51 protein-coding genes and 1 pseudogene (1 of these 52 only partly in view) are annotated in these 57,671 nt (G+C 44.3%); 23 read left to right on the forward strand and 29 right to left on the reverse strand.

The features are described from left to right. Positions 1–36: 36 nt before the first annotated feature. The 5 genes from AC6R16_RS08575 to AC6R16_RS08595 all read right to left on the reverse strand — a co-directional run bounded on the left by AC6R16_RS08575 (position 37) and on the right by AC6R16_RS08595 (position 5,467). On the reverse strand, positions 37–891 hold the full coding sequence (locus tag AC6R16_RS08575; protein WP_004749005.1) for a MurR/RpiR family transcriptional regulator: 855 nt from the start codon (positions 889–891) through the stop codon (positions 37–39). Positions 892–1,184: 293 nt separating this feature from the next. Next, positions 1,185–2,831 carry a pyridoxal-dependent aspartate 1-decarboxylase PanP gene (panP, locus tag AC6R16_RS08580; protein ID WP_500674132.1) on the reverse strand — a complete coding sequence of 549 codons (1,647 nt, stop codon included), beginning with the start codon at positions 2,829–2,831 and terminating at the stop codon, positions 1,185–1,187. A gap of 142 nt (positions 2,832–2,973) precedes the next feature. Continuing rightward, positions 2,974–3,486 (reverse strand): hypothetical protein, encoded by a 513-nt coding sequence (locus tag AC6R16_RS08585; protein ID WP_500641870.1) that lies wholly within the window; start codon positions 3,484–3,486, stop codon positions 2,974–2,976. 116 nt (positions 3,487–3,602) lie between these two features. Next, positions 3,603–4,508, reverse strand: a complete 906-nt coding sequence (locus tag AC6R16_RS08590; protein WP_500641871.1) for a LysO family transporter — start codon at positions 4,506–4,508, stop codon at positions 3,603–3,605. A gap of 38 nt (positions 4,509–4,546) precedes the next feature. Then, positions 4,547–5,467 carry an HDOD domain-containing protein gene (locus AC6R16_RS08595; RefSeq protein WP_500641872.1) on the reverse strand — a complete coding sequence of 307 codons (921 nt, stop codon included), beginning with the start codon at positions 5,465–5,467 and terminating at the stop codon, positions 4,547–4,549. A gap of 355 nt (positions 5,468–5,822) precedes the next feature. On the opposite strand from AC6R16_RS08595, the gene AC6R16_RS08600 reads away from it, so the two are divergent. Next, on the forward strand, positions 5,823–6,410 hold the full coding sequence (locus AC6R16_RS08600; RefSeq protein ID WP_500641873.1) for a TfoX/Sxy family DNA transformation protein: 588 nt from the start codon (positions 5,823–5,825) through the stop codon (positions 6,408–6,410). Positions 6,411–6,519: 109 nt separating this feature from the next. Here AC6R16_RS08600 and AC6R16_RS08605 read toward each other — a convergent pair whose 3' ends face one another. The 3 genes from AC6R16_RS08605 to AC6R16_RS08615 all read right to left on the reverse strand — a co-directional run bounded on the left by AC6R16_RS08605 (position 6,520) and on the right by AC6R16_RS08615 (position 9,700). Continuing rightward, a complete protein-coding gene (locus AC6R16_RS08605; protein WP_500674133.1) occupies positions 6,520–7,086 on the reverse strand; it encodes a hypothetical protein in 567 nt (188 codons plus the stop codon). Positions 7,087–7,252: 166 nt separating this feature from the next. Continuing rightward, positions 7,253–7,750, reverse strand: coding sequence for a response regulator (locus AC6R16_RS08610; RefSeq protein ID WP_500674134.1), 498 nt, complete (start codon positions 7,748–7,750; stop codon positions 7,253–7,255). Beyond that, on the reverse strand, positions 7,751–9,700 hold the full coding sequence (locus AC6R16_RS08615; RefSeq protein ID WP_500674135.1) for an ATP-binding protein: 1,950 nt from the start codon (positions 9,698–9,700) through the stop codon (positions 7,751–7,753). Between the two features lie 173 nt (positions 9,701–9,873). On the opposite strand from AC6R16_RS08615, the gene AC6R16_RS08620 reads away from it, so the two are divergent. Beyond that, a complete protein-coding gene (locus AC6R16_RS08620; RefSeq protein WP_500641877.1) occupies positions 9,874–11,139 on the forward strand; it encodes a DUF945 family protein in 1,266 nt (421 codons plus the stop codon). A gap of 122 nt (positions 11,140–11,261) precedes the next feature. Further along, the gene (gene serC / locus AC6R16_RS08625) at positions 11,262–12,344 is read left to right on the forward strand and encodes a 3-phosphoserine/phosphohydroxythreonine transaminase (RefSeq protein WP_500674136.1); all 1,083 of its coding nucleotides are present in this window, start codon (positions 11,262–11,264) and stop codon (positions 12,342–12,344) included. Between the two features lie 105 nt (positions 12,345–12,449). Here serC and AC6R16_RS08630 read toward each other — a convergent pair whose 3' ends face one another. Next, positions 12,450–14,744, reverse strand: a complete 2,295-nt coding sequence (locus tag AC6R16_RS08630; protein WP_500674137.1) for a YgiQ family radical SAM protein — start codon at positions 14,742–14,744, stop codon at positions 12,450–12,452. 206 nt (positions 14,745–14,950) lie between these two features. Here AC6R16_RS08630 and AC6R16_RS08635 point away from each other — a divergent pair, with 206 nt between their 5' ends. The 4 genes from AC6R16_RS08635 to AC6R16_RS08650 all read left to right on the forward strand — a co-directional run bounded on the left by AC6R16_RS08635 (position 14,951) and on the right by AC6R16_RS08650 (position 20,967). Next, entirely contained in the window at positions 14,951–17,416 is a 2,466-nt protein-coding gene (locus AC6R16_RS08635) for a bifunctional diguanylate cyclase/phosphodiesterase (protein WP_500674138.1), read from the forward strand. Positions 17,417–17,469: 53 nt separating this feature from the next. Further along, entirely contained in the window at positions 17,470–19,944 is a 2,475-nt protein-coding gene (locus AC6R16_RS08640) for an EAL domain-containing protein (protein ID WP_500674139.1), read from the forward strand. A gap of 55 nt (positions 19,945–19,999) precedes the next feature. Further along, entirely contained in the window at positions 20,000–20,680 is a 681-nt protein-coding gene (locus tag AC6R16_RS08645; RefSeq protein ID WP_500674140.1) for an HI_1241 family integral membrane domain, read from the forward strand. Positions 20,681–20,766: 86 nt separating this feature from the next. Further along, positions 20,767–20,967, forward strand: a complete 201-nt coding sequence (locus tag AC6R16_RS08650; protein ID WP_004742976.1) for a DUF4250 domain-containing protein — start codon at positions 20,767–20,769, stop codon at positions 20,965–20,967. Positions 20,968–21,003: 36 nt separating this feature from the next. Here the strand turns inward: AC6R16_RS08650 and metR are convergent, their stop codons facing one another. Next, the gene (metR, locus tag AC6R16_RS08655; RefSeq protein WP_500674141.1) at positions 21,004–21,915 is read right to left on the reverse strand and encodes an HTH-type transcriptional regulator MetR; all 912 of its coding nucleotides are present in this window, start codon (positions 21,913–21,915) and stop codon (positions 21,004–21,006) included. Positions 21,916–22,196: 281 nt separating this feature from the next. On the opposite strand from metR, the gene metE reads away from it, so the two are divergent. Then, positions 22,197–24,482 carry a 5-methyltetrahydropteroyltriglutamate--homocysteine S-methyltransferase gene (gene metE, locus AC6R16_RS08660; RefSeq protein WP_500674142.1) on the forward strand — a complete coding sequence of 762 codons (2,286 nt, stop codon included), beginning with the start codon at positions 22,197–22,199 and terminating at the stop codon, positions 24,480–24,482. Between the two features lie 70 nt (positions 24,483–24,552). Here the strand turns inward: metE and ohr are convergent, their stop codons facing one another. Beyond that, positions 24,553–24,975 (reverse strand): organic hydroperoxide reductase Ohr, encoded by a 423-nt coding sequence (gene ohr, locus AC6R16_RS08665; RefSeq protein WP_500674143.1) that lies wholly within the window; start codon positions 24,973–24,975, stop codon positions 24,553–24,555. A 111-nt stretch (positions 24,976–25,086) separates the two neighbouring features. Between ohr and ohrR the strand changes: the two genes are divergently transcribed. Then, positions 25,087–25,548, forward strand: a complete 462-nt coding sequence (gene ohrR, locus AC6R16_RS08670) for a transcriptional regulator OhrR (RefSeq protein ID WP_500641886.1) — start codon at positions 25,087–25,089, stop codon at positions 25,546–25,548. Here ohrR and AC6R16_RS08675 read toward each other — a convergent pair. Continuing rightward, positions 25,545–25,964, reverse strand: coding sequence for a BLUF domain-containing protein (locus tag AC6R16_RS08675; protein ID WP_500674144.1), 420 nt, complete (start codon positions 25,962–25,964; stop codon positions 25,545–25,547). The genes ohrR and AC6R16_RS08675 overlap by 4 nt on opposite strands. 99 nt (positions 25,965–26,063) lie before the next feature. On the opposite strand from AC6R16_RS08675, the gene AC6R16_RS08680 reads away from it, so the two are divergent. Beyond that, positions 26,064–26,612: a GNAT family N-acetyltransferase gene (locus AC6R16_RS08680; RefSeq protein ID WP_500674145.1), complete on the forward strand. Its 549-nt coding sequence runs from the start codon at positions 26,064–26,066 to the stop codon at positions 26,610–26,612. Positions 26,613–26,658: 46 nt separating this feature from the next. On the opposite strand, the gene AC6R16_RS08685 is transcribed toward AC6R16_RS08680, so the two are convergent. From AC6R16_RS08685 to AC6R16_RS08700, 4 genes are all read right to left on the reverse strand, one after another. Beyond that, complete coding sequence (locus AC6R16_RS08685) at positions 26,659–27,420, reverse strand: SDR family oxidoreductase (RefSeq protein WP_500674146.1); 762 nt, start codon at positions 27,418–27,420, stop codon at positions 26,659–26,661. Positions 27,421–27,504: 84 nt separating this feature from the next. After that, a complete protein-coding gene (locus tag AC6R16_RS08690) occupies positions 27,505–28,119 on the reverse strand; it encodes a Crp/Fnr family transcriptional regulator (protein ID WP_500674147.1) in 615 nt (204 codons plus the stop codon). Between the two features lie 13 nt (positions 28,120–28,132). Next, complete coding sequence (locus tag AC6R16_RS08695) at positions 28,133–28,819, reverse strand: DNA-3-methyladenine glycosylase I (protein WP_500674219.1); 687 nt, start codon at positions 28,817–28,819, stop codon at positions 28,133–28,135. A 97-nt stretch (positions 28,820–28,916) separates the two neighbouring features. After that, a complete protein-coding gene (locus AC6R16_RS08700) occupies positions 28,917–29,783 on the reverse strand; it encodes a LysR family transcriptional regulator (protein WP_500674148.1) in 867 nt (288 codons plus the stop codon). Between the two features lie 105 nt (positions 29,784–29,888). Between AC6R16_RS08700 and AC6R16_RS08705 the strand changes: the two genes are divergently transcribed. From AC6R16_RS08705 to AC6R16_RS08715, 3 genes are all read left to right on the forward strand, one after another. Beyond that, complete coding sequence (locus AC6R16_RS08705) at positions 29,889–30,185, forward strand: putative quinol monooxygenase (protein ID WP_500674149.1); 297 nt, start codon at positions 29,889–29,891, stop codon at positions 30,183–30,185. Continuing rightward, a complete protein-coding gene (locus tag AC6R16_RS08710) occupies positions 30,185–31,165 on the forward strand; it encodes a Gfo/Idh/MocA family protein (RefSeq protein ID WP_500641893.1) in 981 nt (326 codons plus the stop codon). The genes AC6R16_RS08705 and AC6R16_RS08710 overlap by 1 nt, the downstream gene beginning before the upstream one ends. A gap of 204 nt (positions 31,166–31,369) precedes the next feature. Then, positions 31,370–32,071 carry a substrate-binding periplasmic protein gene (locus AC6R16_RS08715; protein WP_500674150.1) on the forward strand — a complete coding sequence of 234 codons (702 nt, stop codon included), beginning with the start codon at positions 31,370–31,372 and terminating at the stop codon, positions 32,069–32,071. A 62-nt stretch (positions 32,072–32,133) separates the two neighbouring features. Here the strand turns inward: AC6R16_RS08715 and AC6R16_RS08720 are convergent, their stop codons facing one another. The 10 genes and pseudogenes from AC6R16_RS08720 to AC6R16_RS08765 form a co-directional block, all read right to left on the reverse strand. Continuing rightward, positions 32,134–32,733 carry a thiol:disulfide interchange protein DsbA/DsbL gene (locus AC6R16_RS08720; RefSeq protein ID WP_500674151.1) on the reverse strand — a complete coding sequence of 200 codons (600 nt, stop codon included), beginning with the start codon at positions 32,731–32,733 and terminating at the stop codon, positions 32,134–32,136. Positions 32,734–32,821: 88 nt separating this feature from the next. Next, positions 32,822–33,193: a hypothetical protein gene (locus AC6R16_RS08725; protein WP_500641896.1), complete on the reverse strand. Its 372-nt coding sequence runs from the start codon at positions 33,191–33,193 to the stop codon at positions 32,822–32,824. A gap of 78 nt (positions 33,194–33,271) precedes the next feature. Further along, complete coding sequence (locus AC6R16_RS08730) at positions 33,272–33,571, reverse strand: DUF2834 domain-containing protein (protein ID WP_500641897.1); 300 nt, start codon at positions 33,569–33,571, stop codon at positions 33,272–33,274. A gap of 112 nt (positions 33,572–33,683) precedes the next feature. Beyond that, a pseudogene (locus AC6R16_RS08735) lies at positions 33,684–34,231 on the reverse strand (DinB family protein). Positions 34,232–34,305: 74 nt separating this feature from the next. After that, the gene (locus AC6R16_RS08740; protein ID WP_500674152.1) at positions 34,306–35,142 is read right to left on the reverse strand and encodes a DMT family transporter; all 837 of its coding nucleotides are present in this window, start codon (positions 35,140–35,142) and stop codon (positions 34,306–34,308) included. 132 nt (positions 35,143–35,274) lie between these two features. Continuing rightward, positions 35,275–35,523, reverse strand: a complete 249-nt coding sequence (locus AC6R16_RS08745) for a hypothetical protein (protein ID WP_414931195.1) — start codon at positions 35,521–35,523, stop codon at positions 35,275–35,277. 246 nt (positions 35,524–35,769) lie between these two features. Further along, positions 35,770–36,747 (reverse strand): oxygen-dependent tRNA uridine(34) hydroxylase TrhO, encoded by a 978-nt coding sequence (gene trhO, locus AC6R16_RS08750; protein ID WP_500674153.1) that lies wholly within the window; start codon positions 36,745–36,747, stop codon positions 35,770–35,772. A gap of 189 nt (positions 36,748–36,936) precedes the next feature. Next, on the reverse strand, positions 36,937–39,744 hold the full coding sequence (locus tag AC6R16_RS08755; RefSeq protein WP_500674154.1) for an Hsp70 family protein: 2,808 nt from the start codon (positions 39,742–39,744) through the stop codon (positions 36,937–36,939). Between the two features lie 57 nt (positions 39,745–39,801). Further along, positions 39,802–41,733, reverse strand: coding sequence for an Hsp70 family protein (locus AC6R16_RS08760; protein ID WP_500674155.1), 1,932 nt, complete (start codon positions 41,731–41,733; stop codon positions 39,802–39,804). Next, a complete protein-coding gene (locus AC6R16_RS08765; protein WP_500674156.1) occupies positions 41,733–42,365 on the reverse strand; it encodes a DUF2760 domain-containing protein in 633 nt (210 codons plus the stop codon). Before AC6R16_RS08765 ends, AC6R16_RS08760 begins: the two co-directional genes overlap by 1 nt. A 321-nt stretch (positions 42,366–42,686) precedes the next feature. On the opposite strand from AC6R16_RS08765, the gene AC6R16_RS08770 reads away from it, so the two are divergent. From AC6R16_RS08770 to AC6R16_RS08790, 5 genes are all read left to right on the forward strand, one after another. Further along, a complete protein-coding gene (locus AC6R16_RS08770) occupies positions 42,687–44,216 on the forward strand; it encodes a sensor domain-containing diguanylate cyclase (protein ID WP_500674157.1) in 1,530 nt (509 codons plus the stop codon). Between the two features lie 88 nt (positions 44,217–44,304). Continuing rightward, a complete protein-coding gene (locus tag AC6R16_RS08775) occupies positions 44,305–44,835 on the forward strand; it encodes a 3'-5' exonuclease (protein WP_500641927.1) in 531 nt (176 codons plus the stop codon). A gap of 306 nt (positions 44,836–45,141) precedes the next feature. Further along, positions 45,142–45,807 (forward strand): hypothetical protein, encoded by a 666-nt coding sequence (locus tag AC6R16_RS08780; RefSeq protein ID WP_500641928.1) that lies wholly within the window; start codon positions 45,142–45,144, stop codon positions 45,805–45,807. A gap of 94 nt (positions 45,808–45,901) precedes the next feature. Continuing rightward, positions 45,902–46,579 (forward strand): winged helix-turn-helix domain-containing protein, encoded by a 678-nt coding sequence (locus AC6R16_RS08785; RefSeq protein WP_500674158.1) that lies wholly within the window; start codon positions 45,902–45,904, stop codon positions 46,577–46,579. After that, entirely contained in the window at positions 46,572–47,018 is a 447-nt protein-coding gene (locus tag AC6R16_RS08790) for a hypothetical protein (RefSeq protein ID WP_500674159.1), read from the forward strand. The genes AC6R16_RS08785 and AC6R16_RS08790 overlap by 8 nt, the downstream gene beginning before the upstream one ends. Here the strand turns inward: AC6R16_RS08790 and AC6R16_RS08795 are convergent. From AC6R16_RS08795 to AC6R16_RS08805, 3 genes are all read right to left on the reverse strand, one after another. Further along, on the reverse strand, positions 47,015–47,464 hold the full coding sequence (locus AC6R16_RS08795; RefSeq protein ID WP_500641931.1) for a tellurite resistance TerB family protein: 450 nt from the start codon (positions 47,462–47,464) through the stop codon (positions 47,015–47,017). The two genes, AC6R16_RS08790 and AC6R16_RS08795, sit on opposite strands and share 4 nt — an antisense overlap. 77 nt (positions 47,465–47,541) lie before the next feature. Next, on the reverse strand, positions 47,542–49,443 hold the full coding sequence (locus AC6R16_RS08800) for an alkaline phosphatase D family protein (RefSeq protein WP_500674160.1): 1,902 nt from the start codon (positions 49,441–49,443) through the stop codon (positions 47,542–47,544). Positions 49,444–49,446: 3 nt separating this feature from the next. Continuing rightward, entirely contained in the window at positions 49,447–49,812 is a 366-nt protein-coding gene (locus AC6R16_RS08805; RefSeq protein ID WP_004743343.1) for a VC1380 family protein, read from the reverse strand. Between the two features lie 117 nt (positions 49,813–49,929). Between AC6R16_RS08805 and AC6R16_RS08810 the strand changes: the two genes are divergently transcribed. The 5 genes from AC6R16_RS08810 to AC6R16_RS08830 form a co-directional block, all read left to right on the forward strand. After that, on the forward strand, positions 49,930–51,255 hold the full coding sequence (locus AC6R16_RS08810; RefSeq protein ID WP_500674161.1) for a MipA/OmpV family protein: 1,326 nt from the start codon (positions 49,930–49,932) through the stop codon (positions 51,253–51,255). Between the two features lie 122 nt (positions 51,256–51,377). Beyond that, positions 51,378–52,310, forward strand: coding sequence for an ABC transporter substrate-binding protein (locus tag AC6R16_RS08815; RefSeq protein WP_500674162.1), 933 nt, complete (start codon positions 51,378–51,380; stop codon positions 52,308–52,310). Between the two features lie 184 nt (positions 52,311–52,494). Further along, positions 52,495–56,331 (forward strand): ATP-dependent RNA helicase HrpA, encoded by a 3,837-nt coding sequence (gene hrpA / locus AC6R16_RS08820; RefSeq protein ID WP_500674220.1) that lies wholly within the window; start codon positions 52,495–52,497, stop codon positions 56,329–56,331. A 102-nt stretch (positions 56,332–56,433) separates the two neighbouring features. Then, positions 56,434–56,925, forward strand: a complete 492-nt coding sequence (locus AC6R16_RS08825; protein WP_239825587.1) for a porin family protein — start codon at positions 56,434–56,436, stop codon at positions 56,923–56,925. A 157-nt stretch (positions 56,926–57,082) separates the two neighbouring features. Then, positions 57,083–57,671 carry the beginning of an ABC transporter ATP-binding protein/permease gene (locus AC6R16_RS08830; RefSeq protein ID WP_500674163.1) on the forward strand. It continues 1,223 nt past the right edge of the window, so only the first 589 of its 1,812 coding nucleotides appear in the window; its start codon is at positions 57,083–57,085; its stop codon lies beyond the right edge, outside the window.

The following is a 57,671-nucleotide window of genomic DNA, read 5'->3' on the forward strand; positions in this document are numbered from 1 at the left end:
GAAAAGCAAAAACGGAGCACTGAGTGCTCCGTTTTATTAGAATTGCGACAGCTTGTCGTAACGGGAGTCTTTTAAGACGTCTTTAACACGCTTCAGGTTCTCTCTAAATCCTGTACCGCGGCGTAGAGTAAAGCCTGTTGCTAGAACGTCAATAACCGTCATTTGAACGACACGGCTCGCCATAGGCATGTAAACGTCCGTATCTTCCGGTACATCGAGTGAGATAGATAACGAACTTGCTTTATCCAAAGGAGAGTCTTTAGCGGTGATCGCAATGACAGTCGCACCGTTCTCTCGAGCTAGATTAGCAATCTCTACTTGGCTTTTAGTACGACCAGTATGAGAGATTAGAACTATCACGTCATTGTCTGTACAGTTAATACAGCTCATGCGCTGCATTACGATATCTTCAAAGCAAGTAATTGGAATATTAAAGCGAATGAACTTATTTTGCGCATCTTTCGCTACAGCAGACGAAGCACCTAGGCCAAAGAAAGAGATACGCTTAGCTTGTGTAAGCAAATCGACGGCACGATTAACCTGCATAGGGTCTAAGCTGTTCTTTGCCACATCCAAACACGCCATCGTTGATTCAAAAATCTTATGGGTGTAAGCATCAGGACCGTCATCTTCTTCAACGTTGCGGTTAACGTAAGGGGTACCATTAGCCAAACTTTGGGCAAGATGAAGTTTAAAGTCTGGAAAACCTTTGGTGTCCAAACGACGACAGAAGCGGTTAACAGTTGGCTCACTTACATCAGCCATTTTTGCCAGTGTAGCAATACTAGAATGGATAGCAGTTTGTGGCGATGCCATGATCACTTCAGCGACCTTACGCTCAGACTTGCTAAAATTTTCTAGGTTTTTTTGAATTTTTTCTAATGTGTTCATAGTGTTCACGAGGGTATAGAGAACAACTCACTGGATATACCCGAATATTAATGATGGGGAACAAAGCGTTACCCAAAAAGGTAAGTGCAATCCAGCGCCATGGAACCAGTATAAACCTAAGCAAAAGGTTTGCGGGAACTTTTCTACGAGGCAATTGGCTATTATATGACAAGCCTCAAACAAAATTTTGTCTAAACTACAGAAATAGCGGTTCTGCGGTTGGAAATTTCATTCTTGCGGCTCGTCTTGATAGAGAAATTACACTTTTCTAGAAATAAAATTTCAGTTTATAGCTAATGAGCAAGGATACGCTCTGATAAGCTCTCAATTCTTGCCATAAGCTTAGGTGCTTGCTTAGCAATTTCTCTTTGCTCTTCCAACACGGCACTTAGAATATCGCAACCAGTCAAAGGGTTAGCCAACACAACGCGGAATACAATGGTATTCAATCGGTCCCACTTTTCAGGGTTTAAGCGGGTACGAGAGACAAAAGATTTACCCGTTTCACGTTGACGCTTCTGAATGAACTTGGTCAGTTCGTTAAGTAACTCATTAAGTTCTTGAGTTTGTTTACCTGTCGAACGTTCGAGTGCGATACGAATATTTTCCGGAAGGTAGCGATAGGTTAGGAGGCAAAGCTCTGGTTCGGAGACCAGTTCAAAGTCAGGTTGTTGTTCAATGTGGTTAGCAAAGAACTTAGCCTTCTCGATGCTTTGATCGATCAGCAACTCGTAGCCAGGACGACTGATAATATGCATTGCCGCATATACCAACATTGCCATTCCTGAACGAGAGCCTTCAAGAGTATGGCTACCTAAATCTTTCGAACCTTTGCGCAGAATATATTGCGCATGATGCTCAATCGACTTCATGGCATCAGGTTGTTTGAACAACACCATACCTGCACCCATTGGAATATAGAGCTGTTTGTGTGCATCGATAGTGACAGAGTCTGCAAGCTCAACACCATCGAGTAGATGTCGATAGTTATTAGACATTAGCGTCGCACCACCCCATGCCGCATCAACGTGGAAGTGACAATCTTCCCTTTGGCAAATCTTAGCGATTTCTTTGAGTGGATCGATGCTGCCTGTTTCTGTCGTGCCCGCCACACCAATCACTGCAAATGGCTTGATGTTTTGCGCTTTAAGCTCTGTGATACGCTCTTGTAAAGATTGCGGGCAAATTCGATTGTTGCTGTCTGTTTTTACCGCTACCAAGCCTTCTTGACCAATGCCTAGCACATCTGCCGCTTTCTTAAGGGAGTAGTGGCCGCGCTCAGAAACTAATACAGCTAACCCTTCGTAGCCGTAGTGCTTCATTGCTTTGAATAAGCCTTCTTTTTCTACACCTTTGAACTCGCCTGTGGCTCTCAGTGCGTTATTTCGAGCAACCCAAAGCGCTGTGATGTTGGCGATGGTTCCGCCGGAGCAGAATGCGCCCAATGAGTGGTTAGCACTGTGCATCCATTGGTTGTAAAAGGTGTCGTTTTCACCGTAGATTAAGCGATGCAACATACCTAATACTTGACGTTCAAGTGGCGTGAAAGCTTTTGAGGTCTCTATCTTTACCAAGTTTTGGTTGAGAGCGATCATGATTTTCGACAGCGGCATTAAGAAATAAGGCAGTGCTGAAGTCATATGACCAATAAAACTTGGCGCAGAGGTATGAACGGAATGGGAGACTAATGTATCGAGTAGATGCTGCGTATGATCTGATACGAATTCAGGTTGCTCTGGAATCGACGCATGAGAAAAGTCTTTTTCGATATCGCGTAGCGGTTTTTCTTCTGCCACGATATGTTCGCGCAAAAACTTATTTAAGTTGCGCGATAGCTTCTCTTCGATCTTAGTTAGCGTTGAGTCTGGTCCTTCTGGGACGGTGAAGATTCGGAGTAAACTCTCGAAACTCACGTCAGCCGTTTTATGTTCCGATGTCATACAGCTACATTGCTCTAATCATTTTTATTGCAGCGGGACAATCTAAACGAAAACGGGAACAAAGTCCCGTCTTAATTATCGAATCTTAGATTTTACCGGGCAGAAGTTGGTCGAAAAGTTAATGCCCCTACAAGCCTTGTGTTTACTTGCAGCTGATAGCTTCAAGGTCTTTGATTGATGCATTGTAGCGTTTTAATGCGGCATCGATCTTGGTCGGATGGCTGAGAAGGTCTGCAAATGCAGAGCGAAGCTCATAGTTTTTGTCATGCGGTTTAGCTTGACGATCACCGAAGGTTACCTTGGCTAATTGACCCAATTCGTCGCTGCGAGAGGCGAGAACCTTAATGTCTTTTTGCTCTAGTTGCAGCCAAGCTTCTACCGGCTGGTTGGTCGCAACTTTTGCTGGATCTTGCTCTAGATAGTAGTGAACTGCTGCACGATTAAGTTCGAAATGATTTTTACGACCCTCTAGGAACCACTTGCTTACTTCTTTTAGCTCTGGGTATTGCTCCGAAGTTAGCGTTGATAAATCTTCGTACCAGTGCAGAGAGGCATCAATGTAAGCGTCGTATTTTTTTGATAGGCAAGCATTGTCAGCAGCGGCCGCAAAGGTTGAGGTTGCAGCTAGCAGCATTGCAACGATAGTGCGTTTCATAGTGATTCCTTTTAAAGCTAATTCTTATAGTTTCTAATTATCTAATTTAGCGTTCGCTAAATTTGTTGGGCTTGTAAGCGCATAATATAGAGCTTTTGAATGACAATTCCTGCGATCTAGCCTGCAAGAGAGACAAAGAACAACATTAAAACAGGAACGAGCAAGCTCAATATGAAACCGCTAACAATGGCTATAGGGACACAACGGACCCCGCCTGTGGTTTGAATGACAGGTAGGGTAAAGTCCATCGCAGTCGCGCCAGCATAACCGATAGAAGTACATGGCTTAGTACGGATAAAGAGAGGGATAAGCACCAATGCAACCAACTCTCTCAGTAACTCGATCATAAAAGAGGCACCGCCATAAACAGGGCCGAAAGCATCACCCATCAAGATGCCTGCTAATGAATACCAACCAAAGCCAGAAGCCATTGCCAAGCCACGATACACATCGATATCTAAAATAAGGGCAGAGACAATGCCACCAAGTAGTGAACTAGCGATGATCACAATAGAAATGACCATTCCATGTTTGTTAAGTAGGATTTGACGCAGTGTGAGACCACTGTTGCGTAGCTGGATGCCAATAAAAAACAGTAGTAGGAACAAAATCCACTCGCTGGCAGTATCTACCCAGCTGAGATCAAAGGGCACCAATAATCCAACAATCAGACCACCTCCGACGACTAGGATCAGCTTTGCCGACTCCATTGCCATTTCAGATAATGGCAATTTGGTATTGCTGGCATCGGTTTTTATCGGTAGCCATTTATCTATGAAAGGGAGCACGGCAAGGTTGGCAAGACTCAAGCAAACAAAGAAGACAGCCGTTGTCTTGAGGATCAATTGCAGATTCTGACCCAGATTATCAAGTGCGGCTAAGCTCAAACCCATCAAGGCTAAAATCACATAGATTAGGTTTGATGTGGTTGAGTTTATAGTGTTGAGTAGAGCTTTTTTAGATATAGAAATAAAATACCCCACGACAAGTGGGGCAAAGATAAATAACATCCCTGAAAACATGGTACTTCCTGTCTAGGGTCTGAAGTTCCTATTTGAATTTACAGACCACTCGCGCTTATAAGTTCATCTATCTGTGCATTGAACTCAATATCACTTAAATTACTGAGTTTGTACAGTATATCTGCGCCTGTAATGTCAAATTCTACCGTATGTTCAGTGATCTGTTCATCTTGGCGTCGGAACATTAGGATGTGATTCGCGATGCGTGCTACGTCAAGGTAGCTTACTGACACATCTATATTGTCAATAACCTGATTGCAGGCTACTGCAAGGAAGTCGTTGTCAAACCCCCAACTTTCTAGCACAAGCTTGCTTGCGTTCGAGCACTGACGCTCAAAAATTTGGAAGGCAATTTCTTCGTTGAGATAGTTACCCTGTTCCAAATAGTTGTGGTACTCATTCACAATACAGAACAGACCGATATCGGCTAGCAGGCCTGTTAGTAGTGCTTTATCGGTTTCCAGGTGATTGTAACTTGGCGAGCCCGATTCTTTAAAGCCTCGTACTACCAACACCATAGTGGCAGCCAACTCGCGAGAATTCATTGCACTTTGAACCAGAACTTGATTACAGGATTGGCTCAGATTAACGGAATGCTTTAGTTGCTCTATTGCTTGGGCGGTGACAATGTCTCTTACCCTTAGAATGCCGAGTCGAGACACCGCGGTGACGAGATCGGTACAAGTGATATTGCGACGATTAAAAATGACGGAGTTTGCTACGCGAATGACGATAGCCGCAAGACCAGGATCTTCAAGCAAACTGTCTGCTACGTCAGAAACCGTTGTTGTGTCTTGGGTACAAAGCTGTTGAATCTTTAGTACTACGTCAGAAATCGGAGGGAGTGAGATAGTACGTGACTTGATTGAGTGTTCAATCAAAGTTGAAAACTCAGATTCAATACCTTTGAGTAAAAGCTCGCCGTTTTCAGGCAGCCAATAGAAAGATAAGTGGTTCATATACACTATAAGGTTATGCTACTCCTGACAGTGTAACGTCTTACACCATATATTAGCAAACAATTGATATTAGTTATTGATAATTCGCGCAGCATTTTATCTCGTTATTTTAGATAGTTTGCAATTTAGTTAATATATTAACTTGTGATAATCTTCACGATATGAGACCGATTGAGTGTCATTGGTGTGACAAATGCACAGACTTATTTTGTTTCGTTAACTATCATTCTTAGTACTTGTTATCAATCGAGCTAAAAAATTACTAATAACATAGTTTGGTTGAGTTTTATTTTTTTCGCTTATTACTGCTGCTATCTGGTGATCATAACTAATCGGGGTATTTGATTAAGGATCAATGGATATGACAGAGCAACAATTTATTCAATACGTACAAAAGTTTGGCGACTTTCAAAAGCGATCCATGTTTGGTGGTACTGGGTTGTTTAGAGACGAAGCGATGTTCGCGCTACTGAGTGCAGACAAAATATTCATCAGAGGTGGAGAGGCATTAGATGAAACGCTTAACCAGCTAGGTTGTGAGAAATATCGTCATGTTAAAAAACAAACTACGGCGACGGTAAATTATTACGATATAACCCAGCTTTTTTCGAGCCAACATCAGCGACTGAGTGAGTTAGTAGAACAATCAATAAATTTTTCCGTATCACAACGTCAGTTTAAGCGCTCATCGGCGAATAGACGACTGCGTGATCTACCTAATATGCAGCTGACCTTAGAGCGCATGGTAAAAAAGGCAGGGGTAGAGGATGTGGATACCTTTTTAGAACTCGGTGCGCCTGCAGTATTTTCGAGAGTGAAGCAGGCTTATGGCAGCGATGTCGATGTAAAACTGCTTTGGAAGTTTGCTGGTGCAATTGAAGGTATTCACTGGAAGCTTATTCAAGAGCCGCGTAAACGCCAACTATTGGCGAGTTGCCACTAAATCTCTAATCGCTTCGGAGTTAAAATAAGAGGCGAACTGCTCAAATGCAAAAGGATTTGCAATAAAAAACCGAGGTACTCACCTCGGTTTTTTCGAATCTTGGACTCGATTAGAATTTAAATCGAGTTGTGAACATCAGTTGGTCACCGTAGAAGTCGTTAATTCGAGCTTCAGCACCAAGAGAGAATAGCTCAGTTGAGTGGAAACGCGCGTAGGCGGAGCCAGCCCATTCTTTCTTGTTGTCGATAGAAATGTAGCTACCTTTACCACCAACTTCTAACTGAGGACCAAGCCATTGACGAACGCCAAGGTTTAGCTCCATTCCCGTTTCTGTACCTCGGTCTAAGCCGAAACGGCTTTCGTTACCCGTATCAACCAGACGTACAAGCATCTCACCGGTGAAATCTGCCCAGTTGTTGATTGGCGCATGGAAGCCAAAGCCGGCTGCTGCGTCGTAATCGCCTTCGAATTCAGAATCGACGCGACCGATAACATGTGCGTTAGGGTGGATAGACTTACTCATCGCGGCACCAAAGGTGACTGGGCTAGCACCGATTCGAGCTTCTACGTAGTCATAGTTAAAGTTACTCATTACCGCCGGGCTATTCGGATCAGTTTGAGCAAATGTTTGACCAGATGCTAGCACTAGGGCTGCAGCTAAGATTGTTTTACGCATATGGACGATAAACCTATATCTTGTTAATTTCCTTGGTCTTAAGCGACATTAGCGCCATGACGTTAGTTACGACATGATAATGCATCATAGCAATAGTCACTATAAAAATGTCATTGTTTTGTCGTTAATTATTGATTTAAGCAATTCATATGCCAAATGTGGTTAATTACTCGCCGTAATAGAGTCGATTTTTCGCCATGGCTTCAAATACTCGTTCTGTTTCTAATGCTGATGCCCAAGGCATTAAGTCCGGCTCGTGTTGTATCATGTAAGTGGTAAGTTGGTTTTTTAACACTTGGCGCAGTTCATCACCTTGCCAAGGTTTCGCGATATAGAAATCGAGACTTGAATGATTAACTGCTTCCACAGTGTCTTCCAGCCCTGCTTGCCCGGTAAGAAGTAGTTTTCTCGTTGGCTTTGTTGACTCATCTTGATTCAGTTCGATCAGAAATTGGATTCCGGTTTGTTCAGGCATAATGTGGTCACAGAGAATCAGCGCCAACTTTACGTCTTCCTGCAGAGATTCAGCAATCAGTTCTTTCGCTTCTTGAACGGACTCTGCGGCTTCAACAATGAAGTGCTCTTCAAAACAATCAAGATCTTGCATTACGCTGTCTAACACTTCTCGCTCATCATCGACACATAAAATAAGGTATTTGTTCATTTAGAGCTCCTTGACGATTGGTGGTACTTGGCGAAAGGGCAGCCAAACTGACATCTTAGTAAATTGACCAACCACCGAGTCAACATCAATCTGCCCTCCATGTTGGTGGACAATTTGTTGACACACTGACAGGCCAATTCCCAAACCAAAGTTGCCTTCTTTCTTGGTGGTAAAATTAAGGGTAAACATTTGTTGTTGAGTCGCAGGTGAAATACCGCAACCATTATCCGTAAAAGACACCACAACCCAATCAGTTCCACAGCGTGATAGCTTTTGGGTTTGTATCTTTAGCTTCCCTTTGTCAGGAAAAGCATCGATAGCATTGGAAATGAGATTGGTCCAAACTTGTTGCAAAGCGATAGGTTGGCACTGTATTTGGGGGATGTCTTGATAGAGGCGCTCAACCGCATGAAACTTCAGACGGTTTTCAAAAATGACTAGCGTATCTTCTATGCCTTCATGAATATCGACTAGGTGAAGCTTCTCGTCATCGGGGCGAGAATAACCTTTAAGGCTCTTAACCATATCGGCGATGCGCCCGGCGCAGACGTTGATTGACCGCAGTGTGGCGCCTGCCAAATAATAATCCTCTAAGCGTTCAAGTGATTGCTGGGCTTGCACCGGTTGACTTATCGCAAGTTCTATCCATTTTATGTCGGTTTCGAGCCCTAGTTTGACCAGCTTCTTCGCTACTCGACGGTCTTGTATCTGTTCGTCCAAGTTTTTAGTGAGTTCGCGTTCTTTAGCGGTAGAGCGAGGCCTCTGGTTGAGGCCTTCCTTGAGAACTGATATGCCTTCTAAACCAACTTCTTGTATTGATCGATCATCTACCAGATGTTGGATTTTATTGGTGAGCGTTTCTGTACCTCTTAGGATGGCAGCAATCGGATTATTGAGCTCATGTGCTACCCCCGCAACGAGTTGACCGAGCATCGCCATTTTCTCTCGTTCTATGAGTTGTTGATGAGCGGATTCGAGTGATTCAAGCGTTTTCTGTAGCTCTAGCTTAGTGTTGATACTGCGTTGGAGACGTCGGTTAAAATGTCTCAGCAACAAGTTAGTGAACAGAGGGAGTAGTGTCATATTGGAGTGCATGACTTTAGAGAAGACTTCTCTATCTAGCTTTATTACCTCAGTTTGTGAAAGCGTTACCGCAGTAGAAAAAGAAGGTTCACCTGTCACAAACGACATCCCGCCAACAATATTACCTTGAGTATGCCTCACCACCTCGCGTTGCATGCCTACATCGTCTTTTTTATAAAGCGCCACTTCTCCCTTTGTTATAAACCAAAGAAATTGGTTTTCTTCGCCTTCGATGGTAAGCAAATGGTCAGGAGAGTAGGTACGACAAGCCTGGGTCTCATCTTCTTGTGCAAAAAAATCGAGTAGTGCAGTAGTCACTTTTTCTGCAAGCTCCTGATCAGACAGGCTGTGATGATCAGAAATAAATCCTTCACGATAGCTTCGCATCTTTTGTTCAATATGAGCTCGAAGTAAACGGTGTTGGTCGAGTACTTGGCTATAGGAAAGTAAGTTCTCTTTATCATTTTCGAGGATGAAAGTCGTGAGCTCTTTTTGCGCCGTTTTATGCACTAAATTATCTTGTAAGGGCTTGGTTAGACAGTGATCTAAACGGCCTTCGTTCACCGCGGACAAAATAGCTTGAATGTCTTGGCCGCAACTTATCAGAACTTTTCTGGCACTTTGGGTATGGGTATTTCTGTCGAGTTGAACCAGAAAATCCGCACCATTGAAGTTTTCATGATGACTGGCAATGACTAAAGCAACAGTCTGCTTTTGTTCAAAGCAATACTCTAGCGCGGCGTGCGCATCTTCGATGCTATCTGCCGTATGTAGGTCGAATTTGGGTGAAAGCGGGCTTAGCTCTCGCCTAAGCTGTTCTACGCTTATTGGGTTGTTATCTAAACAGATTACAGAGAATGGATTCACGACTAGGCTACAATTTAAACATCAACACTTTCTACTCTACCAAGGAAGGTACAAAAGTATTGGGAGCTAAGTATGAGATTTAGGTTTGATTTACATAGAAAGCCAATACTCTGATTTAACTCAATGTTTTTTGGTGTAGACTTAATGAAATCACAATATAAGACATTATTACCATGGATTTAAAAAAAATTGGCGCCATAGGTGGTGCTATTTCGCTTGCGTTATGTTGGCCATTAGCTGTTGGACAGATAGGACAAACCGTAATTCAAGATGGTGTTGCTCATCTATCCAATGATTCTCTGCAAGCGGAGATTGTTGAATATGACCGTGGATACCTATCCTCAACGGTCAAAACTCGCTACACGATAGTGGATCCTGTATTGGCAGAGCAGCTTGCGATTGATGGCTTACCGTCAGAAGTGATTGTGAGTAGTAACGTTACTCATGGCTTGTTTAGCCTGTCTGCTGAATCCATGATGGAAAACGTGCCTGACTTACCTCTAACACTCAATACTGTGACTCAGTTAAACGGTAATACAGATTACGTGCTTAGCCTTGCTAATTGGAATCAAGTCACTGAAGGGCCAGAAGGTGCAATTGTGTCTATTACCCCTTCTACTTTGCAAGGGCACGTTAGCGTACTGGGTGATGTTACCTATGACCTCGATATTCCGTCGGTGGAAATTGATTTTAATTCTGGTGAGAAAATGCTGTTGTCTGGCCTCACTGGGCAAGGTCAAGGCAAGAAGATGAACAGCTTCTGGATTGGCGAACAAACATTAAATCTGGCTGAAGCTTCAGTCCTGAATGTTGACCAATCACCTCTGTTTTCTTTAAGTGACAGTAAATATACCTTCTTGAGTTCATTTGACGAGATGGCAAAGACAGTAAGTAGCCAGCATATTGTCGATATGAATAAGCTGGTTATGGAAGATGGTAACGTAGACAGTGTTTCTATCGATCTCTCTTTCGGCGGTTTAGACAGTGTTGCTTTTGAACATTTGGTGAATCTTTACCAGAATAATCCGATGCCAACCGACGCCGACATTGAAGAAGCGATACCTTATGTAGAAAGTCTATTTTCTAAAGGTTTCTACTTTGCTATGAATAAAATGGCGGTGAAACTAGGGGAAGAGAGTGAGTTTGAATCCAAGTGGAAGATTACTGTCCCGCAAGGCACAGACAATGTTACTCAGAATCCAGCGATGATTTTGCCAGCGTTAACAGGTGACCTAGATACTTTCTTCTCTAGTGGACTTGTGACTCAGTACCCGTTTATCAAGCAGGGGGTTGATGAAGCGATGGCTATGGAACTGGTTCAGGAAACGGATAAAGGGTATCAGATTCAAGCTGAGCTAAAAGAAGGAAATTTGGTGTTTGGTAATGGCCAGCAGATCCCTCTAATGGCGCTACTTTTACCAGCGCTAATGCAACCCTAAGTGTTAAATTTACTTACTTAACGCGAAAAGAGGTCTTAAGACCTCTTTTCTTGCTTTTTATCCTCAATAAAACATGCTATTAATCGACTAATCTCTTAAAAGCATGCGCAAGGAAAGACTAGATGAGCAAGGTTTATAACTTTAGCGCAGGTCCAGCGGGCCTACCTAAAGCAGTGATGGAAAAAGCACAACAAGAATTCGTCGAATGGAATGGCTTAGGCACTTCTGTAATGGAAATTAGCCATCGAAGTAAAGAATTCATTAAAGTTGCTGAAGAAGCAGAGCAAGATCTCCGTGACCTTCTTAATATCCCAGACAACTACAAAGTGTTGTTCTGCCAAGGCGGAGCGCGTGCTCAGTTTGCCGCAGTGCCACTGAACCTATTGGGCTCATCAAAAAAAGCGACCTACATAGACGCGGGCTATTGGGCAGAAAGTGCGGTTAAAGAAGCAAGTAAGTACTGTGAAGTCGACGCGTTCGTTGCCAAAACAGAGCGTGATGGCAAAACGGCAGTTTTACCTGCAAGTGAATGGGACATCGCTTCAGATGCGGCTTATGTTCATTTCTGTCCTAATGAAACCATCGATGGTATTGAAATTAGCGAACTTCCTCAAACAGACAAACCGATTGTCGCTGATATGTCTTCAAACATTTTGTCGCGTGAAATTGACGTGTCTAAGTATGGCGTCATTTATGCGGGTGCGCAGAAAAACATCGGCCCAGCAGGGCTTTGTATTGCTATTGTTCGTGATGATTTACTTGAGCTCGCAAGTGAACTGGTTCCTAGCTTTATCAACTACAAAGTTTTGGCAGAGAAGGACTCCATGTTTAATACGCCGCCAACCTTTGCTTGGTACCTCTCTGGCCTTGTCTTTAAGTGGCTGAAAGAGCAGGGCGGTGTTGCTGAAATGGAGAAGACCAATAAAGAGAAAGCGTCGCTACTCTACAACCAGATTGATGGCTCAGACTTCTACATCAACAATGTGCACGAAGCAAACCGTTCACGAATGAATGTGCCGTTTCAGCTAGCAAAACCTGAACTGGATGGATTGTTCTTGGAACAGGCAGAGCAGCGCGGACTAGTGGCTCTAAAAGGGCACCGCGCAGTAGGCGGTATGCGTGCTTCAATCTACAACGCTGTACCACTTGAAGGGGTACAAGCCTTGGTTGAATTTATGCAAGAGTTTGAAGCTCAACACGCTTAATTGCCACTTCTTTCTTCAAAGGCTCACGAGATAAGTTGGGCCTTTTTTATTAGTAAGAAAAAATCGCAGCTGATTAGCTGCGATTTTTTCCATAGTTTTTATAGGTTAACGGCGCTTAGGCTTACGTGCTGCTGGTGGCTTGCCTGAACCATTGCCTGTGGGCTTGCCGCTACGACTATTGGTCGGTTTGCCGTTGGGTTTTCCACCACGAGACGCTTGGCCGCCGTTGTTCCCTTTGGCATTGCCATTTTTGCCTTTACCTTTGTTATCGCCATGCATTTTTTCAAAACCAGGTTGGCTCTTAGTATGCTTAGTGGCAAAACGTTGTGAGCCATGACGACCAGACTTGCGGCGTTGAGCGGGTGTTTTTGCATCGACATCTTCAGCAGGGACTAAGCAGCTTGTCTTATCACCAATAAGGTGCTTTTTACCCATGTTGATTAGCGCTTCACGAATTAGCGGCCAGTTAGCAGGATCATGGTAACGCAGTAAGGCTTTGTGCAGTCTTCGCTGACGCTCACCTTTAGCCACAGGTACCTCTTCGCGCTTCTTGTATTTCACACGTTTGAGAGGGTTAGTCTCTGAGTAATACATAGAGGTCGCATTACACATAGGTGATGGGTAGAAGTTTTGTACTTGGTCACACTCGAAGTTATTCTTCTTCAACCATAGGGCCAAATTCAGCATGTCTTCATCTTCAGTGCCAGGGTGAGCAGAGATGAAGTAAGGAATTAAGTACTGTTTTTTACCCGCTTCGGCACTGTATTTCTCAAACATCTCTTTGAAGCGGTCATAGGTGCCCATGCCCGGTTTCATCATCAGATCCAGTGGGCCTTTTTCTGTGTGCTCTGGAGCAATCTTTAAGTAGCCGCCAACGTGGTGAGTCACCAACTCTTTAACATACTCCGGAGACTCAATCGCTAAATCGTATCGCACACCCGAAGCAATCATAACTTTCTTGATACCGTCAACTTTACGCGCTTCTCGATACAGATCAATGGTGTGCTTGTGGTCAGTATTGAGTTTGTTACAGATGCCTGGGAAGACGCACGACGGACGTCGACAGTTTGCTTCTGCTTTTGGATCGCTACAGCCAAGGCGATACATGTTTGCGGTTGGGCCGCCAAGGTCGGAAATGGTGCCAGTGAAACCAGGTACCTTGTCACGAATCTCTTCAAGCTCAGTCAAAATCGATTCTTTAGAGCGGTTTTGGATGATACGACCTTCGTGTTCAGTGATTGAACAGAATGAACAACCACCAAAACAGCCACGCATGATGTTAACCGAGGTTTTAATCATGTCGTAAGCAGGGATCTTTGCCTTGCCATACATAGGGTGAGGCACGCGCGCATAAGGCAGACCAAATACGTAGTCCATCTCTTCAGTCGACAATGGGATTGGAGCTTGGTTAACCCACAATTCGCGATCGCCGTGGCGTTGAATAAGAGCGCGACCCGAGTATGGGTTGGTCTCTAGGTGCATGATTCGACTCGCGTGCGCGTAAAGGATACGGTCGTTGTTTAGCTTTTCAAACGGTGGAATCCGTACCGCGGTTGTTGCTGCATCATGGCGTGACGGGCGAATAGTAATAGGTTTCGCTTCAGTCTCTTCGGCTTTGGCTTTCGTGTCACACTGCTCTTCAACTGCGTAAGGGTTTGGTGGAACAAATGCTTCTTTGCGTGGTTTCTCGATGCGAGAAGAATCAATCACATTGTAGCCTTCTGGAGCCGCTGCGAGATTGACCGCTGTACCACGTATATTAGTTAGGGTGGAAATATCTTCGCCATCCGCTAAACGATGGGCAACTTCAACAAGCGCTCGCTCTGCGTTACCGAACAGTAGAATATCGGCTTTTGCATCGAATAGAACAGAGCGACGCACTTTATCTGACCAGTAATCATAGTGAGCAAGGCGACGCAGGCTCGCTTCAATACCGCCCAATACAATAGGGATGCCTTTATAGGCTTCGCGACAACGCTGCGAATAAACTAAAGTCGCACGGTCTGGTCTTTTGCCCCCTTCATTATTCGGTGTGTAAGCATCATCGTGACGCAATTTTCTATCCGCAGTGTAGCGGTTAATCATTGAGTCCATGTTGCCTGCAGTAATACCGAAGAACAAATTTGGTTTACCGAGGGCGGTAAAAGCGTCTTTGTTGTTCCATTCTGGTTGAGAAATGATCCCAACACGAAACCCTTGTGCTTCGAGCAAGCGGCCAATAATCGCCATACCAAAGCTTGGGTGATCAACATAAGCGTCACCCGTAACAATAATAATGTCACAGCTATCCCATCCTAAAGCATCCATTTCTTTACGATTTGTCGGGAGAAATGGCGCAGTGCCATAGCATTCTGCCCAGTATTTTTTATGCTCATGAATAGGAGTGATATTGCTGTACATATTTTGTTCTCTGTTCCAGGGAGCGCGAATTATAGCGACTTGGACGATGACTATCTACCTCAATATGATTCTGGTTATTTCGACAATATTTGCCTTAATCAGTGATAGGAAGGATACGTGGTACTAAAGTGTTAAATGAGTAACGATCATATGCCGCTCAATGACCTATAATATGCATATTATTGTTATGGCGTTGGTTGGTTATCATGACAACAGTATTAGAAGAAAGGCTCGATGAGAGGCGGGTCGAAGGGCGCAAACCTAAATACTCGGTTTATGATTGGTATTTAAATCTTAAAACTCATGTATTTGAATGCGATGACGAAGCAAAATGTTTATTGGTAGGAGAGCCATCAAGTTCTCTGACAGCAAAAGCGTTGTTTGACTTGTTGCCAAAATCGCAAAGAAAGGTCGTTAAAAACGCTTTTCAAGCTGCGTTGGACTCGGGAGAACGAACGTACACCCATTGCTGTTTGCTAAACTCAGTCAGCTTATTTGTCTATGTCGAAATAGTGATTGATCGCGTTAGTGCGTTTGAGCTAAAAGGTACAATCTCTCCTTGCTTGAACATTGCTTCGCGTCATGAAGCCGCAGAAGTATTCTATTCTGTGTTTGAAAATCCTCACCACGGAATCATAGTGACGGACTCGGATACACGAATATTAGCTTGCAATCATCATTTTGAAAATTTGACAGGCTATCTTAGAAACGAAATCGTAGGTTTAAAAACTCAGTTATTTAACGCGGGTAAGCACAGTAAAGCTTATTACCAACAGCTATGGAAACTAATAGAGTTAAATGGCTATTGGAATGGAACGATATTGTCGCGAAGAGCCAATGGGACGGTATTTCCTCAAGATTTGACCATCCACAGAGTTAGGCCAGGTAATGGTGAAACTTACTTTGTTGGCTTTTCTTCCGATTTATCCAGCCAACTGGATCGAATCGAAGACATAGAGTCGGGTGGAATTGACCTACTTACGCAACTGCCAAGCAAGGAAACATTTCTAGAACAGACGGATGAAGTGTGCCGTCAGTTGGAAAAAGGTCAGGGGGTAGTTGTTTTAGCGATACAAGCTGCTTTCTCACAAGATTTGAGTCAAGAGGTTAAGCGTCAGTTTGCAGCATACTTGAAAGATAATACCAAGGTGCTGTGTACAGGTTATATTGGCCATGACTGTTTCGTCGTCGCTCTAGCCTATAGTTACCAGCAACCGACTCAAGTCGTATCCGCTATTGGTCGTTCAATCAAAAAGCTCTTCCACAGCTTTAAACATGCACCGGCTTCAGTTGCCGCAGCGCTAAAAGAGGGGGCCTCTGGGGTATCGGTGTTTGATGTCGACGCTACCAATCCCAACCAGCTTGTATCGCATGCGTATCAGGCTGTTCTCGAACTTCATTCTGGTCAAACGCGTCGCATCAACTTCTATGACCGTCATATTCACAATCAAATTGAAAGGAAAAAATCACTGGAAGAGTTCGTGTTACGAACTTTGGAGAATAAGGAAATTGAAGTCTATTTTCAGCCGATTGTCGATATCAATCAAAACAGAATTGATAAATTTGAAGCACTTTGCCGTTTTCCAAATGCTGAAGAGTATGCAGCGTCAACACAGGAGTTGATCGGTGTTGTAGAGGATTTAGATAAAGTGGTTCAGCTCGATGATATCGTTATGTCTATCGCCATTGAACAGCTGCCAGAGTTGCGAAGGCTTTTCGGATCACAGGTAAAACTATCGCTCAACCGTTCCCTAAAAACATCAAATGAAATGAATCAAATCTTGGAACGAACCGCGATGTTGCTTGATATCGCCAAGGTTAATCCGGAGGCAATCACGCTTGAGTTTACAGAAAGTGCTTACTTTGAGAGTACTAATAAAAACAAACAAATAGTCTCTGTTTTGAGAGATGCAGGTGTCGCAATAGCTGTAGATGATTTCGGTACAGGTAGCGCGTCTTTTCGTTATCTAAAAGAGTGTTATTTTGACATTCTAAAAATAGATCGCGACTTTATCCGCAGTATTACTTTTCAGTCTCGCCAGTATCATATAGTCCAATCTGTTATTCAGTTGGCAAAAAGATTAGAGCTTAAAGTGGTTGCGGAAGGGGTGGAGACTGAAGAAGAGCTCAAGATCCTAAGTAATTTAGGTGTAGATTACATTCAAGGCTATTACTTTTCTAAACCTTTGCCCATATCAGAGCTGCAACAAGTGACAAACTACTGTCAGCTTTCTCTAGGTGAAACCGAAGTCAAAGCCGATTCTCTAATTCACCTTGTCGAACATAGCCATCATGTTGATGCAGGTGAGCCTCTATCTTTGGTTTATCAGTACTTCGCAGATGGATTCAACGACTATTTACCTGTGGTAGAAGATAAGGTGTGTGTTGGCTATATAGATAGAGCCAATATGAATCTTCACTTAACGCCTAACATGGGTACAGATCATGAATCCAACAAAGAGAACGCCTATTGGCATAAGCCCGCAAACAGGCTGATGTTACCGGTCAAAACTAAGGTCGCTTGGGAGACCGCACAATCTGAAATCCCTTGCTTAGTGGCAAAAACAACGCCATTCCCTTGGGTATTAGTTGATGAACAGGGATTATTTAAAGGCATTGTGAGCTCGAAAACTGTACTAGAGCATTTGGTTAATAATAATTCTGTCACTTAGGGGATCTTGTTCTAACTTTAATACTAGGGATTACTAAACTAAAGGATGATCCTATGTATAGGGAGTTAGGTTCCACTCAGCTTTCATCGAGCTGTGATGATTCAAGTGTCGAAAAGTCACTTGATTGGGTGTGGGACTTAGAACATCACCAACTCACTATAGATGAGGCTCTGTGCGGGCAGATTTTAAACTCGGAGCTTCCATCGTTAACTGGCAACGCTCTGTTACCTTGCATGAGCTATCACGACCAAACAGAGTTACTTGCCTTGTTAGCGCAGTCGGGAAGGGTTCGTTCTAAAGAACGATTTTGCTGTTGTTTACAACTGAGTGATGATCAATGTTGTTATGTCGAATTGACTTTCCAAGGTTTAGATCGCTACACAGTGACAGGCAGTATTACTCCTTTGTTATTTGTTCATGCCACGACCTCTACACTGAGTGCTTTATTTGAACAACTTTTTAATAACCCTCATCATGGGGTGGTACTTGCAGACAGTTCACGCAAGATCGTCGCATGTAATGACTACTTTCTTACTCATACCCATTACTCCAATCAACAGTTGGTGAATCAACCCATGGACTTGCTTAATTCCACAAAGCATAGTGACGGGTTCTATCAGAAAATTTGGCAACAAACCGAACAAGAGGGCAGCTGGTCTGGTGTTGTGCTCATTCAAAGTGCCCAAGGCAAAACGTATCCTCAGGATTTAACATTACAGAAGATAAACTTGGTCGAAGGGACATTTTATGTTGGTGTTTACCTTGATCTGTCAAATAATCTATATCGTATTGCTGATGTAGAACTCGGTGGAGTGGAACTACTTACGCAATTGCCAACAGAGAAGCAATTCACGCGTTCAATAGCCAATCAGTGGATGGATGCGGCCGAGCCCAATATCAGCATGGTGGTCGCGTTTCACCCGAACTTCTCTCAGGTCGATGATTTTGAGCTGAAATCGATGCTCTCGGAGCACTTAAATAAGAATAAAGTCGCCAAGTTTGTCGGTTATCTTGGTAGTAATCATTTCGTTGCTTGTTTGGAATGCGATAAGGTTGCGGGTCCATCTCAAATCAGAATGATTCACCAAACTATTAGACGTTTTTTTGCGACTCTCAATCAGGATGCGGGCAAAACCATCCACAATGCCATCATAAATGGGCGAGTTGGCGTCTCAGTATTGGGGCATGATACACACAGTCCTAAAAAACTTGTCTCCCATTCAGTGCAGGCGATGCTAGAGCAGTCCAGCGCACAACGCGGTCAGATTACCTTTTATCACGGAGCACTTCATAAGGAAGTATTACGCCGAAAAGAGCTAGAGGAGTGGGCCGAGAAGTTAATTAAGTCTCAGGCTATCGAAGTGTATTATCAGCCAATTGTCGATGTGAAAAATTGGGACATTGTGAAGTTTGAGGCGCTAAGCAGATTTAAAGACCAGAATGGAAAGATTCTCAATACCCAAGAGATGGTGATGATTGCTGAAGATTTGGATTTGGTGTCAGACTTAGATTGGTGCGTGGGTAAAAAAGCCTTGCAAGATCTCAAGAAAATTCAAGAGCGTTTTGGTCCCAATTTGGGAGTGACTATAAATCGTTCTTTAAATACAAAGCTTGAAGTCGATGAGGTGCTGCAAAGTGCGAATTCATTGGTTCATCAATATGCTTCAAACCCAGAAACCGTCACTATCGAATTGACCGAAAGTGCTTACTTTGACAGTGAATCGCGTCAATCAAGTTTGATCCGAAACATCAGGCGTAGGGGAGTCAGCGTGGCGATTGATGATTTTGGTACAGGCTACAGCTCGTTCGCCTATTTGAGTGATTGTAACTTCGACATCCTTAAAATTGACCGTGAGTTCGTTAAGGACTTGAAAGAAGGCTCGCACAAATTTCACATCGTCAAAATGATCACGCAACTTGCACATACTTTGAACGTTCAAGTCGTTGCTGAAGGGGTCGAAACTCGCAATGAGTTAGAAGTAGTTTGTGGCTTAGGTGTTGACTATATCCAAGGGTATTATTTTTCTAAACCACTGCCTTTTGATGAGCTAGAGAGTGCCTGGGGATACTATGAAAAACTCGACAGTTTCTTATCTAGTGCCGGGCATGCTAGACAAGTTGGGATTTTGAATATGACTCAAGTTCATATCCCGACGTTGGCACCAGATGACACGCTTGATAAAGCAAGATCATTGTTCGACTCTGAGCAATATCGACTTGAGGTAATACCCATTGTCGACCGAAAAGAGTGTGTCGGAATCGTTGGTAGGGAGGAGTTAAACTACCATTTGTCACCCACTTTAGGCACTAAGCTGGAAACGAGCAAAGATCAATCGATCAGTCGCAAACGTCTCAATCAAGTCATGCGGACCAACGTATTCAGCGTGTCACACCACTCTAAGGTGTCCAAAGTGAGTGAAATCATTAAGTCAGGTATTAAGCCACCTTGGCTAGTTGTGAATGATTCCGGAGAGTATCTCGGTATTGTCACCAATCAAGATATTTTGGAACACTTCGCCAATGGCTAAAATTGCTCAATCTGCTATTATCCGCACCCTATAATTCATTCAAATCAATGACACTATGGTTCAGCAATTACTTACGGTGTTCGCACCTATGTTACTGGGTGCGCAGCTCATTCTTACTTTAATTCTCGTCAAAGGTGATATCTGCCCTGGGCAAAGAGGCCGCATTCACAAAGTCCTCCCGCCTTTAGCAATTATGTGGCTTGCTGTAGCGTCTCTACGCATTGAAGCTATGATGATTGTCTTCGCTATTGCCTATTTTTACTCCCAAGTACAGACGAAAAAAACACGAGTTCAAGGGCCGATTTGGGTGATGTATTTGGCAAATGGTCTGGCGTTAGCCTATGTCGGTATTGAGATTAGCTCTCAGGCGTCTTTGGCTGGTGGGGTAAGTGTGTTTGTGTTAATCACCCTTTTAGGGGCTTTACTTGCTCATTTACTACTTACCGTCGCGCGCACGCGCCTGCAGGCTTTTCATCGCATTCTTCCCGTTTCTGGCGTTGTCTCTGCTATGTTGATGTGCTTAGCGATTTTACTCAAAGCAAATGGCCTAGACGATGGAACCTTAGCCGCAGTTGTGCAGCCTTTGCTAGTAGGCTTTGCTTTGATGATTAGTTCCGTTGTTGTGTGGTGTTGGCACATGCTAGCCTCTAAAGAAATCAACAAATTGCAGCTTGGTATTGCTTTGGCGTTTATGCTGATAGCGGCAACATCTAATCAGGCCGTGTTTGCTCTATAATTTGCTTAGAGTTTAGAGCTGGTTCACTTCAAAACCGCCAATTTGTGTCTACGCTTGTAAGAGCGATGGCGTTAAAGGAGGCGGTGATGGATCTCAGCAATGTAGGACGCTTAGATAGCGCAATTCTATTGGGAATCGTGAATGAAAAGTTGCGCTTAGAGTGTGATTCTTTTGAAGAACTCGTCTCTATGTATGAGATGGATGTTGAAGCGGTGATTGGTAAACTTGATGTACTTGGTTATCAATATGACCCTTTAACCAATCAGTTCAAATCGTATAACCGATAAATCAAAAAGAGGCGATTAGCCTCTTTTTTTGATCCTCTAAACCGTTTTTATTCCATCTAAGTGGCTTTGAGACTGAACTCTCGCGGTGTTGAAAAACGCCTGCAAATAGCGTTTATTTTTATCTGTGTTGCGTGTTGCGGCAAATAGGCGGCGCCATAAACCGTTGCCGAGAGGAATACTGGTAATCAAGCCTTGCCTTGAAAACTCACTGATTGCCCAGTTGGGCAATGCAGCCACGCCAAGTCCGGCAGACACCATCTGAATTAGCATTAAAGTATTGTCCGCCTGTTTCCATTTTGCAGGCTCAATCCCCGCAGGTTGCAAGAAGTGCTTTACGACATCTAAACGAGATTTTTGTACTGGATAGGAGAGCATAGTTTGCTCTGCGAGATCTTCCGGCTCTATACACTCTTTGTCTGCTAAAGGGTGAGAAGTCGACGTGACCAAACGCATTTCAAAATCAAACAAGGGTTCGTAGTGTACTTCGGAACGAGGTTGAATATCGGAAGTAATGACCAAATCAAGTTCTCCTGCCATTAGAGCAGGCAAAGGTTCAAATCCAAAACCGGACGAGAAATCTAGTGTGACGCTAGGCCAAGCCACCTGATACTCTTTAAGTGCAGGCATTAACCACTGGAAACATGAGTGGCATTCAATCGCCATGTGCAATCGACCGTTCACATCCTCTTTCAAGCTCGCAATTTCATTTTCTGCTTTGGCAATTTTAGGCAACACATCATCAGCCAATTTTAGAAAGATTTCCCCCTCGGAAGTGAACTTCACTGGGCGAGTTTTACGCAAAAATAGCTGTCCACCAATTCTTGCTTCCAGATCTTTGAGCTGATGTGACAAGGCTGACTGGGTTAAATGCAGTGTGGTTGCAGTCGCGGTTAGCGATCCAGTATCACGTAAAGTAGTCAATGTTTTCAGATGCTTGAGCTCAATCATGAATTTCCCTCAGATGATGTGTGAACAGCATGAATATTTATAACCTACCTTGTTTTTATAGGGGTGTAAACATCTAGACGTCTATCATGTTAACTATTTTTGTTTATTAAGTTATTGAAAAAGGTGTCTTGCGATTATGAAATTTTCTAATAAACAAGTTGAATATTTGGAAGTTGTCCAAATCTGTTTAAGACGAGATAGTTTAGCCATCCAGACATCTTAAGTGGTGTTCTGCACTGAGTGAATAAATTGCAAAATTAAGAATGACAAGGATCGGCAAGATGACTACGACAACACATATACTAGGTTACCCTCGCATTGGTGAAAAACGTGAACTCAAATTCGCGCTAGAGAAATACTGGCGTGGAGAAATCGACCAAGCTGAGCTGAAAGCCGTGGGCGCTGAGCTACGCAACAAAAACTGGAATACGCAATCTGAAGCTGGGTTAGAGTTTGTGACTGCAGGTGATTTTGCTTGGTATGATCATGTCCTTACTACCACCTTGCTACTAGGGCACGTTCCAAAGCGACATCGCGAAGGTTTCCCAGACCTTGATACCTTATTCAAGGTGGGACGTGGTCAATCTCAGGCAGGATGTGGTTGTAGCGGTCACGCGGCTTCAGACATGACGAAGTGGTTTAACACTAACTACCATTATATTGTGCCGGAGTTCAGTCAGGACGATACGTTTGAAGTGAGCTGGCCTCAACTGTTTGAAGAAGTGAACGAGGCGGTTAAAGCTGGTCATAAAGTCAAACCTGTATTACTTGGCCCTCTGACTTATCTGTACCTAGGTAAGGAAGTAGATGAGGGGTTTGATCGCCTGTCTTTGCTACCTCGTCTATTAACCGCTTATCAGGCAATCTTAGCGAAGCTAGCGAAACAAGGTGTTGAGTGGGTACAGATTGATGAACCGATCCTCTCTCTTGAGCTGAACAAGCCTTGGCAAGACGCGTTTAAATTGGCGTATCAAGTCATTCGCAGTGATGTGAAGGTTCTGCTTACCACGTATTTTGATTCAGTTAGCGACACGCTTGATAAAGTTGTCGAGCTAGCTGTAGATGGTTTACACATTGATTTGTCGGCAGCGCCTGAACAACTAGACGCTGTTGTCGAAAAACTGCCTGAACATTGGGTGCTGTCTGCTGGTGTAGTGAATGGGCGTAACGTGTGGCGTGCAGATTTGAGCGCTCAACTAGCGTTACTGCAACCGCTTAAAGATAAGCTCGGTGACAAGTTATGGGTGGCGAGCTCGTGTTCACTACTGCACAGTCCGGTGGATCTAGAGTTAGAACCTGTATTGACGGAAGAAGTGCGCAGCTGGTTTGCTTTTGCTAAGCAGAAAGTAACGGAAGTGGCATTACTGGGTAAGGCGCTAGATGGTAGCCAAGAAGCCATTCTTGCTTGTGACACCTATAGTGCGCCGATCCAAGCACGTAAAACCGCAACTCATGTCAATAAGCCACAAGTTCAAGCGCGTTTAAATAGTATTACTAAGTCTTTGGCAGAGCGTAGTGCTCCCTATGCAGAGCGAGCCGCGCACCAAAGTGAAGTATTGGGGCTGCCGCTGTTTCCAACCACGACCATTGGCTCTTTCCCGCAAACGAGCGAGATTCGAGTTCAACGCAGCGCTTATCGCACAGGTAAGTTGTCACAAACGGAATACGATCAAGTCCTAAAAGGCCATATTGCAGATGCGGTTAAACGCCAAGAAGCGTTGGATCTGGATGTCTTGGTTCACGGCGAAGCTGAACGTAACGATATGGTGGAATACTTTGCAGAAAACTTAGCGGGTTTCCAAACCACAAAATTTGGTTGGGTGCAGAGCTACGGATCTCGCTGCGTTAAGCCTGCCATTGTCGTTGCTGACATTGAACGCGAAAAACCGATGACGGTGGAATGGTCTACCTATGCGCAGTCTTTAACCTCGAAACAGATGAAGGGCATGCTAACAGGGCCTGTGACGATTCTTTGTTGGACATTCCCACGTGAGGATATCACTCGCAAGCAAATCGCGGAGCAACTTGCACTCGCACTGCGTGATGAAGTATCAGACTTACAAGATGCGGGCATTAACATCATCCAAATTGATGAGCCGGCGATTCGTGAAGGTTTACCACTTAAGAAGCGCGACCATAAAGAGTACTTAGAATGGGCAGTGGACGCGTTTAAGATTTCAGCGGCAAGTGCCAAACCAGAAACTCAAATCCACACTCACATGTGTTACTCAGAATTCAATGAGATCATTGAGTCTGTCGCCGCGCTAGATGCTGACGTGATTACAATAGAAACATCGCGTTCAAACATGGAACTGCTTAAGGCATTTGAAGACTTCAACTATCCAAATGAGATTGGTCCAGGTGTCTATGACATTCACTCACCAAACATTCCAACCAAAGAATGGATTGAAGGCCTACTCAATAAAGCGGCAGAGAAGATTCCAGCGCAGCGCTTATGGGTGAACCCAGATTGTGGACTGAAAACACGTAACTGGGCAGAAACAGAAGCGTCACTGGCCAATATGGTATTAGCGGCAAAAGAACTGCGCAAAAGCTACCAAGCGTAAATTTGAGCTTTAAAACAACAGATGCCGACCCTTTTGGGTCGGCATTTTCGTCTATACCAATCAATACCAATTAGATTGCTTGGCCATTTACCGTGACTTCTACGTCGATGTTACCGCGCACAGCGTTTGAGTAAGGGCACACTTGGTGCGCAACTCGCACGAGCTCAAGTGCTTGTTCTTGAGGTAGGTCGATTGATGCAGCAAGGCTTACCGTTAGCGCAAAACCGCCTTGTTCGTTCGGACCAATCCCAACCTCTGCTGTCACTGGTGCTTCTTTTAAAGCCACTTTACCTTCGCGGGCCACATGCAAAATAGCATTTGAAAAACAGGCTGAGTAACCTGCGGCAAATAGTTGTTCTGGGTTGGTAGCAGCGCCAGTACCACCCATTTCTTTCGGATAAGCAAGCTCTAATTCAAGTAAGCCATCGTCTGTTTTAACCGAACCATTTCTGCCTGCTAGTGCTGTTGCTTGAGTTTTGTATAGTGTAGTCATGTTTGCATCCTTATTTTAAGTTGTGTGCAATCTAATTGTTTGCAATGTTAGATCGAAACAAAGTTTGAATGCAAGTATATTGTGCGCAATTTAACTTAAAAGGGTGGTGGAATGAGTTACTGCGATAGCAAGAAACAGCTAACTGAAGAAGAGAGTTTATTGTTAGAGAATCAGGTTTGTTTTCCGCTCTATAGCGCTTCCAATGCGGTGATTCGAACCTATCGCCCGTTATTAGACTCCCTAGACCTCACTTACTCCCAATATCTTGTCATGATGGTACTGTGGGAAAGTGATGGGATTAGCGTCAAGGATATTGGTGCAAGATTGCATCTCGATTCTGGCACGTTAACCCCTTTATTGAAGCGGCTTGAAGCTAAAGGCTTTGTCCTAAGAGGAAGAAGTGAACTAGATGAAAGAGTTAGGGTGTTAAAACTCAGTGAAGAGGGTCGTTTACTTAAAGCTAAAGCACTCGCCATCCCCGCTGAGATGAAATGTAAGATTCAACTCGACCTCGATGAACTAATCATGCTCAAGAAGTTATGCGAAAAAGTGATAGGAACACTCGAGCATTAAACGGATGGTAGAGATTCTTTGAGCTCAAGCAACAGCTTATAAGCGCTCTTTCCAGACATTTTGTAAGGATTGAATTCACTCGAACCCGAATATCTTAGATTGATTGGAGCTGTCAGGCTGGAAGAGGGGATGTAGCCCATCGACCAATTGCTGAACTCTCGAGCACTGATTTCTTGATAGTCGAGCATAATAATATTGTTGTGTCTCTTATCATTGAGAATCCGTTGATAGATATGATTGACGTTCGTTCTTGACCCTTCTAAACATTGAAGGAAAAAGTGGTGATCGAAGCAAAGTAGCCCAGTTACATCAAGTGATTGATTATTCTCTCTCGCAGAATGGATGATGTTTTCAACTGTTGTAAGATCAAACCCTTCTGAAATCGTGCTTGCATAGATCAGTCTCGTTAGAAACATAGAGATTCCTTTCCATCTTCGTGAGTTCAAATTTCGAATTTACTTATAAAACATAGTGCATATTAAAAATATAAACAACGCTAATCAGGAGGAGTAGTTGTGCTAGAAACAAAAAGACTCAAGTTAAGACAATGGAAAGATTCAGATATTGAACCCTATTGCCTGATCAATGCTAACGAGCAGGTGATGCGTTATTTCCCCTCAGTTATGACCAACGAAGAGACCCTAGCTCAAGTAGGACGTGCGCGCAGCTATATAGATAACAATGGCTATGGCTTTTGGGCGGTTGAGCTAAAAAGTACTCAAGAGTTTATTGGCTTTGTGGGTCTGCTTGCGCAAAGTGAAGAAAGTGGTTTACCTAATGCGCCGTTTGTCGAAATTGGCTGGCGACTAGATAGCAAACATTGGGGTAAAGGCTATGCCCCCGAAGCGGCTCAAGCTGCCTTGGCGTTTGCTTTCACGGAATTGAAGCTAGAGCATGTCTACTCATTTACTGCTTTGCCAAACCTACCTTCACAAAGGGTGATGGAAAAAATTGGCATGAGCAACACAGGGCAAGACTTTGACCATCCCAAGTTAGCGAAAGGTCACGAGTTAGAGCGCCACTGCCTGTATAAAATCACTCGCGAGCAGTGGCTAAATAGATAGAAACTAATGGCAGCTGAGGTTGTCATCCGTTTACAAACCAGCATGGTTAGCCGCGGTTAACGATATGGAATCCGAGGTTAGGTAGCAACCTCGATAACCCATAAGCTAACTTTGATAGGCCAATTCTAATTTCTGTGCGGTTACATTTTAATTGTGACAAGATTTGTTGCGCGACTTTTTGTGGTGTCATTGCTTTTACGGTATTTGGCAAGCCATCTTTATGGAAAGGAGTATTCACAAGAGGTGGCAAAACTTCGATGACATTTAAGTCATAATCTTTTGTTTGCTCTCTTAAGCTTTGAGTGAAGCTATGTAGCCCAGCCTTTGCGGCGCAGTAAAATGGATTGGATGCTTTGGGGTTGTAGACCAAACCTGTTGTTACGTTGATCAGCAATGATCTCGGTTGTTTAAGCAAACGCGGAAGAGCGTCTAGTGACATGCCAATATGAGCCTCTAAGTTGTGTTTGATCTCGAGTTCATAATCGTCTAAAGCATCTTCGTTGTGGCTGGTAGGCAGTCTTTCTGTAAGCTTGTGTGATTGGCTCCATCCCGCGTTATTAATGAGTACATCGAATTGTGGGTAGTGTTCATCAAGCCACCGATAAAATGCACCTCGTTCTTCTTTTTGGCTTATATCCATACTAAACGTCACAATGCCACGAGCTTCCAATTGTGAGAGTTTCGTTTTGTCTCTGCCGATGACAATCACTTGGTTCTCTGCTTGAAGACGTTTTACCAGCTCCAAGCCGATCCCTGAACTGCCGCCCGTGACAACGATTGTTTTGCCGATAAGTGGTTCATGTCGCATGATGTTCTCGCTTTGTCTGTTGTTGTTAGCAACAAGATAAACAAAGGCGATAGGGATAACTTTAACAAAGGTTAAAATGGCCCGTTAAGGTGATCTGTTGTATGGGTTTTGTATGCCAAGCTTGGCGCGTACACGTGACAAGGACACTTCGGAAACACCAAGATAAGATGCGATATGATAGTTTGGAAGTGATTGACTTAATTCAGGATATTGCGCGCAGAACTGTTGATATAACTCAGTGAGTGACAATAAAAGCAAATCGGCTTCTCTGCTCTCTTTCTTTAGCGCTAAACGCATTAGCATTGCTTGTGACAAAGCTTGAATCTCTGAGTTGCTAGCTAGAAGATCTTGAAATTGTTTGTATTTAATACAAAAGCAGATGACATTTGAAAGAGCATCGCAACCGAAACGAGCAGGCGAAAGCTGTTGCATCGAAGAAAGGCTAGACGCGACCTCGCCAGTTTGAAGAAAAGTTTTATTACGCCTCGTCCCATCTGGCTTAACGTAGTAGTGACATGCCATACCTGAGCATATAAATTTGATTTCTGGTGTCACGTCACCGGGAAGAAAAACGTGCTCACCAGAGTCATATTTCACGTAACGACCATGGGCTTTGATTTGAGCAAGAGACTGATCAGAAAGTGAAGTTAGTTGTCTTAAAACATCAGCAAGCTTGTCAAATTCGTTGTCATCTTTCACCACACTGCTCCTGTCAAACTCGATTATCACCACAACTGAACGCAATGGTCTGGCTAATTTCTGTCAGTGAGCGACCACTTTCTTGTTGCCAGTGAGTAAAAGCGCTATTGGCTGCTGCAAGAGAGCGTTTGGTGTCTTTGCCCCCTTCAATGATTTTGTAGTTACGTAGGTAGCTTTCAACATCACCCGAGAGGATAAAGGTATCGACACCCATCTGGCGCAAACTGTATGGGCCTGTGTTACCACCAAGGCGGTTACCATGTTTCTTGAGATAACTCCACAGCCCCGTAATGTCTTCACTTGGCCAATTGGCGACCATGTTGGAAAATGAGCCATGCTGTAGAGAAGCTTCGTGCAGCATTTGAGCATTCGCTTGAATGGATTTTACTTTGGCGTGATGGCGAATAATTCGAGTATCGGACGCTTTGTTGTCCCATTGTTCGTCAGAAAGCATCAAGAGTGGTTCAATCTTAAAAGCAAAGAACACCTCTTCAAAGTTAGGCCATTTGTTTCTCACTACCTTCCAAGAAATGCCACTTTGAAACACCTTCATACTGAATGCGGATAGCCAGCGATCATTGGAAATCTGTCTCAGCTGATCCAATTGCAATGGCTTAGATAGTAATGACTCTAGGTTTGCTTCCCCACCTTTACGCTCTGCTGCGCGTTGGTAAATATCGTTGAACTTTTCTAGTGCCACTGTGAGGCTCTCCATAATGTCTTTATCCACTTTAGCGAACATACTAACTTTCTAGCGATTGTTTGTCTGTAGTAAAAGCGGATTGGAGAGCGTATTGTCAAGGCCTTAAAGCTCTTAGCAGATAGTCGGCAAAGGTTCGGTCTTTTAGCGATAACTGTTTGTCTTTATAGACAAGATGAATAGGCTTTGTTGGCAGAGGAAAGCTCTCTAGCACTTGCTCAAGTGCGCCTGACTTCAGATCTTGCTCAAGTAAAATGCGAGGCTGCATAACAACCCCAACATCTTTCAAAGCGGCTTTTCGGAGCACCTCTCCATTGTTCGCCATCAACTTGATATGTTGCCGTGAATCCGATTTCGTACTCGGAGTCTCTGAAATATCGTGATAGCGAAAACCAAGGCAAGAGTGATGAGTCAGGTCGTCAGGCTGAATAATCTTGGTATGCCTAGCTAGGTAATCGGGTGAAGCGCAGTATATAAGCTCATACTCTCCTAGGTATCTTGCCACCAAACTGGAGTCTTTTAGCTGACCAATTCTAATAATAAAATCAGCTTCACTTTTGTATGGGTCGATAACACTGTTGTCTAGCTCCAGATCAACACTGATATCTGGGTATTGAATGATAAAGTCAGACAAGATCGGAGCGAGCGCTTGAGTCCCAAAAGTGACTGGTGCGTTGATTTTTACCGTGCCTTTAGGTTTGTTTTGCAAATCGTAGATTAGGCTTTCAGTATTGCTGATATCTTCCAGTATTCTTTGGCACTCTTTAAGGTAAATTCTTCCAGAGTCGGTTAAGGTTTGCTTTCTTGTCGTGCGATGAATCAGCGGTGTGTTAAGTAAACTTTCGAGATGTTTTATGTGTCTGCCAACCATGGTTGCTGACATAGAAAAATAGTCTGCGGTAAGGCGAAAGTTGCCTTGTTCGGCGACATGGCAAAAAACCTTCATACTGATGAGCTTGTCCATTAAACACTCTGAGTTGTTAAATAAAAAATTTTGACCTAGTTTAACAATCTGAGCGCTGTAATAACATGGTTAGCTTAACGTGAAGAAAACAAGGTTTACTGAATAATGGATTCAACAATTTTTGTCACTGCGGAGCTAAGAGTAAACTCTGATGTTGACCTAGCCGTGGCAAGGAAAGCAATTGAACAGTTTTGCTCGGATATGGAGTCGGAGTCAGGCTGCCAACAGGCGACAGCAACGTTTGACGTTAACGACCCTAGACGTGTCATATTGTGGGAGCGATACGATGACCAGTCAGCGATTGAGGCGCATTTTGCTATGCCGCATACACAAGCGTTTATCGCCCTAGGTATGACAGAGCTGGTCAGTGCAACTAACAGTCATAAAGTGGGAGAAGCATAATGAAGTGGGGCATTCTAGGAACGAGCTTTATCTCTGATGTGATGGCAGCAGCGATTGCAGGAGACAGTGAAAGCGAGCTTTATGCGGTAGCAGGCCGAAACCCACAGACGCTTGAAGAATTTGCTATCAAGCACTCTATTGCCAAGACGTACCTTTCAATGGACGAGTTGATAGAAGATAGTGACGTTGAGGTGGTTTACATTGCATTGCCCAACCATCTTCACCATGACTATGTCATCAAAGCAGCGCAGAAAGGCAAAGCGATATTGTGTGAAAAATCTTTATCTATCGATATGGAAAAAACTCATGCCGCGTTAGATGCGGTTCGCGAGCATGATGTGTTTTTTGCGGAAGGGTTAATGTATCTGAATCACCCGTTGATTCAATCCATTTTAGAGTCGCTTAAGCAGGGCGTAATTGGAGAGGTGAGCAGCATCCAAGGCTCTTACATTGCTGCGATTAGTCAATTTGTTAACCCTGAGAGTAAGGGCGCACTGTATAACTTAGGCTGTTATCCTGTGTCACTAATGCATCTTGTCCTGCAAAATCAATTTGGCGACAGTATCTTCGAAAATACAGAGGTTCAAGCCATTGGGCGCAAAGGGCAAGATGGAAACCTTTGTGAGTCTAGCGCCATCTTCAAATTTGGCCAAAATGTGACAGCTCAAATGCACACAGCAGAAGACCATGGGTTAAAGCATGGTTTCACCATTCTTGGTTCAAAAGGCGCAATCAATCTTACGACCAACCCTTGGCTACCTACAGAAGAAAACCAATACAGTGTCGAAGTTTATGAAACCTCGCAGCAAACAGTTACTGTACCGGCTAAAGGAGATGGGTTCTATTATCAGGTAAGAAACATTAGACAGGCAGTGGAATTGGGCCGCAAGTCACTCGATAGACCGAGTGCCACGCCAGATGACTCGACGCAGATAATGAAACTGCTGACCGATTGGGAGCGAGCAGCGTCTGAACAATGAGCGGCATCTGTGCGCTATCCACAAAAGCCAGAGCAACTTGCTCTGGCTTTTGTGTCTCTATATCACGATTTGGGTCAAGGTGCCTACTTATTGGTAGCGAATAACGGCAATAGCAAAAGTTGCTAGTGAGGTCATATCGCTAGATTGGTGAACATTTTCGGATGAGCCTATATTAAAGGTATGGATTGTTAATAGCTCAGTTTGATGATTAGTAAGACTTTATACGCTTGGATATTCGCTTGGCTGTGTTTTGGCAGTAGCTACGTACACGCACAGTATAAAATGCACTTCTTCTGTCCAGACTTTCCACCCTATACCACCGTTGACAGCACAGGCAGTCATACTGGGATTGGGCTTGATAAAATGAAGTCGATACTGGACTCAGTCGGCGTAGATTACACCATTGAAATTAACTCTAATCACGGGCGTGCATTGGCTGAGCTAAAAACTGGACGCTCAGATGGCTTTTTTATGGCTTCTCAGAACGATGAGCGCGACAAATATGCGGTTTTCTCAGAGTCAGTAATGATCAATCGCTGGGTATGGGTTGTATTAACCAGTCATCATGAAGAGTTTTCTTCTCTCCCCAAGTCAGGGTATACAGTCGCTAGCTTGCTAAACACCAATACAAATCGTTGGCTGACGAAAACGGGTTTTAACTTGGCGCATCCGGCCGAGGGTATAACATCGTTAATTAGCATGTTAGATAGGCGAGAAGTGAATGCCGTATTAGTGGCAGAAGAAGTCTACAATCACAGGTTCAAAAATAACCCCAGATACAAAGTTATCTTACAGGAAGAGAAAGAGTTTGGTGTTTACATCTCCAAATCATTTCTTAATCGTCATCCACAGTTCATGGACAAACTCAACAGGGCAATACGAGCTAGTCAAACTAAGAGGCGATAGCGAGCTGTTGAAATCTAAACAGCCAGAGCAATATGCTCTGGCTTTAGTTTTAAAAATCAGATTTAAAGAGTCAGAAGGTAGTTCACTAACTGATTGTACTCTTCATAAGATCGAATCTTATCCGCTTTGACGATGTACTTGTTGTTCACGACAACCCCCGGAACACCTGTAAGCGTGCTGTTTGCGAACTGCTTGTCGAATCCGCGTTGCATTGAGTTGACTACAAAGCTGTTGTAAGTCGCGTCAAACTTCTCTGCATCAATACCGTTATCAATAAAGATTTGGCGTAACGCTTGCTCATCTTTTGGCGCACTTCGTAGTTCATGTATCTGCTTGAACATAGCAGGAACCATAGTTTCTTCCGCATCTAAAGCAACCATGGTGGCGTAAGACTTCGCCATTGGCACTGCCATGTTTGCGCCCATAAAGGCAACATGAACTTTTTCCAACTTGGCATTGTCAGGCAGAGAGGCTTTTAGGTTCTCAACAACAGGTTCAAACTTGTAGCAGTGAGGACAATAGAATGAGAAAAACTCAGTCACTTTTGGTGTTGCCGATTTATCTGTGTCTAATACCTTGTAATGTGTTCCTTCCTCAAACTGCGCAGCCTGTATCGACAAGGCAAAAATCAAAGAAGAGAAAAGAGTAAATAGCTTTTTCATCGCTTATTCCTATATAAATTCCGATTATCAAATAGCGTTAACCTCCCACTGCGACTGTCGCGGTGAGATGAGTGATTAGAATTGGAAATTAAGCAATAGGAGGACGAAACAGAGTGCGAGAGCGGGTGATGGCTTTACCAATCGTTTCTAATCCTAATGGTGCGAGGATAGGTAGAGGAACTTGTTCGGTAGAGATGGATTGGCTGTTGGTCAGTTTCAGCAGGCAACTTGAGCCACAACAGTGATGGGCAGATGCTTCGCTGTAGCCTTGCAATTTCGGACATTCAATTGGGCTAAGTTGGTATTGGTTCTCGCTACTTAGTCGTTGAGGTGAGATCGGATCGAAAACTTGCTCACTGGCTTGCACGCTTAACGCCGCACTACTGATGAGCAGCAGGCAGGTTACGGCAAACACAGAAAGTATCGAACGACTAAACAACAACTGAGCAATCCATAGCATTGAAGTAACGACAGCTTAACGGAATTTATCATTGAGATAAATGTTTTGTTATCACTGCAAGATTCTTATGGTTAAGCTTTATTTGTGCTTTAAATAGAGATAGAGCGGTAAGCCAAACGAAACGCCAGCAGTCAATGTCCCGAGGATCGCGACAAAACGGCCTCGAACATGGTTCTGTTTCCCATCAACAAGAATAAAGCCAATTAAGGCCACCGCTGCAACAACCACATCAAGCCATGCCATCGCGCTAATTGGATTGGCTATCGCCTGTTCAAATAAAAGTGGAATGTTTAGGCCATTAGCGAACAGCCAAGGCAGGAATGCTGCGTACGGAGCGGCAATCCCCAATACAGTGAGTACAAGATAAAATCGAGACATTGTGAACCTTCTTATTCGTTTATGTATTTTCTAAACAGAAAGACTATCGCTAGACAATTTGACGCTTTCGTTCATTTCATCCTTTAGAAAAGAAAGAGTATGGGATTGAGTCTTAAGCAAATGCACTGGAGCCTTCTGGCACTATGATAGGTAAGTCGGTACAACCAAAGTCACAGTCAAGCTGCGCCAATATTGCGGTAAGCTGACCGCGATGGTGCGTTTGGTGGTTGAAGATATGTTGGCAAAACTCACCGACATTGCGCCTCATTTCTCCCCCTTCGGTGGTGATATAAATCACCGTTTTTGCACAAGTCTCGGCAGTAAAATCCTTCGTCATGTCGATGTAAATCTGGTCGACGAGCGAGCGAAGCGCCTTCAATTCTTCGATGTTTGTTGCAAAGGTATCGTCTACGGCTTTCACAGTGGGTAGCGCTTCAATTTGCTGTGGAGTCAATCGATGGATTTGATTGGTGACCAAGCGTTGCAACATGATTAAATCACCAAACAAAATATGGTTCCAATGCGCCATGACTGATGGGAAAAAGAGTGAGTCTCTTGGCTGAGTTGTTGCGGGCTAAGCTTCTCGCAGACTTGAAGCAATTGTTGATTCATACGCTGGTTGTAGAGCGCCAGCATTCTAAAATTTGAAGATAAATCCATTTGTCTCTTTCCTTGCTCTAATCCAGTTCAGTAAACCTAATCCTTGGTTCTACTGTTTTTGTTTTTTATTGGGCCTAATTGCGGTTCTTTAGCAACGGTTTGGATGATGAAATACCGATCAAATTACCCAACAGCATCAAACCTGCCCCCAGAACCACGCTAATCTGAAAAGGTTCAGCGTAAAGCAAAACTCCGACTAAGGCGATCATTGGCAAACGTAAAAAGTCCATAGTGACAACAAATGAGACTTCCGAACACTGCATTGCTTTGGTCATGCAATAATGGGCAGACAAGGAGGTAAATCCAATCACTAACAGCCACAGCCATTCGATGCCTTGAGGGGGGTGCCAGTTAAGAAGACTAAAGAAAATACCAATAGGCAACTGGATTGCGCACATAAAGAACAGAATGGTAAGCGGGTGTTCGGTACTTGCTAAAGACTTGGTCGAGGCATGGGCAACGGCGTAGCAAAATGCTGCGGCAAGAACGATGAGAGCTGCGGGTGAAATGATATCAAGGCCTGGTTTGACGACGACCAACACACCAGAAAAACCGAGTAAAGCAGCGCAAAGTTTATTACGTGTAAGGCGCTCTCCTAAAAAGAGGCATGCGAGCAGCAGAGTCCACAGAGGGACCGTAAACTCTAAGGCGAACACTTCGGCAAGCGGTAATAAACCAATACCAAGAAACCAGCCATATTGGCCTGCAAAGTGAAACAGATTTCGACTAAGATGCAGTTTGAAACGTTGAGTCCGTAATAGGTAGCGCCTCTTAGCCCCGAAAATCACAACACTAATGATTATTAGTGCAATGATGGTGCGAAAAAAGAGTATTTGGAAGGTATCTAGCTGCTGACTAAGTTCTCTCGCTCCAATTGCCATCAAGCAAAATGAAACGATAGTGCCAAACATCCATGTTATTGCGTTTAAGCTGATATCAAACTCCTTTGCTACGCATCCTGCCTTTCGAGTTCGTCCAAATGATTAAGCAAAGTTTAAACGCTTTTTATAATTGATTCTATAAGTTAAGTGATGGTTTAAGTATCAACTTAGTACATTGACAACTGTGCTAGAACTGTTTGCGGCGAACAGAGGTTTTCCGTTACTCAGCCAAAATTCGAGGTCGTTTTCACCCTCTAACGAGAGCTTATAGCGCGACTCACAGGCACTGTACATGCCGTTGACTTCAAACTCGTCATAACAAGTCTGTAGCTTAATTATCCGGTAGTTACGTGAGCCATTGTTGAAGTAAAAATGGTTCTGTTCGAAGTTAACAGTTTTTAAAAGAGGCATTGAGACGTTCAATGAATCGGCAGTAAGAATGATCATTATTATGTATTGTGTAATAGAGTATGTTAGTGGTCAGATAGAGTGGGCAAAGTGAAGCGATATGTTTAAGTGGCATAATCGCGAAAATGACAATAGTAATGATAAAATTATGTTTAATGTAATACCATTGCAAAGTTTTGGCCATTAAGCCTACAACGTTCAATATCAAAAAGGGAGCAAGAGCTCCCTTTAATCTAAAAGAAATGGGAGTTACCCCTTTCTTTGTGCCGCTTTGCGATCAAGTTTTTCCTGTCGACGTTGAGCAATGGTCTGTTTTGCATCACCACCGACATGAACCTCCCCGCGTTCTACAGCTAATTTAACTTGCTTTTCGCGCTCACGAAAGCGTGCTTTTTGCTCATCAGTATGTTTGTCGGTACACTTAGGGCAACTTACACCTTCTTCGTAATCGGATGAATTGATGTCTTCTTCTGTGATGGGTAAGCGGCAGGCTTTACACATTTCATAACCGCTTTTTTCAAGCTGATGATTAACCGCAACGCGATTGTCAAACACGTAACAGTCACCTTGCCAAAGGCTTTCTTCTTCCGGTACCTCTTCTAGGTATTTGAGAATACCTCCCTCAAGGTGATACACATCGTCAAATCCTTGCTGCTTCATGTAAGCAGTGGATTTTTCGCAGCGAATACCACCGGTACAGAACATAGCGACCTTTTTATGCTTGCTTGGGTCCATGTTCTTAGCGACGTACTCAGGAAACTCACGAAATGTTTCGGTCTGGGGGTTGACCGCGTTTTGGAAAGTGCCAATTTCAATTTCGTAGTCATTACGTGTATCGACGACAAACACTTCAGGATCAGAAATCAGTTCATTCCAATCTTGAGGCTTAACGTAAGTACCAACAACATGGCGTGGGTCGATACCTTCTACGCCTAAAGTTACGATCTCTTTCTTGAGCTTAACTTTGCTGCGATTAAATGGCTGTTTAGTATCGAAAGACTCTTTATAGACGATGTCAGCTAAGCGTTCGTCTTGTTTAAACCATGCAAGAAGCTCATCGATACCTTCTCTGCTCGATGCGACTGTCCCGTTGATGCCCTCGCTCGCAAGCAATAAAGTACCGCGGATACGATGCTTATCCATAAGAGCAATCAAAGGTTTTTGAAGTTCGGTATAGTTTTCAAGCTGCACAAATTTATAGAGCGCGCACACTACGTAGTCAGTCATATCTTGCCTTAGTTTCACTTTCTCAATCTTGAGTTTGCGCTGAGTATAGCGAAGAGTGAGTGCTACAAATACCGACAGAAGATAGGGTTAAGCTTAGAGCTGAAATTCGCTGGTGAGTAAAGGGTTCGTTTATAGATGGCTTCACATAGAAAAAGCCCTCCAATCTAGGAGGGCTACGTGAAAAGCGTCTTACTGATTCACTAAAGTTAAACCACTTGGCAAAGCATCACCAAACACGCGCTTAGATTCGCTTTCTGATAGCTCTTTCACCTCTTCTACCAAGCTAACCCAAGATTCTGGCACCTTGCTTTGTTTTAGCTTCGCAAGAACTTGGTTTCTAAAATCATCAGAAATATCAAACAGACGATCGCCTGTTTTTCTACAGATCATGACCGCGGCAAAAGCAATCATGGGTTCTTTCTGCCAGTTTTGTTCCAGCAACTTAGGTAGCCATTGTTCTGCTTGTTCTCGAGGGATCACGCTGTGCTGACTGCCATACAGTGGAGTACGTGAAGCAAGCCTACCTAACGCCCACCAATGCGCTTGTTCGAACTGGTTATGGTTGATGGCCTTACTTAAGCACCAAGAAGCGAGCAGCACCTTATCTTCCACTTCAAGGTGCTCTAGTGAAGCGGCAAGTCTAACCATAGATTCATAACCCATGTCTTGCGCCGCTTTGGCTGACTGAGGGTTTTTCATCGCCCCTGGGTGAAGGTATTTAGCAATATCACCGAGGATGCTTTCTTGCTGATCTTGGTTTAGCCCCCCGGCAATTCGGCGCCAGAAAACCCACCAATCAGTCCAGCCTTGATGGTTTTTAAACTGAATTCCCTGCTGATATAGCCCCCAAACTTGCTCTATACGCCAAGAATCAGTAGCATCGCCAAAACCCGGACGCAGCGAGAATCCGGCTAAACGTAGCCAGTTTTTTTCATGTGGTTCAGAGCGGCGGCGGCGTTTGCGTCCGAGTGCAAAAGCATCAAACAGCTGACGTAAAGTCGTGAAGTCCCACTCATCACGTTTGCCAAGCTTTCGCTCTAGCTCTTTAGCTAGGGTTTTGATTTCTTTCGAATCCGCGCTTTTCTTGTTGCCACTGTAGATACGAGAAATCAGCTCTTTACATTCGGGCAGGCGTGGGTGGAGACTCTCTTCAACTTGCTCTTCTGCTTGTTGGTTACGAACTTCGAATTCTAATTCCCAACGCTTGGTGTCGTCTTCGACATGGACACACTCCATTTTCAGCGTGCCAACTTCAGTTAGCTGACAGGCGAGCTGAACTTCAACTCGCTCTTTCTGGTTGGCTTGCAGCTCGATTCCTTCACCTTCAAGTGTCGAGATGTAAGGGGGTAGCGGCGCGAATAGGTCTGGGTCAATATCAACCATGACGCCATTTTGAATCGCGGTGTTGTTAGAAAGCGTGTCGTGTGTCGTTGTTAGAAGGTTAAAACGAACAGGTTCGCCCAAAGTTAATGAGAATCGGCGACCGCTTAGCCTAATTTCGTGTCCTTCCTCGGTACCTTTTGATAGCAGGCAGAGTGCTTTGCCCATTTTGTTCTTTTCTTGAAGATGTAAGAAGTAAGAACGTGCTGCTCCACCACCGATTTTAAGTTGCGCGCCTCGGCGAGCCTTACTAAAAGCGACAGCGCCAAGTGCGACTGACCAATCCGGATGAGGGTTATCGAGCACCGTGATATCGTCACCACGCCAGTTGCCAAGCAATTGGGTAACACGCTGAGTGACAAGGTCGCTATTGAACACACCACCGTTGAGCAGGATGCCAACAGGGATAGCGGGCTTGTTGGGATCGCCTTGCTTGAGCGCCGCCATTGAAACTTGCTGATGTTGGCTCAAAAACTCTGCAACATGCTTACTGACCGCAGGGTCGGCGACGTAAGGCAGACCGAACTCAACGACAGCACTGCGTCTTTTATCTGGCGTGTCTGTAAAATCAGACAATGGGAAGAATCCATCTAGAGCAATTTGATGAACTTCTTGCTTTGAAAGGCCGATACTTTTCGTCCCGCCAAGTAATTTAGAACCGCTGCCGAGCATAGTGATCTTCACTTCTTCAGGCGCATCGGGCGAGAGTAAGTTTTCTTTTGCTTTGCGCGTTTGCTGAATCAGTTTGGTTAAGCTAGCTGCGTTGAGCTTTTTACTTTGATTGAAGCGCTGTTCTGCCAGATGAGCTAAAGCAAGGTCGAGATTATCACCACCCAGCATTAAGTGATCACCAACGCCGATGCGATCCAAAGAGAGCTCACCTTGATCGAACTTAGCTTCAATCAAACTTAAGTCGGTTGTACCACCACCAACATCACAGACGAGAATTAACGGAAGATCTTTTAGCTCTTCTGCTGCGCTTTGCTGGTGGCGCGCATACCAGTCGTAGCAAACCGCTTGTGGCTCTTCGAGAAGCACAATTTTATTTAACCCAGCTAGCTGCGCGGCTTCAAGGGTAAGTTTTCGCGCTGTTTCGTCGAAGGAAGCAGGAACCGTCACCACCACTTCTTGGTCTTCGAGTTTATTGCTTGGATTGCGATAGTTCCAAGCAAGTCGAATGTGGTTCAGGTAGCTTGCGCTGGCGATAACAGGTGAGACTTTATCGACATCCGTTGCTCCTGCCCAAGGCAAAATGTCGGAGCTTCGATCTACGGCTTGGTGTGAGAGCCAGCTTTTGGCACTAGAAACTTGGCGACCTTCCACTTTGGCACCGAGCTCTCGCGCCCATTCGCCAACAATCACTTGGCTAATGTCACCAGCGACGGGTTCGTTATCCCATGGCAGCGTTAAGTCTGATGGGGAGACTTGACCTGCCGCTGGGTGATAACGGAAAGAGGGCAGCAATGGCTTGCGGACGACTTCACCCGGGCCAATTAACTGGTCTATTTCAAATAGGGAAACGGCAGAGTTTTGTAGGTCATCGGTGATTTCACAGAATGCGACAACCGTATTGGTTGTACCTAAATCAATACCGACTAAGAATCGAGGAGATGCCATAGATAACCTTATTTGCGGACAACTTAAAACAACGGCACCCAGAGGTGCCGTTAATCGTTATGCTTGTTCTGAGTTCGAGCTTGCGTCTTCGCGGACATCAAACTCTACATGCCATTTCTGCCCATTGTCAGCAGCGATAGCTTCAAGATACAAAGTACCGAGTTCAGTGACGCGTGATGCAAGAGTCACCGGAACCACTTCACCTTCACGGCGACCTTCAGATACAGGCAGCGTGACTTGAATCTCAGGCAGTTCGTCTAGCTCTTCAGGAGCCCAATGGTCTAGATGAGTACCAGCGATGTCGTCACGACGAACGGTAGAACCAAAGAATTGGAAGTTAACCGGCTGACCAATGATAAGTCCAAACTCTTGGCTTGGAACATCAGCGCTGGAGCCTTCTTCCATACCAAATGGAGCCACACACAGTGCTTCCATCGGTGGTGCCATACCTGGAATCGCTGGCATCGCGCTTTCAATACCTACATAGTAGCTAGACGCGATACCACCGCGAATTCGAACGCCTTGTCCTCGGCGAACGCTGCCGTAGTATGAAGCCCCGCTAGCCACGGCCAGATCGAGGTCAACACCAGTCAAACGCTTCGCCATCTCGCTATCAACATCAATCAACCATTCGTTGAGCGTTTCTTCGAGGCGATTAGCAAGCAGTGTTGACTTCAGTACGCCACCGTTAAACAAAATCGCTGTCGGTTTGATGAAATCAGAAGATTGAGTGGATTCCCCCCCCGGCATGCCTGGCATATTGGCAAATGGGTTGTACTCTTGCTGTGCTTCAGAGCCAGATAGTGCATTGGCTTGTTTGGTTAAGAAAGCAGCAATGTGGCGAGTGATACCTGCATCTTGAGCGTAAGGCAGGCCCATTTGAGTCAATGCGCCACGGTTACGCTGAACGGGATGCTCACTGACAGCAACTTTAGGGAAAAATCCATCAACAAGAGTTTGTTGAACTTCTTGCTGAGTAAGCTCTGTTTTAAGCGTTGCACCTAGCAGCTTAGAACCACGACTCGGTACAACGATAGGCACAGATTGCAGCTCGCTATCATTTAATAGCGCCTCTTTTGCATCGCGACATGCATGGGTCATTGCTTGAACTTGCCATGGCTGAAGCTCTTTGCCTTCTTGAGCAAGCTTCATCTTAAGGCGATAAGCCAGTGCAAGATCCATATTGTCGCCACCCAATAGGATATGTTCACCGACAGCGATGCGGTTCAACGTTAGGTTACCTTCTTCCTCTGTCACCTCGACAAGAGAAAGGTCGGTAGTACCACCACCGATATCAACTACAAGGACAATATCGCCAACAGAGACTTCATCGCGCCATTTGTCGTTGCTGTTATCAATCCAGTTGTAGAGCGCAGCTTGTGGCTCTTCAAGTAGTGTTAAATGAACAAAGCCTACATTGCGAGCAGCTTCTGCAGTAAGATCTCGTGCTGCAGGATCGAACGATGCAGGAACAGTGATGGTCACATCTTGATCGGCTAAAGGATTATTTGGGTTTGAATGATCCCAAGCTTGTTTTAGGTGCTCTAGATAAAGCTCAGTGGCACGCAGCGGTGACACCTTTTCAACTTCTTCAGGACTACCTGCCGGTAGAAATGCATCGCGACGATTCACGCCACCATGACAAAGCCAAGATTTCGCACTGGCAATTAGGCGAATTGGTGTTTTAGCCCCCAAATTGCGCGCGATAGCACCAACAAGAGCTGTTGGCTCAGATGACCAAGGTAAAACACGCGACGCTGAGTTCATTTCATGTTCGTGCGGTTGGTATAAAAACGAACCGAGTTGGCTGCGATTTTCTACTGTGCCAGGTGCTGTTAATTGAGGAATTGACATTACCTCTACGCGTGCATCTTCGACGCTAGTATCGACATAAGACAGCACGCAGTGTGTGGTTCCTAAGTCAATACCGACGCTAAATTTTGGTGGGTTAGATTCTGTGTTTTGCGCTTGGTTATTCTGGAGTTCCATTACAGCTCAACCTCTGCTGGAGCAATAACAGACGCATCATAGTTCTCTGCAAGCTTTGGCAAATTCATTGCGCTTGCCTTCCAACCTTTGTGAACCAGAGTTCCATTGAAAGGTGCATTACCCGTTACGTTACCCGTTAGGCGAATTTGCTGCGGGTTGAAGCCTTCTTCAATAGTGATGCGAGTTTCTTCGTCTTCATTGCGAATATGCTCAAGCGTTACGTAGTCACTTAGTACTTTTTGACCACCGGTGTGAATAACGCGAGCCGCAGCGCCTACTTCTTCGTCTGAAAACGAGGTTAGGTCTTCTTGTAAGAAATCAATTAGGCGAGCTTCTTGCTGCATAATAGACAGTAGCTGCATTGCTGAATCAGTAGAAGCGGTAGCCAGTTTGGACTCAACTTCAACGACTTTCTCGATGACTTTTTCTACTTCGACCACTTTTTCTACTTCAACGATCTTTTCGACGGGCTTTTCTACTTCAACGATTTTCTCAACTGGTTTTTCTACTACTTTCTCAATGACTTTTGATTTGCGAGAAGTCGCAATAAGAAGCAGTAATACACTTGAAGCAGCAAGACCTGCGTGAAGCATATCGAACGTTTGAGGGATCATTTGTAAATCGAACGTCATGACAATTCTCTTAATGTTTTAGTGTAATGAGAGATGAAGTAAATCTCTGCTTTGGCTCAGAGACGGTATGAGCCTATTTGTTCTGATAAATTGGGGCAAATAGTACCATAATCAAGTCACCATTCTGCTACTAAAAGCGTCTTAATACGGTGTTATAAAGTTCAAGTGATGAGTTTTTATGCAATTATTCACTCAAAAAGAGGTGTACTGCACGGAACGTGAATAGTTTCATATGTAATCGACAATTACGCTTTATGTAACTAAATGGATAAGGCTAGAATGTCGCGGTTATTTTAATGCGTCGTTTCACAAATATGCTTTATGCAACAATTGACTAAAAAGAAGTATTTATACCCGTTCTTAGCGTTTAATTTCACCTTACTGTTGACCTTATATGCGGTCTATTTTGTCTATCAATCACAGTTTAAGTATACAGTTTCATTGGTGGATAAACTTGCAGAGCAACAAGCGGAAAACCTTCAGCAGGTGGTGGAGAGTGATTTACAGTTTATTGGTGCTGGTGCTAATTTCTTCCATGCTACCCAGCCGGAAGATTGGCATCGCTTTCCAGTTTTTGCCGATCAGATAGTTTCAGCTTCTCAAACGCTAATCGCGCTGCAATGGATGCCGCGCATCGAACATAATCAAGTCGCTGCCCATGTTGAAAAGGTAAAGCGAACGTATCCCTTTTATGAGATTTATACCGTGCCGAAAGACGGGCCGAAGACGCTTGGTTACATCATGCGTAACGATGAACCCATCTATCCCGCTTCCGATGTCTATCCCCGAAATCAGGCGAACTTCAATGCGCTCGGCTATTACTCGTCTCGGTTGCGTTTTCAGCTAGTGCTTGATGGTATTCGCGAAACTGGACAGCCAAGTGTTTCTGACAAAATTCGTTTGTTACAAGACGGCTTTGACAGAAGCTTGGCAAAGACTGGATTACTGGTTTATCACCCAGTGTTTAGTGCGGAAAATGCTAAAGAGTTAGTTGGTGTGGTGATCGGTGTTATCCGTTCTACCAAATATTTCGAATCAATCGTGGTCCGTACAGCTACTGAGCAAGACTTGCTGGTCAAAGTGACGGATATGGGCTTCGACGCCGAAGACGACCCGATCTTATATGAAAGCAATAACTGGGATGCAACTAGCGGTATTGAGATTACCAAACGCGTCGTATTACCCAATCGAGAATGGATTGTTGATTTCAAACTCGACAGAAAGGTGACGGATAATGATCGTTTTGTATTGGTTGGAATCTTTATGGCTGGGCTTGTTATCGCATGCCTATCAAGTTACATAGTATTGCTATTAATTCGTGACAAAGAACATCTTGAAGTCTTGCTTGATGAACGTACCGAAGAGCTGCAATTCTTAGTGGATCACGACACGCTAACGGGGATATATAACCGCCGGGCGTTCAGTCGATATTTGACAGATAAAGTCAGCAAGCAGAACTCTTTTGCTTTAGTGGGATTTGACGTGGATAAGTTTAAGCTCATTAATGACCACCACGGGCACGTAGCGGGAGATGAAATGCTCTGTCATGTCGCTAGGGTTGTTCAAAGTCACTTAGAGCCAGGGGATGTCTTTGTCCGCATGGGAGGCGATGAGTTTTGTATCATCTCTCACATTACTGATCGCTATGAGCTGTTTAACTATCTGGACAGGATTGGTCGCGCAGTAGCAAGTTCAAAGTATGAGTTTGATGGAAGAATTATCCAATGCTCACTCAGTATCGGTGCTGCGATTCGTCGCTTAGAAAACGAAGAGGACATTATGCAAGCGTCAGATGCTCAACTTTATAAGAGTAAGCAAGCAGGGCGAAACTGCGTTTCAATTGCAGAATAACTAGCCAGTCAGTGTGTTGATATTCGAGTTTTGACGTATTCTATTGTAGACTTTTGCGCTTTCAGATTATTTTGAACAAAGGCGAACCATGAACCATAACCGTGTAGTTTGTTTCGATCTAGAAATGTGCTGTTGGAATGAAGACGGTGTCGGTACCACTGGCGAAATCATTGAAGTAGGGCTTGCAGAGATTGACCTTGTAAAAGGGGAGATCGTTAAGCGGGCACAATACTACGTAAAACCAGAAACAGATGAAGTCTCGCTATTTTGTTCTCAGTTAACAGGAATCACCCCACGTAAAATTGAAAAGCAGGGCCGTCCACTAGAAGAAGTCCTCAAATCTATGGTCAAAAATTTTGGTGGTACGAACAAAATATACGCTGCTTGGGGTCGAGATGATCTCGTGCTAAGGCAAGAGTGCTTAGATAAGGGCATTGATACCCCATTTAATGAGTTTATCAACTTAGCCACCTTGTTCCGAATTCAAAACCGACTTAAAGACAAACGAATCGGGCACAAAGCGGCACAAGAGAGCAAAGGTATAGAGTGGGAAGGTCGTCAGCACTCGGGTTATGTTGATGCCTATAACCTAGCCAAATTGGCCTTAACTATGCTTTAAACACAAAAGGAGCCTCGGCTCCTTTTGTGTTTAAGTAGTTTGCAAATAGCGAGTGAAAGATACAGCAAACTAATTTGGTGTATCTAAAAAAAACTAAATACCTAATCTAAAGATCCTACTCGCTACAATTCATAGATTTTTAATATTAAAAGTGCTTGTTTGCCATTCCTCTGATTTCTAGTCCTGATAGCCTCTAAACGTCTGTTAACAAGAGGTGGAGTAGAAGTAAATATGGTTACATTGATACCTGTTTTCTTTACATCGATATCTCTAGGAGACCATTAATTTTTAATAACGAGGTATTGAATGAAGCTAAATTACAAGGTGTTTTTGTTGGCGGTTTTAACCTGCTTTTCTTTGCAGTCACAAGCGGGGGCGTTTGCGGTCACGGTTGCTTGGAAAACTCAAGATTCCCAAGCAGTGTTTGACATGATGCCAGCGCAAAAAAAAGCGTTTGCGAACTTGGTAGATGCTGGTTACATCAAGGACATGTTTGTTACTTCAAGTCGTATCGGGGAGCAGGATTTCCCTATCATTCGATTTGTTATGCAAGCGGAAAGCGAACAAGAAGTAAGACGTAAATTGTCTAACCTGCCTTTTTCACACAATCAAATGGTGGAGTTTGAGGAAATTCGTGATTTGGGAAGTAAGTGGCTTGATAGTGTTCCAGCGTTTGAAAACTATGCGCTTGAGCTTGAGTGGCAAGAGCCAACCGATGCACTTTTAGTTGATAAAGTGCTGGCGGCTGATTTGCAAAAAGTAGTCGATTGGACGAATCAAGGTAAAGTGACGTCAGCCTACTTGAAAAATGATGGTATCGCAGGAACCGAGTTTGTCCGACCTCTGTATTCAATTGCAGTGTTGGCAAAAAATGAGCAGGATGCCGAGTCGATTGCTAATCAGCTTGAGGCAGTAAGGCTAGGCTTAGCGAAAGTCAGCGTCATGAAGCTCGGATTCAAACTAGAAATATAGCGCTTGGCTTGCGAGTTCAACACCAAGACACATAAAAAAGATATTGTATTGAAGGCTACTGCTATGAAGTAGCCTTTTCTAATTAAGTAAAGTCATGAATGAGAAAGCCCTTTTAGAGTTTTGTTTTGAGCATCGCCTGTTGAAAGCTGCGAACAGTGATGAAAAGGTCGTATTATCCAATTCTGAACTGCATATTTGTTGGTTGTTGTGGCGCGCTTATGGCGATGTAATAAGTCGTGCAGAACTACTGACACAATGTTGGTCAGGGAAAGTTGTAACGGAAAGCTCCTTAAACGTTGCTATCAAAAACGTACGTCAAGCTCTTGCTTCACTGGGTGTCGATATCGAAATTCACACTGTGCCGCGCGTTGGCTATCAAATGCGAAACACCCGTTTCACAGCCGGCAGAGATGCAAAGCTAACACATTTAGACTTACAGAATAAACCTCGCTCTAGGCTTTCGTTACGAGTCAGGAGCGTATTTTGTTTGGTTTTGCCACTGTTGATCTGGTTTGTGTTGTTTGAGCTGATATGCATTTTGGACAAAGAGACTAAGGGAAGGGTTGAAGTGGTGTCATACGGTATTGATATTGAACAACCTCAGTTCCAGTGGTTAAACGCATTGGACGATAACATTGAAAAAGTGTTCCTAATGCCTGCCCACACACCTTGCCGAGAAGTTCAAATCGTCGTCTACAGAGCGGGTCAACTGCAAGACGTGACAGACGATTATCAGCTCTCAGATTGTATGGAGAAACTAACGGATGCATAGTGGGATAAGAAGGCTTACTTTGGTCGTAACCTTGTCTGTTGCACTCTATTTTCTCTTAGGGGTTGGAGGTGCGCTTTTTACCAATGAACGTATTCAGTTTCGTACCGATTATCCGTTGGATGGAAAAGAAACTTTAAGGGTTAACCTTAGCCGGATGAAAATTCAAATGTTTTACCTCGGCTACGACGAATATGGTGACGTCTTGGCATCACGTATGTTTAATGGTTGGTTTTTAAAGTGGCTTAACTACTACTTTGTCGCTTCTCTAGAGCAAAGTGATCCACTTGGCCCACAGTCTTGGAGCATCAAAATATTATATATTGAACAGCTTGATCACGATCAGTTTGTATTGATTAGTCACCTTAGAGGAGCTTATGTTACCTGGGATCAGCGCCGTATTCCTCTGAAAGGTATTTTTAGGTCAGAAAGACAACTCTAGCTCTTATCGATGACCTGTATCTTAGCGCGAATAAACTCACTATGGTCAACATACAGTAGTTCTGCGGTTTTCCTAATCACAGAATCTTCTATTGGGTCAATCTCACCATCAGCATTCGCGACTTCCCACATTGCTTTGATCAGCGCGAAGCGGGTTTCTTGGCTCAACTCTCGAAGTTGAGAGGTGAAATCGTAGAGAGAAGCCGAGTCTTTACTGCGCATTTCTGCCCGGCTCAACAGGGTTGTTGCAGCGGTTTCATCTAAATCGAGTAAACGCGTTAACAGGTGGCGTTTCGCTTCAATTTCAACCTGTTCTATTTGATTGTCCGCACCGGCAACTTCACAAAGTAGGCAAGCGATAGCAAGATTGACATCAGGCTGGGTGTTGTGACTTAAGTCGTGGCCCTCAAGTAACTGTTTGAAAAGCGACGTTATTGAATTGAGCATATTGAAAACCTTTGCGATAACACTATTTTTATAAATAGTGCTTATCCGAGAACATCTCAAGGGTCTTTACAAAAACCTTACTTTTCTTTTATCGGGGGGAACTCCCATTCGACTCCATTGCCAGTCAGTATCGAAATCCGTCTTGGTTTACCATGTTCATCCAGTTTTAGCTCGCCCACAGCACTGGTGTTGACTAGGCGACGCACGCCTTCCGTATTGGGATCGCGTTTTTTGACTTTAAGGCGCTTACGCTTGGTCAAAAAGTTAAGCGGCGACCGCGGAGAATAAAGCAGCCTATCTGCATGGTCACAGAAGCCCAGAAGTGGTTCGGGAAACTGATTTTTGAATCCACTACAGGTGATTTGAAAAATGTTTGGGCTACTGCGTCTAAACCTAAGTTTAATGTCGTAGGCGAACGAGTAATGCACATCACCCGATAAGATCACAAAGTTGGTTGGCGTTTTGGTATGAGTAAAGATACTCAAAAGTGTATTGGCGCTGCCGGGGTGAGCCATCCAGTTTTCGGCATCAATGAGTAATGGCTGACCAAGCATCGTTGCACCTTTCTGTAGAGCCTCGATAAATTTGACCCCGAACATAGGTGCCGCAGAGACAATAACGACTTTATCTTGATGCATGAGTTCTTGTTGAAACTCAACCAATGCCTCCCAATCCATGAGACCCGAAGGTTTGTTCATACGAGATTCTGAGCGCCAACGGCGAGTGCGGGTATCGAGCACAACCACTTTAGGAGAACTATGAATTGTGTAGTGCCAACGCTCAAAGGTATAGAGATACTGGATAAAGTTGTCTTGCTGTTGGCCGCCGGGTTGGCTTAAGAACTGCTCAGCGATAGCGAGGAACTCTTGATTGAAGTTGTCTGGTTCGTTTCCCCAGCCTTGGCAGAGCCAATAAGCCGCCAGTCCATTGCCAATGATGCGGTTAGAGAACGGATTGCCGTAGGCCGCTTTTTCCCAACCTATAGTGAGGTTCCAATCATCAGTCACATCATGGTCATCGAAAATCATATAGGTCGGGATGTGAGCAAACAGCCTTTGGACTTGAGGAAGCCCTGCGACAAACTCTTCAATAACCGCTTTCTCTTCACGCCACTGTTGCTGAAATAGTGGGGTTATCGGCTTACCCGCGTGGACAAATTTCTTATCAAGCAAGTTGTTGATATTGAGATAAGGCCAAAGCGTGGGAGACCAGACCAATAAATACATCGCGAAGAACTCGGAAAAAGTCACCAAGTGGTTTTCTGCTTCGCGAGAACTAAAAATAGGCGTATTGCGGTGTGGGAACAGTCTCGTAAGCCAACTGCCATCGTCAACATAATGAGGCAGAATGTTGTCACGACCATAATAACAATCAGGGTGAGCGTATAATTCTTGGCTTGAACTGATGGGCGCTTGCACAAACTGCTCATCTGGCAGGCCAAGCAATTTGATGGTCTGTAAAATAGCATCAAGTGTTGGCCCTGCAACATGATCCGCATAGATCTGGTCACCACTCATCATGAGCAGGTCTGGGCGCTCTTCCAAAGTCTGACGCGCCACTTTCTCGTTAATCTGAATCAGCGCATCTTTACTGGGATGATGTGGGTTACGACAAGACCCGTGAAGGATATAGTCTGCTTTAGTCGAAACCTTAAAAGTCAGCTTCTGTTCATCGCTGTACAGAAGATCAGGATAGAGTGATGTCAGAGAGCCATGTTGGGTAATAAAATCATAGCTGAGAGCGACATTGGTCGGGAAGTCACCTTTGAATTGGGCAAGCGTTAAATAACAGTGTTTACCAATGGCAAGTTGCTGGCATTCGCTGAGGTTTCGCGAGAAAAGTGTCCCTAACTGTGGCTCTAAGTCGAGTTCAAAATGACCACTTATCGGCTCACTAGTCACGAGCCAAAATACAAGTTCTTCAGAGGTGATTTTACGTAGGATTGGTCCGGCAATTAGGAAAGGTAAACTGCTATTCATTGACTACTCAGTTGGTGGCTCAGGGACTTCGGGATCTTCTAGGATTTCGATGATTTCTGAACTGGAAAGTTCATGTCCCATCAAAAATAACGCCAGCATGGCATCTGCTTTGGTCTTTGTATCAGATTGCTCTTCTATAATTTGCTCGAATCGATGACGAATCATTTCAATTTCATGTTCAACAAACCCTCTACCTTCTTCTTCACCTTGCGTCTCTTCAGGCGCGCTATCGAATGAAAGAAACATCATATCGCCGTCGAGACTAGCATCGAGTAGACGCTCAGGTAGCCAGCACTCTCCAGTGACTATGTCTGGATCGGCGTTATCTGGTAAGGACTCGAGTAATCTTTTTAGTTCTGAGGCTTTCACAATTTTTTGATTTAAGAGATCATATCTTTATATTTTAACGACGAATGACCGAGAAACATAAGTATTAACTGTTTTAATTGGTTAGTTTTTGAGTGCTTTAGTCACTTTTGGGGAAAAATGATAACTAGTAAACGTCTGCCAGCGTTAGCTTTTGCTGTCAGTAGCTTAATGTCAACTTCACTGAGTGCAGAAGAAAGCACGGCGATAAGTGAACAAAATTGGGGAATAGCGGCGGTATATCGAACGGCAACCATTCCGTTTGACACCCATGATGGTGATCATACAGTAAGTACATTTGTTCCCATGATGTACTTCAACAATGACTATGTATTTGTAAACGGTCTTGAAGGTGGGGCTTACCTTCATCAAAGTGAAGACGAACAGTTTCAGCTCAATGCTCTTATGAGACTACGTTTTGTCGATATTCCCGCTGCGGTACAAAATGCTAATGAAGGTGACTCGTTCGATTTTGGTGGTCAGCTGAGATATAAGCTAGATGATAAGTGGTGGCTAGATACTGAGCTAATGAGCGATAAAGATTTGCGCTTTCATGCCAACTTACGCGCATCTGCAAAGTATGAATATGGCGATTGGGAGCTAGAGCCACACGCGACGCTACGTTACAAAGATGCAGATTTTAACAGTGAGTATTACGCATTTTCTGCGACAACTAAGCAAACCATTGGCGCCGGGGTTGATGCAAAAGTGGGCCTAAAAGCACGTTACCACGTGCATTCTAATCTTTACCTACTCGGGGCTACCAGTGTGACACGGCTAGACCATAGTGCATATCACTCCGATGCAGTCGAAGATAGATATCAAGGTGAGTTCTATATTGGCTTTGGTTTCTTTAATGACAAGGCCAAAGCACCAAAATCTGAGCTAACTAATAAACGGTATGTTCGCTTTGCACATGGTTGGGCGACGCCATCGAATATCGGTGACATCATCACATTTAATGCCGAAAAAGATCCGTACAACAACCAGATGACTTCGGTGTTTTATGGTCATCCATTGACCGATGAGCTGTTTGGTATTCCTCTCGATATCTATTTTACACCGGGCATCGTTCATCATTGGTCATCAGAGGTGCAGTCCAGTGCAACAGAATATATTGCAGCGATTAAGGCGTATTATACGTTTGATTGGCCAACTAAGTGGCGTTTTGGTGTTGCAGAAGGCATGTCATACATCGACAGCATGACTTATGTCGAAAACGAAGAGATGAAATCCAAGGGCTACACCCCGAGCCACTTGCTTAATTACTTAGATTTCTCGTTTGATGTGAATCTTGGTGATCTTATCAACAATCGAGACTTCGATAACATGTGGCTGGGGTATTCTATCCATCACCGTAGTGCGATATTTGAAAGTGCTTCCCAATATGGACGTATCAAAGGGGGCAGTAACTACAATACCCTTTATTTACAAATAGACTTCTAAACAAATACTGAAGAGTAGCAATATCGCTGCTCTTTTTTGTTTCTAGGGGCGTGATATCGGTTGGGTCAGTGAATTTTTCCTACTCTTACTACGTAGCAGCATAATAATAGCGGAGGTAATGGATGCGAATAGTCTTCCCATTTGTGCTTGCTTCCTTGGTCGCTTCAAATGTATCCGGTGAACCAATACGTTTACTGTCGCTCGATTGGAGTAGTCAGCAAGTCATTACAAAGGCTTTAGGAATACTGATTGAGCAGCAGGGGATTGAAGTGGAGTTTGTTCACGCAACATCTGATGCCCAATGGTTCCTGCTTGCGCAAGGTAAAGCAGATATTCAGGTGGAAGTTTGGCAAGGTTCAATGGGGACAAAGTACGAACAGCTCGTAGCAAAAGGATTCATACAAGAGGGAGCGACCCATCTTGCCCAAACGCGAGAAGAGTGGTGGTACCCGAGCTATGTGGAGCAGCAATGTCCGGGTCTGCCAAGATGGGAGGCTTTGAAATCTTGTGCTTCAGTATTTGCCGAGCACAAAGGGGGCAAAGGTATCTACTATACCGGTCCCTGGGAAAAGCCCGATGCGGCAAGAATCAGGGCGCTAGAATTGAACTTGCAAGTACACGTTTTGCCAGACGGTGAATCAATCAACAAGAAGATACATAGTTACGTTAAGGCCAATCGACCTCTGTTGATCTTTAACTGGTCACCGAATTGGGTAGAGGCGAAGTATGACGGAAGTTTTGTTGAGTTTCCGCCGTACAGCAAGGAGTGTGAATTTGAGCCTGAATGGGGAGTGAACAGCAAGTTCAACTGGGATTGTGGCAATCCTAAAGGTGGTTGGCTGAAAACAGCAGTTTCCAACGAACTGAAAGAGAAGTCTTTGTGTGCCTTTGATATTGTTTCTACTTTCAAACTGACAAATCAGCATGTTGCGTCTGCAGCGCTTCTCGCTGACGTAGAAAAACTCTCAGTAAATAAAGCTGCGCTCGAATGGTTGGATAGATTCGCTTCTGAGCAACAAGACTGGCTCAATCATAGCTCTTGTAAGCCTTTGTGACGAATAAATAAAGCACAGGCTCACCCATCCACATCTCGTAATCTGTGATACAATTCGCGCGTTTTAGATCAAGATAAGAATAGGAAACGCTTTGACTTCGTCACAGCCAGAAAACTCAAAAGCAGCGGATAGCCAAGTTCAGGCTAACACTGCTGCTTCTCTTCGCAAAGCGCTGAACCAGTGCATGCTGAAAGATAGATTTCGTCTAAGCAAACGTATCTCCGGGGCAAATAAAATTAAAAAAGAAGCCTCACGTAATGCGGTGTTTGACGAGATCGCGCTTGATATTGCCAAATCTATGATGGAAGCAGAGCAGCGCACCAATTACATCCCTAAGATTGAATACCCTGAAATTCTGCCTGTTAGCCAGAAGAAGGATGACATTGCGCAAGCGATCGAGCAAAACCAAGTGGTTATCGTTGCGGGTGAAACGGGGTCAGGTAAAACGACTCAGTTACCTAAGATCTGTGCGGAGCTCGGTCGTGGCAAGTTTGGCTTGATTGGTCATACACAGCCTCGTCGTTTAGCGGCGCGTTCGGTGGCGAATCGAATTGCTGAAGAGATGGAAACTAAGCTTGGCGAGTATGTCGGCTACAAGGTCCGCTTTAACGACCAAATCTCAGAGAACACTCAAATTAAACTGATGACTGACGGTATTTTGCTGGCAGAGATCCAACACGATCGCTATCTCAATCAGTATGACACCATCATTATTGATGAAGCGCACGAACGTAGCTTAAATATCGATTTTATCTTGGGCTATTTGAAAGAACTTTTACCGCGTCGCCCCGATCTAAAAGTGATCATCACGTCAGCAACCATCGACCCAGAGCGTTTCTCGAAGCACTTTAGTAATGCACCGATTATTGAAGTATCGGGACGTACTTACCCAGTGGAAACACGTTATCGCCCACTGCGCGGTGAGGATGATGTTGATCGCGACCAATTAGACGGTATTTTCGAAGCGGTTGATGAGCTATGCGATGAAGGTCTGGGTGATATCCTGATCTTTATGAACGGTGAGCGTGAGATTCGTGATACTGCAGATGCGCTAGCTAAACGGAATCTAAAGAGCACGGAAATTGTGCCGCTTTACGCGCGATTGTCTGCGGGTGAGCAAAACAAGATATTCCAACCCCATGCGGGTCGCCGAATCGTATTGGCAACCAACGTCGCGGAAACCTCGTTAACGGTACCGGGTATCAAGTATGTCATTGATCCAGGTACAGCGCGTATTAGCCGTTATAGTTATCGAACTAAAGTACAGCGCTTGCCGATAGAGCCGGTTTCTCAAGCGAGCGCAAACCAACGTAAAGGTCGTTGTGGCCGTGTTGAAGAAGGTATCTGTATTCGCCTTTACTCGGAAGATGATTACAACTCTCGCCCTGAGTTTACCGATCCAGAGATTCTGCGTACCAACCTAGCGTCGGTAATCCTGCAGATGACAGCACTCGGTTTAGGCGATATTGAAGCCTTCCCATTTGTAGAAGCGCCAGATAAACGCAATATTCAAGACGGTGTAAGGCTGCTAGAAGAGCTTGGTGCGATCAACGAAAAAGCCAAAGATCCGAAAAAACGCCTAACTTCAGTCGGTCGTCAATTAGCCAAGCTGCCCATTGACCCGCGCTTAGCTCGTATGGTGCTTGAAGCGCCAAAATACGGTGCACTGAAAGAGCTGATGATCATCGCTTCTGCCTTGTCTATTCAAGATCCGCGCGAGCGCCCAAGCGAAAAACAGCAATCGTCAGATGATAAACATCGCCGTTTCTTCCATGAAGAGTCTGATTTCCTAACGTTTGTAAACTTGTGGGATTACGTTCAGAAACAGCAGAAAAAACTGTCTGGTAACCAGTTCCGTAAGCAGTGTAAGCAAGATTACTTGAACTACTTACGTGTGCGTGAGTGGCAAGATGTTTATTTCCAAGTCCATCAAGCGATGCGTGAAATGGACTTCAAACTTAATGATGAACCAGCTAGTTATCAAGGTGTGCATAGTGCAATTCTCGTTGGCCTGCTATCTCACATTGGTATGAAAGACGCAGAGAAGAATGAATATCAAGGCGCTCGTAATGCTCGTTTTCATATCTTCCCTGCTTCAGGCCTTTTCAAGAAGCAGCCGAAGTGGATTATGTCCGCAGAGCTGGTGGAAACCTCAAAGCTGTGGGGTAGAGTCATTGCTAAGATTCAACCGGAGTGGATTGAACCTTTAGCCAAACACCTGATTAAGCGCAGCTACAGTGAACCACATTGGTCGAAGAAGCGCTCTGCAGTTATGGCACACGAGAAAGTGATGCTTTACGGAGTACCAATTGTGCCTAAGCGTCTGGTGAACTACGGCAGCATAGATCAGACCGTAAGCCGTGAAATCTTTATCCGTAGTGCGCTGGTTGAAGGCGAATGGGAGACCAAGCACGCGTTCTTCAAGCAAAATCGCAAGTTATTGCAAGAAGTTGAAGAGCTTGAGCACAAATCTCGCCGTCGTGACATTCTTGTTGATGACGACGAGCTGTTTGACTTCTACGATCAGCGTGTCGGTACAGAAGTTGTGTCTGGCAAGCACTTTGATACATGGTGGAAAAAGGCATCTCGCGATAATGCGGAACTGCTTAATTTTGAAAAAGAGATGCTGTTTAAGGGCGATGCGAGTCATATCACCGACCTCGATTACCCAAACTTCTGGCATCAGAGCGGACTTAAGCTCAAGCTGAGCTATCAATTTGAGCCGGGAGAAGATAACGATGGTGTGACAGTACATCTCCCGTTACCGATTTTGAATCAGGTTGAACAAGCAGGATTTGACTGGCAGATCACAGGTTTACGCCATGAGTTAGTGGTGAGCCTAATCAAGTCCTTGCCAAAAACCATTCGTAAGAATTTTGTTCCGGCACCGAATTACGCGGATGCGTTTTTAGCGCGTGCGACACCAATGGAAGCGCCGCTGCTTGATTCGCTAGAAAAAGAGCTACGCAGAATGACGGGTGTTGAAGTACTGCGTGAAGACTGGAACTTAGAGCAAGTGCCAGACCACTTGAAAGTGACTTTCCGTGCCGTTGATCATCGCAACCGCAAACTAAAAGAAAATCGCGATCTGCATGAGCTAAAAGAGAGCTTAAAAGACAAGGTGCAAGAAACCTTATCGAAAGTGGCAGACGATGATATTGAGCAGCAAGGGCTACATACGTGGAGCTTTGGCGAGTTGCCAAAAGTGTATCAGCAAAAACGCGGTGGTTACGATGTGAAAGCTTACCCAGCCATTGTTGATACCAAAGATAGCGTTGAGATTAAGCTGTATGAAACCGAGCACGAACAGGTTTCAGCAATGCAAGCAGGGCAACGCAGGCTGATCTTGCTTAACGTACCTTCGCCAATTAAGTATCTGCATTCGAACTTGCCGAACAAATCGAAACTCGGTTTGTACTTTAACCCGTACGGCAAAGTGCTAGACCTTATCGATGACTGTATCGCTTGTGGTGTTGACAAGCTGATTGAAGAGAAGGGTGGATTGGTTTGGCAGCCTGAACAGTTTGAACAGCTCAAAGAGCATGTTCGCGCTGAATTAGGTGATACTGTGGTAGAAATTGCCCAGCAAGTTGAGACAATTCTGACAACGGCATTTAACATTAACAAGAAGTTAAAAGGTAAGATCGACTTTACGATGGCGTTTGCTCTGTCTGATATTAAAGCGCAAATTGAAAGCTTGATCTTCAAAGGTTTTGCGACTGAATGTGGATGGAAGCGACTGCCTGATATTTTGCGTTACATGAAGGCGATCGAGCGTCGTATGGAAAAGTTACCTATCGACCCGAATAAAGATCGCTTACACATGCTGAAAATAGAGTCAGTGACTAATGATTACAAAGAGTTACTGAACAAAATTCCGAAAGGTATGGTCGTGCCCGACAACGTCAAAGAAGTACGTTGGATGATAGAAGAGCTAAGAGTGAGCTATTTTGCTCAACAACTTGGCACACCATACCCAGTGTCGGACAAGCGTGTGAAAATGGCGATTGATGCTTGCTAGGTATGTATATTGCATAACTAATTATACAGTTCATAATTTTGACGAATACGGCAGGGACTTGCCACACTGGTTCCTGCACCTTGAAACTAGAGAAGGTTTACTATGAAAAAGACACTACTAGCGCTAGCTCTGATTGGCGCATCAGCTACAGCTTCTGCGGACTCTTGGATCTACGGTGGTGCAAGTGTAGGTCAAGCTGATCTAGCGAATGATTCATCGACTTCTTACAACGTTCACGTGGGTACAGGTATTTTGCCGCTAATTGGTCTTGAAGCGGGCTACCAGAACTTTGGTGAATTCGACAATATCACTTACGGAAACTTTACAGGTAAGCTTGAAGGTTCAGGTGTCTACTTTGCGGCAAAGCCAAGTATCGATTTCGGTCCTCTTCATGTTTATGCGAAAGCAGGCCTGCACTCTTACGAGCTAACAGGTACGAGTTTTAAAGAAGACGAAATCGATATGATGTATGGCGTTGGTGCTGAATACTTCGTGATGGGTCCTATCTCAATGGGCGCAAGCTACAGTGTTTTCAATATGAAAGAGAAAGACGTTAAGAACTTTTCTCTAAACGCGACTTTCCACTTCTTCTAAGCGCGAGAAGAGACATTTCAATTTCTAAGCCTGACTTCGGTCAGGCTTTTTTGTATCTGGTAACCTCTCGGGTTGCTATTTATTCATTTAACCCCAATACCTTATGATAGGCAGGCGCCTTTGTTACAAGTCGCCAATTAGGAAATAAGGTACAACTATGCAATCAACGAGTGCTCCAAATCTTGATCAGCCTAACCCGGCTCAAGAGTTACCAAAGAAAAATTTGGGGATATTGTTAGAACTGGTCAACTTTATCAAACCTTATAAGTTGAAGGTTGCCGCTGCTGTGATTGCGTTAATTGTCACCGCCTCGTTAACACTGTCGGTCGGTCAAGGGGTGAGAATCTTGATTGACCAAGGTTTTGCTCAGCAATCGGTTCAAGAGCTAGGTAGTGCGATTGGGTTTATCCTCGTCGTCACCTTGCTGATCTCTATAGGTACGTTTTTCCGTTTCTATCTCGTTTCTTCGGTAGGGGAGCGAGTAAGTGCTGATATTCGGCTCGCGGTATTCAACCATATCATCACTCTTCATCCGAGCTATTTCGAGACCAATGGTAGTGGCGACATTATGTCGAGGATCACGACAGATACCACGTTACTTCAGAGCATTATTGGCTCTTCGTTCTCTATGGCGATGCGCAGTGCGTTGATGTGTATTGGCGCGGTAATTATGTTGTTTGCCACCAACATTAAACTCACGCTTATCGTGTTGGCTTCGGTGCCATTTATCCTGGTTCCAATTCTGT

The sequence above is a fragment of the Vibrio sp. R10-SG3-ISO10 genome (genome assembly GCF_059834185.1).

Bases quoted from the DNA above. Each gene is read 5' to 3' on its own strand.
- AC6R16_RS08575 (WP_004749005.1), bottom strand. From the start codon at position 891: ATGAACACATTAGAAAAAATTCAAAAAAACCTAGAAAATTTTAGCAAG.
- panP (WP_500674132.1), bottom strand. From the start codon at position 2,831: ATGACATCGGAACATAAAACGGCTGACGTGAGTTTCGAGAGTTTACTC.
- AC6R16_RS08585 (WP_500641870.1), bottom strand. From the start codon at position 3,486: ATGAAACGCACTATCGTTGCAATGCTGCTAGCTGCAACCTCAACCTTT.
- AC6R16_RS08590 (WP_500641871.1), bottom strand. From the start codon at position 4,508: ATGTTTTCAGGGATGTTATTTATCTTTGCCCCACTTGTCGTGGGGTAT.
- AC6R16_RS08595 (WP_500641872.1), bottom strand. From the start codon at position 5,467: ATGAACCACTTATCTTTCTATTGGCTGCCTGAAAACGGCGAGCTTTTA.
- AC6R16_RS08600 (WP_500641873.1), top strand. From the start codon at position 5,823: ATGGATATGACAGAGCAACAATTTATTCAATACGTACAAAAGTTTGGC.
- AC6R16_RS08605 (WP_500674133.1), bottom strand. From the start codon at position 7,086: ATGCGTAAAACAATCTTAGCTGCAGCCCTAGTGCTAGCATCTGGTCAA.
- AC6R16_RS08610 (WP_500674134.1), bottom strand. From the start codon at position 7,750: ATGAACAAATACCTTATTTTATGTGTCGATGATGAGCGAGAAGTGTTA.
- AC6R16_RS08620 (WP_500641877.1), top strand. From the start codon at position 9,874: ATGGATTTAAAAAAAATTGGCGCCATAGGTGGTGCTATTTCGCTTGCG.
- serC (WP_500674136.1), top strand. From the start codon at position 11,262: ATGAGCAAGGTTTATAACTTTAGCGCAGGTCCAGCGGGCCTACCTAAA.
- AC6R16_RS08630 (WP_500674137.1), bottom strand. From the start codon at position 14,744: ATGTACAGCAATATCACTCCTATTCATGAGCATAAAAAATACTGGGCA.
- AC6R16_RS08635 (WP_500674138.1), top strand. From the start codon at position 14,951: ATGACAACAGTATTAGAAGAAAGGCTCGATGAGAGGCGGGTCGAAGGG.
- AC6R16_RS08640 (WP_500674139.1), top strand. From the start codon at position 17,470: ATGTATAGGGAGTTAGGTTCCACTCAGCTTTCATCGAGCTGTGATGAT.
- AC6R16_RS08645 (WP_500674140.1), top strand. From the start codon at position 20,000: ATGGTTCAGCAATTACTTACGGTGTTCGCACCTATGTTACTGGGTGCG.
- AC6R16_RS08650 (WP_004742976.1), top strand. From the start codon at position 20,767: ATGGATCTCAGCAATGTAGGACGCTTAGATAGCGCAATTCTATTGGGA.
- metR (WP_500674141.1), bottom strand. From the start codon at position 21,915: ATGATTGAGCTCAAGCATCTGAAAACATTGACTACTTTACGTGATACT.
- metE (WP_500674142.1), top strand. From the start codon at position 22,197: ATGACTACGACAACACATATACTAGGTTACCCTCGCATTGGTGAAAAA.
- ohr (WP_500674143.1), bottom strand. From the start codon at position 24,975: ATGACTACACTATACAAAACTCAAGCAACAGCACTAGCAGGCAGAAAT.
- ohrR (WP_500641886.1), top strand. From the start codon at position 25,087: ATGAGTTACTGCGATAGCAAGAAACAGCTAACTGAAGAAGAGAGTTTA.
- AC6R16_RS08675 (WP_500674144.1), bottom strand. From the start codon at position 25,964: ATGTTTCTAACGAGACTGATCTATGCAAGCACGATTTCAGAAGGGTTT.
- AC6R16_RS08685 (WP_500674146.1), bottom strand. From the start codon at position 27,420: ATGCGACATGAACCACTTATCGGCAAAACAATCGTTGTCACGGGCGGC.
- AC6R16_RS08700 (WP_500674148.1), bottom strand. From the start codon at position 29,783: ATGGACAAGCTCATCAGTATGAAGGTTTTTTGCCATGTCGCCGAACAA.
- AC6R16_RS08705 (WP_500674149.1), top strand. From the start codon at position 29,889: ATGGATTCAACAATTTTTGTCACTGCGGAGCTAAGAGTAAACTCTGAT.
- AC6R16_RS08710 (WP_500641893.1), top strand. From the start codon at position 30,185: ATGAAGTGGGGCATTCTAGGAACGAGCTTTATCTCTGATGTGATGGCA.
- AC6R16_RS08715 (WP_500674150.1), top strand. From the start codon at position 31,370: ATGATTAGTAAGACTTTATACGCTTGGATATTCGCTTGGCTGTGTTTT.
- AC6R16_RS08720 (WP_500674151.1), bottom strand. From the start codon at position 32,733: ATGAAAAAGCTATTTACTCTTTTCTCTTCTTTGATTTTTGCCTTGTCG.
- AC6R16_RS08725 (WP_500641896.1), bottom strand. From the start codon at position 33,193: ATGCTATGGATTGCTCAGTTGTTGTTTAGTCGTTCGATACTTTCTGTG.
- AC6R16_RS08730 (WP_500641897.1), bottom strand. From the start codon at position 33,571: ATGTCTCGATTTTATCTTGTACTCACTGTATTGGGGATTGCCGCTCCG.
- AC6R16_RS08740 (WP_500674152.1), bottom strand. From the start codon at position 35,142: ATGTTTGGCACTATCGTTTCATTTTGCTTGATGGCAATTGGAGCGAGA.
- AC6R16_RS08745 (WP_414931195.1), bottom strand. From the start codon at position 35,523: ATGCCTCTTTTAAAAACTGTTAACTTCGAACAGAACCATTTTTACTTC.
- trhO (WP_500674153.1), bottom strand. From the start codon at position 36,747: ATGACTGACTACGTAGTGTGCGCGCTCTATAAATTTGTGCAGCTTGAA.
- AC6R16_RS08755 (WP_500674154.1), bottom strand. From the start codon at position 39,744: ATGGCATCTCCTCGATTCTTAGTCGGTATTGATTTAGGTACAACCAAT.
- AC6R16_RS08760 (WP_500674155.1), bottom strand. From the start codon at position 41,733: ATGGAACTCCAGAATAACCAAGCGCAAAACACAGAATCTAACCCACCA.
- AC6R16_RS08765 (WP_500674156.1), bottom strand. From the start codon at position 42,365: ATGACGTTCGATTTACAAATGATCCCTCAAACGTTCGATATGCTTCAC.
- AC6R16_RS08770 (WP_500674157.1), top strand. From the start codon at position 42,687: ATGCAACAATTGACTAAAAAGAAGTATTTATACCCGTTCTTAGCGTTT.
- AC6R16_RS08775 (WP_500641927.1), top strand. From the start codon at position 44,305: ATGAACCATAACCGTGTAGTTTGTTTCGATCTAGAAATGTGCTGTTGG.
- AC6R16_RS08780 (WP_500641928.1), top strand. From the start codon at position 45,142: ATGAAGCTAAATTACAAGGTGTTTTTGTTGGCGGTTTTAACCTGCTTT.
- AC6R16_RS08785 (WP_500674158.1), top strand. From the start codon at position 45,902: ATGAATGAGAAAGCCCTTTTAGAGTTTTGTTTTGAGCATCGCCTGTTG.
- AC6R16_RS08790 (WP_500674159.1), top strand. From the start codon at position 46,572: ATGCATAGTGGGATAAGAAGGCTTACTTTGGTCGTAACCTTGTCTGTT.
- AC6R16_RS08795 (WP_500641931.1), bottom strand. From the start codon at position 47,464: ATGCTCAATTCAATAACGTCGCTTTTCAAACAGTTACTTGAGGGCCAC.
- AC6R16_RS08800 (WP_500674160.1), bottom strand. From the start codon at position 49,443: ATGAATAGCAGTTTACCTTTCCTAATTGCCGGACCAATCCTACGTAAA.
- AC6R16_RS08810 (WP_500674161.1), top strand. From the start codon at position 49,930: ATGATAACTAGTAAACGTCTGCCAGCGTTAGCTTTTGCTGTCAGTAGC.
- AC6R16_RS08815 (WP_500674162.1), top strand. From the start codon at position 51,378: ATGCGAATAGTCTTCCCATTTGTGCTTGCTTCCTTGGTCGCTTCAAAT.
- hrpA (WP_500674220.1), top strand. From the start codon at position 52,495: ATGCTGAAAGATAGATTTCGTCTAAGCAAACGTATCTCCGGGGCAAAT.
- AC6R16_RS08825 (WP_239825587.1), top strand. From the start codon at position 56,434: ATGAAAAAGACACTACTAGCGCTAGCTCTGATTGGCGCATCAGCTACA.